Consider the following 57112-nt stretch of genomic DNA (forward strand, 5'->3'; position numbering starts at 1 on the left):
CGCCCCGGTTGATCATGTCGCTGACCCGGCCCTCGATCCACAGGAAACCCTCGGTGTCGAGGTGGCCCAGGTCGCCGGTGCGCAGGAAGCCGTCGACGAACCGGTCGTCCTGCTCGGTGCTCTCGGACCTGACTGGCTCCGAGTTGGCGTAGCCGCGCATCCGGAAGGGGGAGCGGATGTGGATGTGTCCTGGCTCGCCGGTGGGCAGGGAGCGGCCCGTGTCGTCGACGATCCGCACGTCGACGTCGTCGTAGGGCCGGCCGGCGGCGCCGAGCTTGCCGGTGCCGAACTCGCGGATGTCGTCGACGGTCCAGCCGACGACCTCGCCGCCGAGTTCGGTCTGGCCGTAGGAGTTGAGCACGAGCACGCCGAAGCGGTCGTGGAAGCGGCGGGCCACGGCCGGCGACAGCGGCGCGGTGATGGAGCGCACGATCCGCAGCGGGGCGACCGAGTCGACGGTGTCGCTGTCGCACAGGGCGGTGATCATCGCCGGGGGCAGCACGGTGGAGGTGATCTCGTGCCGGCGCACGGCCGCGACCAGGGCCTCGGGGGTGAACCGGTCGAGCAGCACGACGCCGTAGCCGGCGCGCAGCGAGAACAGCGTGTTGAAGATGCCGGCCCACAGGGCCAGTGACAGCGGGATGAGGTTGAGCCGGGGGGTTGCCGGGAGGGCGGGGGTGGTGGGCCTGCGCCGGCGGCGCAGCTTGCGCAGGCTGGAGTCGAGGGCGTCGATGGTGGAGCGGTGGCGCAGCTGCACGGCCTTGGGGCGGCCGGTGGTGCCGGAGGTCCGCAGGACCAGGGCGATCTCCTGGTCGTAGGCGGTGGGGTCGGCGCGGACCGGTCGCCGCAGGGCGGCCTGCCAGGTGGTGGCCTGGACGTGCACCATCGCGACGTCGGCGATCTGGCGGTCGAGGTCCTCGGCGGTGCCCAGGAGCAGCTCGACGGGGGTCTCGTCGATGAGTGCGGCGATCTCGGCCGGGGTACTCCGGCGGTTGACCGGGACGTACACGCCGCCGGCCGCCCACACGGCGAACATGCCGACCACGCCGAACGGTCCGGTGCCGACCAGACCGCCGACCGGCACGCCCTGGCGGACGCCGGCCTTGACCAGGACGGAGGCGACGGAGTCGACGGCCGAGCGCAGCTCGCGCAGTGACAGGGCCCGGTCCGGTGCGTGCAGCACCGTCGCGTCGTCGGTCGCGGGCAGGTCGGTGAGCAGGCTCAGCAGCGTGGCCTGGTCGGGACCCGGCGCGCCGCCGGACGGCACAGTCGAACTCATGCGCACCCCTCTTCGGAGCCGGATCCTCCATCCGACCTCTTATTCTTGTAAAGATATATAGTTAACGATGGGTGAGCAAGCATGGTGGTTGAAAGATTCAATCTTTAGGATGCTGACATGGTTGACCGGTACGTCGACGCCGACGGGCTCGTGATCACGCTGACCGACGGGGTGCTCTCGCTGCGCCTGGACGACCAGCGCAAGCGCAACGCGATGAACGACGGTTCGTTGCGCGCCATGGTCGACGCGCTCGAACGGGCGCAGAGCGACGAGCAGGTCCGCGCGGTACTGCTGACCGGTGCCGGCGCGGACTTCTGCAGCGGCTTCGACATCGTCGCGCGCAACGCCGGCGGCGGGAAACCGAGGACCGGGTCGATCCAGCGCCGCCTCCCCGCCCAGGCGCACCGGCTGATCCCGCTGCTGTGCGAACTCCAGGTCCCGGTGGTGGCCGGGATCACCGGCTACGCCGTCGGCCTGGGCATGCAGCTCGCCCTGGCGAGCGACTTCGTGCTCGCCGACCGGACGGCGACCTTCTGGGAACCGTTCGTGGCCAGGGGGATGACCCCCGACAGCGGTGCCACCTGGCTGGCCGTACGCGCGGTCGGGCCACTGCGTGCGCGCCGGCTGCTGCTGCTGGGTGAACGGCTGGACGCCGAGCGGGCGCGGGACTGGGGCGTGGTGCACGAGGTCGTCGACGACGCCGAGGCCTCGGCCGAGGAACTGGCCGCCCGGTTGGCCGCCGGCCCCACCGTCGCACTGGGACTGACCAGGAAGCTGATCAACGAGGCGGCCGACGCCGGGCTGCGCGAGCAGCTGGAGCGGGAGGCGTTCGCGCTGGAGCTGTCCTCACGCAGCCCGGACTTCCGCGAGGGCCTGCGCGCGTTCGTCGACAAGCGCGACCCGGCCTTCGAGGGCCGGTGACCGCGATGAGCGAACGGACCACCCCGGCGATGCTCGCGGCCAGCGCCCGCCGCTTCGCCGACTCGATCGCCGTGCGTGAGGGCGACACCCAACTCAGCTACACCGAACTTGAGGAGGCCGTCCGCGAGGCCGCACGCGGCGTGATCGGACTCGGGATCCGTCACGGCGACCGCGTCGGCCTGTGGGCGCCGAACTCACTGCGCTGGATCGTCGCCTCGCTGGCGCTGCACAGCGCCGGCGCGGTCGTCGTCCCGCTCAACACCCGCTACCGGGGGCCGGAGGCCCGCGAGATCCTGGCCAGGGTCCGCGCGTCGGCCGTCCTGGTGCACGACGGGTTCCTCGGCTACGGCTACGCCCAGGCCTGCGGCGCCGACCTGCCGGTCGTCGACCTCGGAAGCGACGCCGGCTGGGCGGGACTGCTCGCGCGCGGCGCGGACGTGCCGGACACGGCGGTCGACGCGGCGAGCGCGGCGGTCACACCCGAGGACCTCGCGGAGATCATCTTCACCTCGGGCACCACCGGCCGGCCCAAGGGCGTGCTGCTGCCCCACGGCGCCGGCCTGGACCTCTACCGCGCCTACGGCCAGGTGTGGGGCCTGCGCGCCGGCGACCGCTACCTGGTGACGCTGCCGTTCTTCCACACCGGCGGCAACAAGGCCGGGATGCTGACCAGCCTGATGTTCGGGCTGACGATCGTGCCGATGCCGGTGTTCGACGCCGCCGAGGCGCTGGCGCTGATCGAACGTGAACGGATCTCGGTGATGAACGGGCCGCCGACGGTCTACCACTCGCTGCTGGACAGCCCCGCCCGCGCCGGCCGCGACCTCGGCTCGCTGCGGGTCGCGGCGACCGGCGCGGCCGTCGTCCCGGTGGCGCTGGTCGAACGCGCCCGCACCGAGCTGCCCTTCGACCGGTTCGTCACCGCCTACGGCATGACCGAGTGCTTCGGCACCGCGACCATGTGCCGCGACGGCGACTCGCTGGAGACGATCGCGCGGACCAGCGGGCGGGCCGTGCCGGGGGTGGAGCTGCGGGTGGTCGACCCCGACGGCGCCGACCTGCCGGCCGGCGAGCCGGGGGAGGTGCTCATCCGGGGCGCGAACGTCACCCCCGGCTACTGGGAGGACCCCGAGGCGACCGCCGCCGCGATCGACCGGGACGGCTGGCTGCGCTCCGGCGACGTCGGGATCCTCGACGAGCACGGCAACCTGACCATCACCGACCGGCTCAAGGACCTGTTCATCGTCGGCGGGTTCAACGTCTCGCCGGCCGAGGTGGAGCAGGCACTGGCCCACCACCCGGCGGTCGGCGAGGTCGCGGTGGTCGGCGTGCCGGACGAGCGGCTCGGCGAGGTACCCAAGGCGTTCGTCATCCCCCGCCAGGACACCGACCTCGTCCCCGACGAGCTGATCACCTGGGCGCGTGAGCGGCTGGCGAACTTCAAGGTGCCCCGGGTCGTCGACGTGGTCGCCGAACTGCCCCGCAACGCCAGCGGCAAGGTCCTGCGCCGAGAACTCCGCCGCCTCCACCAACCGCACCCCTGACGAGCGCGGTGGGTCGAGGACGCTCGGCGGCCGAGCGTCCCCCGGACGGTGAACAGCCACAACCCACCTGTTGATCATGAGCACGACCACGGGCACGCCCTGCGCCCCGCACGGGCCACCAGCGGCGATTCCGCTGTTGTGCCTGGTCGGGGCGTGGGGATCTCCCCGTTTTCCAGCGTATCGGGCAGCACCGACAGTGTTCGGTGCTGACGGGAGTGGCTGTGGACAACTGAGGGATGTTGTCGTCGCGGCGAAGGTGGGGGCGGGCCGCCGTGCGCCGGAAGTCGCCAGCTGGCTGGTGGGGTGGTCACTCGCCTCTGTTGCGGCGGCGGGTGGCCTCGATCTGGGCCAGGGCGGTTTCGCCGAGGTCGTCGAGGAGCAGGGCGCTGACCCGGTCGTGGCGGGTGGTGGCCAGGCTCGTGGCGCGGGTGACGGTGAAGTGGGTGGCCGACAGGGTCGCCGCGCGCTTCTCGTCGCCGGCCTCGATCGCGGCGAGCAGCCGTTCGTGGGCGGTCAGCGCGGCGCGGCGGGTCGCGGTCGCGTTGCCCGACGGGCGGGTCACCGGCTCGGCCCACACCACCGACTCGTGCGCCGACCACAGCGACTCCAGGGCGCCGATCACGATGATCATCGTCTCGTTGCCGCTGAGCGCGACGACCGCCTCGTGGAACTCGCGGGCCAGGGTGTTGTAGGCGGCGCGGTCCTCGAGCACCTCGCGCTGGCGTTCGATCAGCTCCGCGAGTACCGGTGCGACGACCTCGGCGCGGTCCTCGCGTGCCGCGCACAGGCTGGCGCACACCGGTTCCAAGTGTAGCAGCGCGCCGCTGACGTCGTCGAGGGTGGTGCCGCGCGACTGCATCACCATGCTGATCATCCTGGCGGTGCGTTCGGGGGTGGGCAGGTGCACGATCGCGCCGCCGACGTTGCCGCGCCGCACGGTGACCAGGCCCTCGGACTCCAGGATGCGCATGGCCTCGCGCACCGCGGGCATGCTCACGCCGAACTCCTCGATGAGCTGTTCCTGGGTCGGCAGGCTGTCGCCCTCGCCGAGCACACCGCCCAGGATGTCGTTGCGCAGCGACGCCGCGACCAGCTCGGCGACCCGTACCTGTCGCAGTCGTCGCATGGAGGCCTCCTCTAGTAGCCAATGATTCAATCTTTCAATCTTATTGAGTTTAAGCGTTTAGCTCGGGTACGGTCAGCCCGTTCGTTCCACGCTCAGCGCAGAGGAGGCGGGCGTGCTTCGTGTGGTTCTCACCCGGATCCTGCTGGTGGTCCCGCTGATCATCGTCGTGTCCACAGTGGCCTTCTTCCTCGGCGCGCTCTCGCCGATCGATCCGGCCGACTCCATCCTGGGCCCCGACCCGACCCAGGCGCAGGTCGACGCCGTGCACGCCCAGCTCGGCCTGGACCGCCCGGTCACCACCCAGTTCTTCGAGTGGGCCGGCGGCGCGGTGACCGGCGACCTCGGCGCCTCGCTGTTCTCCCACGAGCCGGTCACCGACCTGCTCGCCAGAGCACTGCCGGTCACCCTCAGCCTCACCCTCGGCGGGCTGCTCATCTCGCTGCTGCTCGGCCTGCCGGTCGGGATCTTCTCCGCCCTGCGCGCCGGGCGCCTCGGCGACCGGATCGCCACCGGCGCGGTCACCTTCTGGCAGGCGGTGCCCAACTTCTGGCTGGCACTGCTGCTGATCCTGTTCTTCGCGGTGAACCTCGGCTGGTTCCCCGCCGTCGGCTACACCCCGATCTCCGAGGGCGTCGGCGACTGGCTTCGGGGCATCACCCTGCCCTCGCTCGCCCTCGGCGTGTCCGCCGGCGCGGTCGTCGCCCGGCAGACCCGCTCGGCGCTGATCGGTGTGCTGCAACAGGAGTACGTGCGCACGGCGATGGCCCAGGGCCTGTCCCGGCGCCGCGTGGTCGGCAAGTACGCGCTGCGCAACGCCGCCGTGCCGGTGGTGACCGTGGTCGCCTTCGAGGTCGCCGGCCTGTTCGGCGGATCCATCGTCGTCGAGCGGATGTTCTCCATGCGCGGCTTCGGCACGGTCGCCATCGACGCGGTGCTGCGCCGCGACCCGGACGTCGTCCAGGGCGTGATCGTCGTCGCCGCCGCGGTGATGCTGGTCGTGCAGCTGCTGCTCGACCTGTCCTACGCGTGGTTCAACCCGAAGGTTCGGCTCTCATGAGCGTTCTCCCCCGACGGCTGCGCGGCCGCGCGGTCATCCCGGTGGCCGGCGGCTTCCTGCTGCTGCTGATCCTGGTCGCGTTCGCCGCGCCGCTGGTCGCCCCCCACGACCCGACCACCGGCGACCTGATGCGCCCCGCCCAACTGCCCTCCGGCCAACACTGGCTGGGCACCGACTCACTCGGCCGGGACGTGCTCAGCCGCATCGTGTACGGGGCGCGGGTCGCGCTGCTCGCCGCCCTGGTCGCCGTCGGGGTCGCCGTGGTGATCGGCCTGCCGGCCGGGCTGGTGCTCGGCTACCGGGGCGGCTGGGCCGACCGGATCGTGCTGCGCGCGGCCGAGGGCGTCAACGCCATGCCGTTCCTGCTGGTCGCGATCACCTTCATCGCCGTGCTCGGCCCCGGGCTGTTCAAGTCCATGGCGGTGGTTGGCGTGGTCTACGCGGTGATGGTGCTGCGCCTGGTCCGGGGCGAGACGCTCGCCGCCCGCGAGGAGCTCTACGTCACCGGCGCGGTGGTCGCCGGCGCGTCCACCGCCCGCATCCTGTGGCGCCACCTGCTGCCGGCCGTCGCACCCTCGCTGATCGTGCTGGTGACCACCATGTTCGCCACCTCGATCGTGGCCGAGGCGACGCTGTCCTACCTGGGTCTTGGCACCCAGCCGCCGGACGCCAGCTGGGGCAACATGCTCGCCGACGCCCAACAGACCGCCTTCGCCCACTGGTTCCCGGCGATCCCGCCCGGCGTGGCGATCCTGGTCACCGTCCTGGCGTTCAACCTGCTCGGCGACGGCCTGCGCGACGCCTTCGCCCGCGAGGCGACCGGCAGCGTCCTGGACGCCCGCCCGCCCGCCGTCACCGAACCTGACCCCAGCCTCCCCGACGAACCGTCCACCCCGGACGCCCCGGACACCCTGGTCGCGGTGCGTGGCCTGTCGGTGTCCTTCCCCGCCCCCGGCGAGCGGGGCCGGTGGGTGCCGGCGGTCACCGACGTGTCCTTCGACATCGGCCGGGGCGAGGTGGTCAGCCTGGTCGGCGAGTCCGGCAGCGGCAAGAGCGTCACCGCCATGGCGCTGGCCGGGCTCGTGCCCGCGCCGGCCGTCGTCGAGGCCCGCTCGATCACCTTCGACGGGCGCGAACTGGCCGGCACCGACGCACGGACCATGCGCACGCTGCGCGCCGGCTCGATCGGCGTGGTGTTCCAGGACCCGCTCAAGGCGCTCAACCCCGCGTTCACCGTCGGCACCCAGCTGACCGAGGGCCTGCGCGTGGTCCACGGAATGTCCACACAGGACGCCCGACGCGCTGCCGCCGAATGGCTCGACCGCGTCCGGATCCCCGACGCCACCCACCGCCTGCGCCAGTACCCGCACGAGTTCTCCGGCGGCATGGCCCAGCGGGTGATGATCGCCATGGCGCTGTCCGCCGAGCCGGCGCTGCTGATCGCCGACGAGCCGACCACCGCGCTGGACGTCACCGTCCAGGGCGAGATCCTCGACCTGCTGCGCGAACTCCAGGAACAGACCGGGATGTCGCTGCTGATCATCACCCACGACCAGGGCGTGGTCGCCGACCTCGCCGAACGGGTCCTGGTGATGTACGCCGGCGAACTCGTCGAACGCGGCCGGGTCGCCGACGTGCTCACCGGCCCGCGCCACCCCTACACCGCCGGACTGATCGCCTCGGTTCCCCGCAACCGCAGGCGAACCGGGCCGCTGCCGAGGGTGCGCGGCGTCGTCCCGGCGGCCGGCCGGTGGGGCGAGGGCTGCCGCTTCCACGACCGCTGCCCCTTCGCCCTCCCCGCGTGTGCGACCGGCACCGTCGCGCTGCACACCCTCGACGGTGGCGCCAGCCGCTGCCTGCGCACCGGCGACGACCTCGCCCTTGCCGACCCGGCGGTGTGGCGATGAACCCGCCGGTGGACCCGCTGCTGTCCGTCGAGGACGTCCACGTCCGCTTCGCCCGGCGCCGCAGGGGTTTCTGGCGGCCGAGGACCTGGCACACCGCGTTGAGCGAGGTGTCGCTGACCATCGGCGCCGGCCAGACCGTCGGCCTGGTGGGGGAGTCCGGCTCCGGGAAGTCCACCCTGGCCAGGGTCGTTCTCGGTCTGCAACCCCGCGACCAGGGCCAGGTCAGGCTGCGCGGCGAGGAGGTCGACCTCACCCGGCCGGACACCACCCGCGCGTTCCGGCGCGCCGTGCAGGCGGTGTTCCAGGACCCCTACGGCTCGCTCAACCCCACGATGACCGTCGCCACCATCCTGGACGAGCCGATGCGCATCGCCGGCGAACTGTCCACACGGGACAGACAGGATCGGGTGCGGGAACTGGCTGAGCTGGTCGGGCTCACCGCCGACCAGCTCGACCGCTACCCCTACCAGTTCTCCGGCGGGCAACGACAGCGGATCGCGATCGCCCGCGCGCTGGCACCGGCCCCCGACCTCGTCGTCCTCGACGAACCCGTCAGCGCCCTGGACGTGTCGATCCAGAGCCAGGTGATCGACCTGCTCGAACGGATCCAGGCCACCACCGGGGTGTCCTACCTGTTCATCGCGCACGACCTCGCGGTCGTGCGGCACATCAGCCACCGCATCGCGGTCATGTACCGGGGGCGGATCGTCGAGGAGGGGAAGGCCGACCAGGTCTGTGACGAGCCGAGCCACCCCTACACCCGGTTGCTGCTCGCCTCGGCCCTCGACGCCGACCCCACCACCAGTGCCCGGCGCCGCGAACGGCGACGCGGGCTCGCCCGCGCCTTCGCCGACGAGTTCGGCGCCCACACCTGAAAGGCCACCCCATGAGTCATCGCTTGCTGGCGGCGCTGCTCGCCCTGTGCGTCGCGCTCACCGCGTGCTCCGACGGCGGAGCGGACGGGCAGGGCGCCGGCGACGGCGTGCTGCGCGTCGGCGTCTCCCTGGACACCGACTCCTACGACCCCTACCTCACCATCCAGGCCGCCGCCGCCCTGCTCTACCCGGCCTACGACACGCTCACCGTGATGGACGAGCAGGCCGAGGTGCACCCGTCGCTGGCCACCGCCTGGGAGCAGACCGACGCCACCACCTGGCGGCTCCGCCTGCGCGAGGACGTCGTGTTCCACGACGACTCTCCGCTGACCGCCGAGGTCGTGAAGAAGAACTTCGAACGCGGCAAGACCCTCGACACCTCGCCCTACGCCGCGCTCTACTCCGCGATGAAGACGATCACCGCCGTCGACGAACACACCGTCGACATCGCGTTCGGCTCGCCCTACCCGTCCTTCCCCAGCGACATCGCCTCCATGCCCGGCGCCATGGTCAGCGGCAAGGCCCTCGACGCCGGCACCGACCTCACCACCGCCATGGTCGGCGCCGGCGGCTGGACCTACGACGCGCAGGCCTCCAGCAAGGGCAGCAAGGTCGTGTACCGGGCCTTCGACAAGTACTGGGACGCCGAGGCCGTGCGCGCCGACACCGTCGAGTACCAGATCATCAGCGACGACAACGCCCGGTTCACCGCGTTCCAGAGTGGACAGGTCGACATCGTCGGTCACCTGCAGCCAAGCCAGGTCAAGCCGGCCGAGAGCGCCGGCGCCGCGGTGCACGCCGTGCCGATCGAGCTGAACGTGCTCGGCATCTCCGACCGCACCGCCAAACTCGTGCCAGCCCTGGCCGACGAACGCGTCCGCGAGGCGATGGCCCTGCTGGTCGACCGCGACGCCCTCAACGCCTCGGCCTACTCCGGCGGCGGCGACCCCGACCTCGGCGGCTTCATGCCCAAGTCCACCAAGTGGCACACCGACGACCTCGACGACCGCTACCGCAAGGCCGACGTCGCCCGGGCCAAGGAGCTGCTGACCGAGGCCGGCTACCCCAACGGGTTCTCGCTCAAGATCGGCAGCGTGGACCTGGTCAAGCAGCGGCTCTCGGCGCTGTCCCAGCTGATGGCCGAGGGCGGCATCGACCTGCAGGTCACCACCGTGCCGCCGGGCACCCTCGCCAAGCAGAACCGCGCCGGCAACTTCCCGGTCTTCTACGGCACCTCCCGCAACGTGGAGCCCGCCGGCTGGTACTCCACCTACGTCGCCGAGGCCGGCCCGTACAACGCGGTGTTCGGCGCCACCGACATGCGTGACCTGGACGCCAAGGTCGTCGAGGCGTCCTCCACCCAGGACCAGGACCAGGCCGTCGCGCTGTGGAACGAGGTGCAGACCGAGGTCCTCGACCGCGGCTACCTGATCCCGCTGATGTGGACCTCGCAGCGGTCGGCGATCTCCTCGTCGGTCGACGGGGAGCCGGTGCTGCGCCCCTCGGAGTCCACCCCGCGTCCGCACGGCCTGGCGGCCAGCCGGTGATGGACGCCCTGCTGGAGCCGCGTTCGGTCGCGGTGATCGGCGCGTCGGAGGACCCGGAACGGATCGGCGGCCGGGTGCTCGACCACCTGCGCCGCCACTTCACCGGCACGGTCCACCCGGTCAACCCGTCGCGGGACACCGTGCAGGGTCTCGCCGCCACCGCCACCGTCGGCGCCATCGACGGCCCCGTGGACCTCGCGGTGATCGCCCTGGCCAGCGTCGCGGTCCCGGACGCGGCGCGGCACTGCGCCGACCACGGCGTGCGCGCGGCGATCGTGATCTCCTCGGGGTTCGCCGAGTCCGGTGACCCGGCCGGGGTCGCGCTGCAGGACGAACTCGGCGAGATCGCCCGCACCAGCGGCATGCGGATCCTCGGGCCGAACTCCATGGGCAGCGTCAACCTGACCGGCGGCGTGCACGCCACGTTCGCCAAGCTGCGCGGTTTCCCGCTCGACCCGGGCGGCGTGGCGATCGTCAGCCAGAGCGGCGCGTTCGGCCTGCGGGTGTTCGAGGGCGCGCTGACCGAGGGCGTCGGCGTGTCCCAACTGGTGCTGACCGGCAACGAGGTCGACCTGACCCTCGGTGAGGTCGCCGCGCACCTGGTGGAACGTGACGAGGTCACCGTGGTGGCGTTGTTCGCCGAGGGCGTGCGTGACCCCGGGTCGCTGCTGCGCCTGGGCCGGCGGGCCGCCGAGTTGGGCAAGCCGGTGGTGGTGCTCAAGGCCGGGGTGTCGGCGGCCGGGTCGCGCGCGGCGTTGAGCCACACCGGGTCGCTGGTCGTGGGCACCCGGGCGTTCGACGCGGCCATGGAGGCGGCCGGGATCCACACCGTGACGACCCTGCGGGACCTGATCGCGCACGTGAAGGTGTTCGCCGCCGGCAGGCCGGTGCGCGGGCGGCGGGCGTGCGTGCTGACCGCCAGCGGCGGCTCGGGCATCCTGCTCGCCGACCACCTGGCCGCCGCCGGGTTCGCTCTGCCGCCGACCAGCGACGGCCTGCGCGCCAGGGTCGAGGCGGTGATCCCGTCGTTCGGCGCGGCCACCAACCCCGTCGACTACACCGGTCAGATCGTCAACGACCCGGGCGCGATGCCCCGCCTGCTGGCCGAGGTCACCACCTCCGGCGAGTACGACGTCGTGTGCTTCACCGGCATCACCCGCGCCGTGCCGCGCGCGGTGCTCGACGCGATCCTGGCCGCGTCGGCCACCACCGACGTGCCGTTCCTGGCCTGGACCCCGCAGCCGGAGATCGCCTACGAGACCACCCGCGCCGGGGTGCCGGGGCTGCTGGACCTGCAGGCGCTGGCGCAGGCCGCGTCCGGGGTGGCCGACGCGCCGGCCCGCCGCGCCCTGGCCCTGCGCCGCACCACCGGCCCGGCCCCGGCCGCCGGGGGCGAGCCGCGGCCGCTGACCGAGGCACGGACCAAGCAACTCCTTGCCGCGCACGGCATCCCGGTGACCCGCGAGGGGGTGGCGACCGACCGGGACCAGGCCATCGCCCTGGCCGGGGAGATCGGCTACCCGGTTGCGCTCAAGATCTCCGGCGACTGGCTGGCCCACAAGTCCGACCTCGGCGGCGTGCGGCTGGGCCTGGCCGACGCCGACACCGTCGGTGCGGTGTTCGACGAGTTGCTGGCGCTGGCGGCCGGGACCCGCCCCGACGGCGCCGGGCCCGCCGGGGTGCTCGTGCAGGAGATGGTGCCTCCCGGCCTGGAGCTGATGTGCGGGCTGGTGCGCGACCCGGTGTTCGGCCCGGTCGTGACGGTCGGCGCCGGCGGGGTGCTCGCCGAGGTGGTCGGCGAGCAGCACGCCGCGCTCGCCCCGTTCGACCTCGACCACGCCCGGACCCTGCTCGCCCGCGTCTGGGGCGGGCGCCTGCTCGACCACCCGCGCGGCCTCGACGAACCGGCCGCCGCCGCGTTCGCCGCCCTGGTCCGCGACGTCGCCGCCCTGGCCGCCGCCGAACCCGGGCTGGTCGAGCTGGACCTCAACCCGGTGGTGGTGACCGGCGGTCGGGTCGTGGCGGTCGACGCGTTCGCCGTCGTCACGTCCGGCGGGGCCACGTCCACCGGGGCCACGTCCACCGGGGCCACGGAGGTGGCCGGTGGCTGAGCTGGTCCGTTACGCGGTGACCGGCCGGGTCGCGGTCCTGACCCTCAACCGGCCCGACCGGCTCAACGCGCTGGTCGCCCCGATGACCGAACAGCTGCTCGACGCCTACGACCGTGCCGACGCCGACGACGAGGTCGGCGCGGTCGTGCTGACCGGCGCCGGCCGGGGCTTCTGCGGCGGCGCCGACTTCGAACGGCTGCGCACGGTCGAGGCCGGCGGCGTGGCGGCCACCCACCGGCGGCGCCGCCGCGATCGCGCGATGAGCCTGGGCAAGCCGCTCGTGGCCGCGATCAACGGCGCGGTCGCCGGCGCGGGCCTGGCGCACGCGCTGATGGCCGACGTCCGGTTCGCCGCCGCCGGGGCGAAGTGGACCACCGCGTTCGCCCGCTACGGCCTGGCCGCCGAGCTGGGCTGCGCGTGGCTGCTGGCCCGGCTCGCCGGCCCCGGCCGGGCCCATGACCTGCTGCTGTCGGCCAGGGTGTTCACCTCCGAACAGGCCCTGGACTACGGCCTGGCCGAGTTCGTCCACCCGCCGGCCGAGGTCCTGCCCGAGGCGCTGGCCTACGCCGCCGCCCTGGCCGCCCTGCCGTCCCGGGGCCTGCGCCAGATCCGCGCCCAACTGCACGCCGACCTCGACCGGACCTGGGACGAGTCCTACTGGGACGCCGTGGCCCGCACCGGCGCCGGCCTGGGCGCGCTGGACCCCACCGACCTGCGCTAGCCCCACCCGAGCCCGTCGGCCACGATCCGGCGCAGGGTCGCCGGGGTGCCGTGCAGGGCGTGGTCGAACAGGGCGCGGCCCACCCACGGGTTGACCGGGCCGTCCCAGGTGTAGCCCAGCGCGCCGTGCAGGCGAACGCAGTCGCGGGCGGCGGTCAGGAACACCTCGCTCAGGTGCGCCTTGGCCAGCGCCGCCGCCGTGTGGGCGCGGTCGGCACCGCTGTCCAGGTGCCCGGCCGCCAGCCGGTACAGGCCACGGCCCGGTGCGATCGCGGTGGCCAGGTCGGCCAGCTGGTGGCGGACCGCCTGGAAACCGGCGATCGGCCGGCCGAACTGCTCGCGGTCGCGGGCGTGGGCCACCGCCAGGTCCAGGCAGCGGCGGGCGCCGCCGTGCGCGTCGGCGGCCAGCAGGACCCTGGCCGCGTCGACCAGCCAGCCGACCCTGGCCGGGCCGCCGGGCAGCGGCTCGTGGGCGGCGCCGTCGAGGACCAGGGTGCCCAGTCGGCGGGTCGGGTCGACCCCGCCGGCCCCCTCGACCAGCGCCCCGCCGGCCCGCAGGTCCACCACGGACAGGCCGGCGGCGGTGGCCACCACGACCAGCTCCGCGGCGTGTCCACCGGGGACGAACGGCACGGTACCGGTCAGCCGCCGCGCGTCGGGCAGGACCTGGCCCAGGGCCACGGTGGCGCGCCGGCCGCCAGGGTCAACGGTCAGCGTCGCGAGCACGTGACCGAGGAACCCGCCGGGGACCGCGGCGTAGCCGGCCTCCTCGGCGGCCACGGCCAGCGTCAGCACGCCCTCACCGGCGCCGCCGCCGGCCACCGGGACCGCCAGGTCCAGGACCCCGGTCTCGGTCAGGCAGCGCCAGCTCGCCGGGTCCTCGTCGGTGTCGGCGTCCAGGATCGCGGCCAGCCGGGCCGGCGGCAGCAACGCCGGCAGCGTCTCGTGCAGCAGCGCCGCGAGCGCCCACTGGGCGTCGTCGAGTCCGGTCATGACGGCAGCCCCAGGCCCCGGGCGGCGATGATGTCGCGCTGCACGTTGCTGGTGCCGGCGGCGATCGCGATGCCCAGCGAGCCCAGCCACTGGTGCAGCCAGCGGGTGCGGTCGGGGCCGTGCAGGACGTCGGTGTCCAGCAGCCGCAGGGCCAGCGCGCTGACCCGCTCGGCGATCACCGTGCCGGCGAGCTTCGCGGTCAGCGGCAGCAGGTTGCCCGAGTCGCCGGAGTCCCGCAGCCGGCCGGCCAGCCGCTGCTGCTCGACCAGCGCGTGCAGCCCGACCAGCTCGTCGCGCACCAGCGGGTCGGCGAGCGCCGTCGTGCCGTCCGGGCGCGGGGTGCTGGCCAGGCGCAGCAGCGCGGCGAACAGCCGTTCGTGGCGGGCGGGGCCGCCGACCATCGAGCGCTCGTGGCGCAGTGTGGACCGGCTGACCTCCCAGCCCCGGCCGCGCTCGCCGACCAGTTCCGTGGTCCGGGCGCCGGCCAGGGTGACCTCGGCGAAACCGGCCTGCCCGGTCAGCTGCCGCAGCGGGCGGACCAGCACCCCCGGCTGGGCCATCGTCAGCAGGAAGTAGGACAGGCCGGACCGGTCGGTGGTGTCGGGTTCGGTGCGGGCCAACAGGAACATGTGGCTGGCCTCGGTGGCGCCGCTGGTCCAGATCTTGGTGCCGGTGATCTCCCAGCCGGCGCCGTCCGCGTGGGCGGTGGTGCGCAGCGAGCCGAGGTCGCTGCCGGCGGTCGGCTCGCTGTAGCCCTGGCACCAGGTCAGCTCACCGGTCAGCGTCGGCGGTACGAACCGGCGTCGCTGCTCGTCGCTGCCCCACTCCAGCAGCGTCGGCACCAGCATCGCGACGCTCATGCCGTCCGGTTCGCCCGGCGCGCGGACCGCCGCGAACTCCTCGGCGATCACCCGCGCCGCCAGCGGTTGTCCCGGGGTGCCGGACCCGCCCAGCTCCCGGGGAACCCAGCCGAACAGGTAGCCGTGCTCGGTGGCCAGCGCGCGGAAACGCCGCACCGCCACCGGATCGTGACGGTCCTCGGCCGACCAGTGCGCGGCCAGGAACGCCCGGACCCGCGCGCGCAGCGCCTCATCGTCCATCGTGGACCGCCAGGGCGACCAGCAACTCGGTCAGCCGCTCGGAGCTGACCTTGAGCGACGGGGTCCTGGGCAGCTCGTCCACCACGACCACCGCCGTGGGTACCTCGTAGGGCGCCAGGTGCTCACGGCACCACGCCACCAGCCCGTCCGGCCCGGGATCGCCGGTCACCTCGACCGCCGCCACCGGGACCTGACCCAGCCGGCGGTCGTCCAGGCCGACCACCGCCGCGTCGCGCACCGCCGGGTGTCGGCGCAGCACCTGCGCCACCTTGCCGGCCGACACCTTGAACCCGCCGCGCAGGATCGCGTCGTCGGTGCGGCCCAGGATCCACAGGAACCCGTCGGAGTCCATCCTGGCCAGGTCGGTGGTGCGTACCCAGCCCGTCGGGTCGTCGGACGCGAGCTGTCCGGAGCGCACGTCGAGCTGCCCGGACTCCCCGGGCTCGGCCAGCCGGTCGGTGCCCGGCACCCGCAGCCGGACCTCCACACCGGGGTGGACCCGGCCGACGCTGCCGCGTTTGGTGTCCCGATAGGACTCCCGGTCGCTCAGCGTCCAGCCGGCGACCCCGCCGGCGAACTCCGTCGCCCCGTACATCACCAGCACCGCCACGTCGTAGCGCCGCTCGAAGTGCTCGGCGACGGCCGGGTCCAGCGGCGCCGTGCCGCACACCACGGCCCGCACCCCGGCGAACTCGGCGGGCTCGACCCCGGCGTCGAGGATCATCCTGACCGACGTCGGGGTGAGTGCGAGGACCTTCGCGTCGTAGGTGCGCACCAGTCGCAGCAGGCCCTCGACGTCGAACTTCTCCAGCATCGCCACCCGCCGTCCCTCCAGGACGTTGAGCAGCAACCGGAACAGCCCACTGGTGTGCAGGATCGGCGCGACCAGCGTGGCGACCCCCGACCGCAGCCGGGGGCGAGCGTCCTCACGCGACTCGTAGTGCGACGCCCCGGCGAAGCTCGCCGCCAGGTTGGCGTAGCTGACCGGAACCCGCTTGGGCGGGCCGGTTGTGCCGCTGGTGAGCATGGACACGGCGACGCCGGGGGAGCGGGGTGCCCGCCCGTCGCCCTCGGTCACCACGGTGACTGCCGCCGGGTCGTAGGTCGCCACCGACAGGCCGAGCAGGCCGGCGTCGCGCACCGCGTCCACGAAGGACGGTTCGAGCCAGTCGCGTTCGTCGGCGACCACGGCCGCCAGGTCCAGGGTGGCGATCTCCTCGGCGAGCCGGGCGCCCGGCCGCAGGTGGCTCAGCGCCACGATGCTCTGCCCGCCGGCCAGCGCGCCGAGCACGGCGCCGACCACGCCGAGCCGGTTGCGCATCACGATCCCCACCCGCGTGCCGGATCCGCGCAGGTGCCGGGAAAGCCGCTCCCGGCAGGCGGCCAGCGAGCCCCAGGTGCACCAGTTCCCGTGCAGTTCCAGGGCGGGTGCGGCCGGGTCGATCGCGGTGACCGCGCGCAACCGCAGTGCGACGGCCGTCGAGGCGGGGTCGGGGATGTCTGTCGTGGTCAAGCGCCCTCCGGTCCATACTGTTCGTTAATCTTTAAAAGATAGGTTCTTTCATAGCTCAGCGACCCCGGGTTTGGGAAGCCCTCGACGCGGGGTCTAAACTATGTAAGATAGATATAAAAGAGAGGCAGGGGTGGGATGGAGCCGTCCGAGTTCGACCAGGTCCGCACGGCCGTGCGGCGGTTCGTACGCGAGCAGGTCGTGCCCGCCGAGGACGAGATCGAGGAGACCGACGCCATCCCCGAGCGCATCCGCCGGGGAGCCGCCGAGATGGGACTGTTCGGCTACGCACTGCCCGTGGAGTACGGGGGCCTGGGCGCCACCGCCACCGAGGACGCGTACCTGGCCATGGAGGTCGGGTACACCACCCCGGCGTTCCGCTCGATGTTCGGCACCAACAACGGCATCGCCGGCCAGGCACTGGTGAACTTCGGCACCGAGGACCAGAAGCGCGCGTTCCTGCCCAAGCTCGCCTCCGGCGAGTACGTCGCCTCCTTCGCCCTCACCGAACCCGAGGCCGGCTCCGACCCCAGCGGCCTGCGCACTACCGCCGTCCGCGAGGGCGACCACTACGTCATCAACGGCCAGAAACGCTTCATCACCAACGCCAACTGGTCGGACCTGCTGATCGTCTTCGCCCGCACCGGCGCCCCCGACTCCGGCGCACGCGGCATCTCGGTGTTCGTCGTGGACACCGACACCCCCGGCGTCACCGTCGGCCCGCGCGACCACAAGATGGGCCAGCGCGGCTCGACCACCGCCGAGGTCTTCTTCGCCGACGCCCGCGTCCCGGCCGACCGGCGACTCGGCGCCGAGGGCGAGGGCTTCACCGCCGCCATGCGCTCACTGGGCAAGGGCCGGCTGCACATCGCCGCGTGCTGCGTCGGGCTGGCCACCCGGCTGGTCGAGGAGAGCGTCGCCTACGCCGCCACCGCCAAGCAGGCCGGCACCGTCATCGGCGAGTTCCAGCAGGTCCAGGCGCTGGTCGCGGATTCGCAGACCGACCTGCTCGCCGGCCGCGCCCTGGTGCTCGCCACCGCCGCCACCTACGACGACGGCTCCGACCGCCGGCTCGCGCCCTCGGCCGCGAAGCTGTTCTGCAGCGAGATGGTCGGCCGCGTGGCCGACCGCGCGGTGCAGGTCCACGGCGGCATGGGCTACGTCCACGGCGTCCCGGTCGAACGCTTCTACCGCGACGCCCGCCTCTACCGCATCTACGAAGGGACCAGCGAGGTGCAGAAAGTCGTGATCGCCAGGCAACTGCTGCGGGAGCACACCCGATGACCGGCCTGCTGGCCGGCAAGGTCGCGGTCGTCACCGGCGCCGGTGCCGGCATCGGCCTGGCCGTCGCGCGGACCTTCGTCGAGCACGGGGCCCGCGTGGTGCTCGGCGACCTGAACACCGAGGCGCTCGACGCCGCCGTCGCCGAACTGGGCGGCGAGCAGGTCGCCGTCGGGGTCCGCTGCGACGTCGGCGACAGCGACCAGGTCGCCGCGCTGATCGCCGCCGCCGGCACCTTCGGCGGACTCGACATCCTGGTCAACAACGCCGGGATCACCCGCGACGCGACCCTGCGCACCATGACCGAGGACCAGTTCGACGACGTCATCCGGGTGCACCTGAAGGGATGCTGGCTCGGCCTCAAGCACGCCGCGCCGGCGCTGCGCGAACGCGGCGCCGGCGCGGTGGTCAACATGTCCTCGATCGCCGGCAAGGTCGGCAACTTCGGCCAGACCAACTACGCGGCGGCCAAGGCCGGCATCGTCGGCATGACCAAGGCCGCCGCCAAGGAACTGGCCCGCCACGGCGTGCGGGTCAACGCCATCCAGCCCGGCATCATCCGCACCGCGATGACCGAGGCCATGCCCCAGGAGGTGTGGGACGCCAAGACCGCCGAGATCCCGCTGGGCCGGGTCGGCGAACCGCACGAGATCGCCAACGTGGCGCTGTTCCTGGCCAGTGACCTGTCCAGCTACCTGACCGGCACGGTCACCGAGGTCACCGGCGGGCGGTTGATGTGAGCACCGACATCGTTGTCTGTGAACCGGTCCGCACGCCCGTCGGCCGCTACGGCGGCGCCCTCACACCCGTCACCGCCGCCGACCTCGGCGCCCAGGCCCTGCGCGGCCTGCTCGCCCGCACCGGCCTGGACCCGGAGACGATCGACGACGTCGTCCTCGGCCACTGCTACCCCACCAGCGAGGCCCCGGCCATCGGCCGGGTCGTCGCCCTGGACGCCGGCCTGCCGGTCACCGTCCCCGGCCTGACCATCGACCGCCGCTGCGGCTCGGGCCTGCAGGCCGTGCTGACCGCCGCCCGCGCGGTGGCCGCCGGTGACGCCCGGCTGGTGGTCGCCGGCGGGGTGGAGAGCATGAGCAACGCCGCGCACTTCTCCCACGACGTGCGCTGGGGCGCGCGGGCCGGCGGTGCCACCCTGCACGACAGCCTCGAACGCGGCCGGGTCACCGCCGGCGGGCGGCTGCACCCGGTCGAGGGCGGCATGCTGGAGACCGCCGAGAACCTGCGCCGCGAGTACGGCATCGGCCGCACCGAGCAGGACGAACTCGCGGTCCGCTCCCACCGCAACGCCGTGGCCGCCATCGACAGCGGCGCCGCCGCCGAGGAGATCATCCCGGTCACCGTCCGCACCCGCCGCGAGGAGACCGTCGTCGACCGCGACGAGCACCCCCGCGCCGACACCACCGTCGAGGCACTGGCCACACTGCGGCCCCTGCGCGCCGCGCTGGACCCCGACGCCACCGTCACCGCCGGCAACGCCAGCGGCCAGAACGACGCCGCCGCGCTGTGCGTGGTCACCACCCGCGCCACCGCCGAGTCCCTCGGACTGACGCCCCTGGTGCGGATCGTGTCCGCCGGCCTCGCGGCTGTCGAACCGTCACGGATGGGCATCGGACCGGTGCCGGCCACCGAGATCGCCCTGGGCCGCGCCGGGCTCACCCTCGCCGAGATCGACCTGATCGAGCTGAACGAGGCCTTCGCCGCCCAGGCACTGGCCGTGCTGCGCGAGTGGCGGTTCACCGGGTCCGATCTCGACCGGCTCAACGTGCGCGGCTCGGGCATCTCGCTGGGTCACCCGGTCGGCGCCACCGGCACCCGCATGGTCGGCGCGCTGGCCCGCGAACTGCACGCCCGCGAACAGCGCTACGGCCTGGCCACCCTGTGCGTCGGCGGCGGCCAGGGACTGTCGGTGGTGGTCGAACGGGTGACGGCGTGAAGCTCGGGCTCGCCCTCGGCTACTGGGGCGCCGGCCCGCCGCCCGACCTCGCCGAGCGGATCCGCGCCGCCGAGGACCTCGGCTTCGACTCGGTGTGGGCCGCCGAGGCCTACGGCTCCGACGCGCTGACGCCGCTGGCCTGGCACGGCGCCGCCACCTCCCGCCTGCGGCTGGGCACCTCGATCGCCCAGCTCTCCGCCCGCACCCCGGCGGCCACTGCGATGGCCGCCATGACCATGGACCACCTCAGCGGCGGCCGGTTCGTCCTGGGGCTGGGCGCGTCCGGCCCGCAGGTCGTCGAGGGCTGGTACGGCCAGCCCTACCCGCGCCCGCTGGCCAGGACCCGCGAGTACGTCCAGATCGTGCGCCGGATCATCCGCCGGGAGACCAGCGAGTACGCCGGCGAGCACTACCGCCTGCCGGCCGCCGGCGGCACCGGTCTGGGCAAGCCACTGCGCTCCACGCTGCACCCACGGCGCGCCGACCTGCCGATCCACCTGGCCGCCGAGGGGCCGAGGAACGTGGCCCTGGCCGCCGAGATCGCCGACGGCTGGCTGGCGATGTTCTACTCGCCGTGGGCCGACGAGCACTACCGCGCCGCCCTCGCCGAGGGTTTCGCCCGTCCGGGGGCACGTCGGTCGGCCGCCGACTTCGAGGTCGTCTGTCGGGTGAACGTGGAACTCGACGACGACCCCGAGGTCGCGGCCGACCGCGTGCGTCCGATGCTGGCGCTCTACATCGGCGGGATGGGCGCCAGGGGCGCGAACTTCCACCGCGACGTGTTCGTGCGCATGGGCTTCGAGGCCGAGTGCGCCCGGATCCAGGAGCACTACCTCGCCGGGCGCAGGGACGAGGCCGCGGCCTCGGTCACCCTGCCCATGGTCGAACGGGTCGCGCTGGTCGGCCCGCCGGACAAGATCGCCGGCGAGCTGGCGGCGTGGCGGGAGTCGCTGGTCACCACCATGCTGGTGTCCGGCGACGCACCCACCCTCGCGGCGATCGCCGGACTCCTGGGCTGACCAGCCGGCTCAGGCCGCCCGCCACAGCGCCGGCGCCGACGGCGGCTCCCACCCGGGCAGCGCGGTGTGCGCCTGCAGGCACACGTAGTCGCGCCCGGCGTAGGTGACCCGGTCACCGGCGGCGTAGCTGGTGCCCTCGGCCCAGGTGCCGTCGCCGGGCGGGTCGGTGCTGCCCGGCACGTTGAGCACGTAGTCGAACTCCGCCGCGCGGGCGTCACCGACCGTGCGCACGGTCATCAGCAGGCGCGGGTCGTAGATCGGGTCGCTGCCGTTGCCCGGCTCGCCGGGGAAGTACAGCTGGGTGGTGAGGATCGGCCGGCCGGGCGCCTGGACCTTGACGTGCACGTGCCGGGTCCGGCCGGGGTAGAGGCCCGGCACGATCGTGCTCAGCGAGTACGCGCCCTGGGCGTTGGTGAACTGGTGGCCGCGCAGCCGGTAGCCGGTGTTGTCGTAGATGCCGCCGGCGTCGCACTGCCAGAAGTCGAGCAGCACGTTGGCCAGCGGCTGGCAGCTCAGGCCGAACACGAACCCGGTGATCGTCAGCCGGGTCCCCGGCATACCGGGCTCGACCAGCGACGTGCGCTGGGGCGAGTTCGGCGTGAAGTACGGGCCCTCCATCTGCGGCGGGGTCGGGTCGTCGCCGTCGTCGCACATCGGGGTGAGCGGTGGGGTGGCCGACGCGGTCCTGGCCAGCGCCGGGGTCGCGCTCACCAGGCCGACCGGCAGCGCGACCCCGACCCCGACGGCGAGCGCCGCCCGCAGGACCGTCTGGCGGCTGACCTGCCGGTCGGTGGGGTCGGGTGTGTTGGGTGCTTCCATGGCTGCTCCTCGTGGGGCTGGCTGTGGACTCACCTCGAACCTAGGAAGGCCGGCGCGGCGCGGCGATGGACTGAGTTCGCCGATCGTGGTGCTTGTCCCGGAAGTCGCCCGGCGACACCCCCGCCTCCCGCCGGAAGAACCGGCAGAAGTAAGCGGGGTCGGCGAACCCGACCCGGTCGGCGATCCGCCGCACGGTCAGGTCGGTGCTCACCAGCAGCCGCATCGCCTCCCTGGCCCGCGCGGCCCGCACGTGCTCGGCCGGCGTGCGCCCGGTCGCCAGCCGCACCGCCTCGGTCAGGTGTCCCGGCGTGACCCCCAGGTGGCGCGCGTAGTCCCGTACCAGCCACGGCTCCAGCCCCGCGCGGCCGACCAGCCGGACGAACTCGGCCGCCACGGTCCCGGTCCCACCGCCGGCCGGCGCCGGGGTGCCGGCCAGGCGCGCGGTGCGCACCAGCAGCACGTGCAGCAGTGCCGCCAGCACCGAGGCGACCCCGTCGGCGTCGCGCCGGTACTCGTCGTCCAGCTCGGCGATCAGGCCGGCGGTGGCCCGGTCGGCGGCCGGGTCGAGCGGCACCGGGCGTTCGCCCAGCCGGCGCAGCAGGTCCCTGGCGGCCGGGTCGCCGGCCAGGAACTCGTCGGTGAACAGCACCACCGTGCCCTCCAGCCCGCGCGCGGCCACCCAGTGGTGCACCTGGCCGGGGGCGATGAGCCACAGCTGCGGCGGGGTGACCGGCCAGCGGCGCAGGTCCACGGCGTGGGTGCCGCTGCCGCCGGTGACGTGCACGATCTCGTGGAAGGTGTGCCGGTGCGGGAAGCTGGCCCGCGACATCGGGCCGATGCTGTCGAAGGTGCCGATGGCGAAGGGCAGCACGCCCGGCAGCGGTACCTCCAGCCGGTGCACCGGCGGTTCTCCCGCGCGGGGCTCCGCGCAGGGTGTCCCGGGCAGCACCGTGGTCCCGCGCATCTTCCGATCCCTTCGTCAGCACGACACTGGGCAGCAAAGGTCCAGACCAATTGTCGCACATTCTGCGGAACGGTGACGTCGGTTCTACATTGGACGGTGAGCAGGGGAGGAGACCCAACGTGACCAGCCTGCACACCGACATTCCCAGCCGTGCGCAGGTCACCCGCCTGCTGACGGCCAGGTCGCCGGCCGCCGTCTCGCTCTACGTGCCGACCGACCCGGAGGGCAACGGCGACGCCGAACGGATCGAACTGAAGAACCTCACCGGGGAGGCCGTCGAGCAGCTGCGGGCCGCGGGCGTGGACAAGCGCGCCGTCACCGCGCTGGAGGAGCAGCTCACCGACCTGGCCGAGGACGACGAGTTCCTGCACTACCTGGCCCGCAGCCTGGCCGTGTTCGCCACCCCGGAGTCGCTGACGACCTTCCGCCTGCCCAACCAGCTCGCCCGCGTGGTGGAGGTCTCCGACCGGTTCCACGTCCAGCCGCTGCTGCGCTCGCTGACCTTCACCCAGGCGGCGTTCGTGCTGGAGCTGGCGCAGGGCTCGGTGCGGCTGCTGGAGATCGTGCCCGAGCTGCACCCGGTCGAGATCTCCGTGCCCGACATGCCCACCGACGTGGCCAGCGCTGTCGGGAAGTCCTCGATCGCCGATCGCGCGCCGGTGCGGCGGATCCAGGGCAGCGAGGGGCAGAAGGTGCGGATGCGCCAGTACGCTCGCCAGGTCGACCAGGCGATGCGGCCATTCCTGGTCGGCCAGGACCTGCCGCTGATCCTGGCCGCCGTCGAGCCGCTGGACGGCATCTACCGCGCGCTGTGCAGCTACCCGCACCTCGCGCCGGACACGATCTCGCCGGCGGGCGACACCGAGCTGATCGCCAACGCCCGTACGGTCCTGGACCGGGTGCACGCCGAGCAGCTGCGCGAGACCGTCGAGCTGTTCGGACAACGGGTCTCCCAGGGTCGCACGGCGACCGACGTCACCGACATCGCCCGGTTCGCCACCCAGGGCGCGGTCGACACGCTGTTCGTCGACATCGACTCCACGATCTCGGGCCTGGTCGACGAGCAGACCGGCGCGGTGGAGTTCCGCGAGACCGCCGACGCCAGCGACTACGGCGTGCTCGACGAGATCAGCCGGCGGGTCTGGCTCACCGACGGGCGGGTCCTCGCGGTGCGCCGTGAGGACGTTCCCGGTGGTGGGGACGCCGCCGCCATCCTGCGGTTCCCCCCGGGCGGCTGAGCGACCCTTCTTCCAGAATGCCGTGCCCCGCCAAAGGGTTGGCAGCGTTATGTATCAGCGTTATGGTTTACTCATAACGTTGATATGCAACCTGGAGGAACCATCATGGGACGCCGACTTCGCCTCGGATCGGGTATCGATGTGCTCAACGCCTGGACCGAGTCCGCCCGCGCGGCCGACGTCCGGGCCGTCACCGACGCCCTGTTCTCGATCGTCGAACGCACCGTCTACCACCAGTACCCGGTCATCGAGGACTCCGCGGTGGCCCGCGAACTGGTCGTCGTCGTGCGCGACAACCTCGCCCTCCGGATCCACCTGCAGGACGTCGAGAAGTTCCACCTGGTGTTCGTCGGCTCCCCGGTGACCGCCCTCGAACTGCGCCGCACCCCCGCCGCCGACGCACAGACCGGTGGGAACTGAGTCCAGAACCGGTCGACTTTCGCTCGTTCGCCGGGCTACCCACCTGTCCTAGCTTTGTGACTGTCACCACGTTGGTCACTGAGCTGGGAGGAAAAGCCATGAGCTCGTCCCCGGAGATGCGGTCGCAGGCAGAGCAGGCCGAAGAGACCACGCCGGCCGGTGAACTGGACTCCGCCGCGTTGGAGGCCGCCCTGCCGACCCTGACCGACAAGCTCGCCGAACTCGCCTCGGACCTGAGCCCCAGCGAGCGCGAGGTTCTCAGCAGCATCGTGACCTCCTCCGCCCTGCACCTGGAGAAGCTGGCGGACATCAACGCGGAGGCGGAGTACATCTACTCCAAGCCGATCTCGGCGGCCGCCACCCCCGAGGTGCGCGAGCACCTGCTGGCCCTGCCCGAGACCCTGGGGTTCACGGAGCAGTCGTGAGCCAGACGGACTCGCTGCCGCTCGTCGACCGGTTCGGCCGGCTCTCGGCCGAACTGACGGCGGCCGAGCGGGAGAACCTCAAACTGCTGCTGAGCATGGCCGCGGGCGGGCTGCTCGTCGGCCACGCCGGCGGCGCGTCCGAGGACCTGCGCCAGGTCGCCCTCAAGACGGTGCAGCGCTCGCTGCCCAAGCTGCACGACGGCAAGCGGCCCGAGTTCACCACCGGCATCGTCTTCCTCGGCAGGGCACCGTTCTTCACCGACGCCGACCTCGCGGCCATGGACGAGGAGTCCCTGGCCAACCGGTACCGCGCCGAACGGTTCCACGACCACTACGTGGCCTCCGGCGCGCCGCTGGCCAGGGAGATGGCGCTGTCCTCGGACATCAACGACTTCCTCAGCGAGCGGGTCGGCCCGGTGCTGCCGACCTACAAGGCGAACTACCTCTACTACGACGCGCCGGGCCTGGGCATCGACCCGCACGTCGACAAGGACGAGTTCGCGCTCAACGTGCTCACCATGCTCGAACACCGGCCCGACCAGCGGCACTCGGAGCTGATCCTCTACCCGCCGGACGAGGCCCCGGTGCACGTCCAACTCGCCCACGGCGAGTCGCTGGTCTTCTTCGCCGACAGCGTGACCCACCAGCGCACCAGAACCGTCGCCGGTGAGTCGATCAGGCTCGTGTCCTTCGGATACCACCCCATCTAAGGAAACCGTGATGCGTGCTACAGCGACCGTCGGCCAGCGGCTGGCCGACCTGCACGGCAGCCTCAGCCCGGCGGAACAGGCCAACCTCAAACTCATCCTCGGGCTGTCCGCCGGACACCTCGTCCCCGAACGGGATCCGCGCTCCCAGCGGGGCCGTACGGCGGTTTCCGAGGCGCTGGAACTGTTGTGCCCCTACGAGGTCGCCGACCCGCGCGGCGCGCAGTACCGGGGCCGCCCGGACCTGCTGACCGACGCGTTGCTGGACACGCTGATCGCCGAGGCGCGGGACGTCGGCGAGACCGCGGTCCCGTTCGACGAGCACTACCTCGGCTGCGGTGGCCCGGTCGCCGACCGGCTGGCCACCAGCGCGGAACTCACCGCGTTGGTCCGGTCGGTCGTGCCGGGCGCCGAACCGACCGGCATCGCCAGCTACCTGTTCTACCGCGACGCCGGCCAGGGCATCATCCCGCACATCGACACCGACATCTTCTCGCTCAACGTGCTGCTCATGCTGGACCACCGCACCCCGGGTGACCCGGCGACCTCCTCGGCGCTGTACATGCACTACCCGGACGGCAGCGAGGAACGCTTCCAGCTCACCCCCGGCGAGGTGGTCATCTTCCTGGCCGGAACCCAGGCGCACAGCCGGACCCCGATCGTCGAGGGCGAGCGGGTCACGATCCTCACGTTCGGCTTCATGCCCCAGGGAGCACCCATCGGGAACTACCGGCGATGACCACCGTCCTCGGTATCCACTGTGGACACGAGGCGTCGGTGGCGGTCGTCCGGGACGGGGTTCTGCTCGCGGCCCTCCAGCAGGAACGGGTGACCAGGACCAAGTACGACGGCCAGGAATGCCTGTCCAACCGGCTGCCGGTACCCCAGGTACTGGCAGCCGCGGGCACCACCCTCGACGAGGTCGACGTCATCGTGTCCTCGTTCCAGGCGGCCGGCCCGTCGGCCGTCGGCCTCCAGCGGCCGCTGTTCACCGCCGACTTCGACCACTTCGACCCGTTCGACCAGCGGCACCTCGTGGTCTCCCACCACCTCGCGCACGCCGCCTGCGCGGCCGGGCTGTCCGGGTTCGACACGTGCGCGGTGCTGGTGTCCGACAGTGCCGGCACCACCTCCCGCGACGGCGCCGACCTGTGCGAGCCGTTCGCCAAGTTCCACGCGCGCTACACCGCCGACGAGCCGGTGACCTCGCTGTTCACCGAACTGCGCTCGGTCTACCGGTTCACCGCCGGCCGGTTCGAGCTGCTCGCCCGGGACTTCTCCGTGCCGCACAACCAACCCGACGTGTACATGCACGGCGAAGCCAGCCTGTTCGACAACGTCGCGCGGTACCTGTTCCGCAAGGAACACGCGCACGGCCAGCTGATGGCCCTGGCCGGCCTCCCGTTTCCCGACCGACCCCGACTGTCCAGTTCGGACATCCTGGAGCCGGGGGAGCCGCCCCGGGTGCGCAACGGTTGGCAGCGGTTGCGCGCCCACCAGGACCCGGTGGCCGACGCGGACGTCGCGGCCGCCGTGCAGGAGGCGTTCACCGAGCTGGTCACCCACCAGGCGCGCCGGGCGGTCGCGCTGTCCGGGCAGCGGCGGATCTGTTGCGCCGGCGGGGTCTTCCTCAACCTCACCGGCAACACCGCGATCCACGGCCTCGACCAGGTCGACGAGATCTACGTGCCGTCCTGCCCGCACGACGCCGGCATCTCCGTCGGCGCGGCGTTTCTCGGCTACTACCACCGAGAACCGGCACCGGTCGCCGGCGAGCGCGTCCGGGCGGACTTCCTCGGCCGCGACGCCGACGAGGTCACCGTCGTCACCGCCGCCGCCCGCGGCTTCACCGAGACCACCGGCGACGGCGACCTGGCGCGCCGCGCGGCGCGGGCACTGGCCGGCGGCGCGATCGTGGCCCGCTACGGCGGCCGGGCCGAGTTCGGGCCACGGGCGCTGGGCAACCGCTCGATCCTGTGCCACCCGGTCGGCTGCCAGGACGCCCGCGCCCGCCTCAACACCATCAAGGGCCGGCAGTGGTGGCGGCCGGTCGCCCCGGTCGTGCGGGGCCAGGACGTGGACACCTACTTCGACGGGCCGGCCGAGTCGCCGTTCATGAACTTCAACTTCACCGTGCGCCCCGAGCACCGCCACCTGCTCGCCGACGCGGTGCACCTGGACGGCACCGCGCGGGTGCAGACGGTCACCGAGCGGGACAACCCGGCGATGTACCGGCTGCTGACCGAGATCGCCGCCCTCGGCGCCGTCCCGGTCCTGATCAACACCTCGCTCAACGGCCCAGGCGAACCCATCCTGGAGTCCACTGAGGACGTTCTGGGGTTCGTCCGGCGCACCTCGGTCGACCTGCTGCTGACCGCCACCCACCTGTTCGCCTCACCGGACAAGCCCGACCTCGTCGACGTCACGCCCCGACCGGGCGCGGTCCTGGCCACCTTCGGTGGCGGGGCCGACCGCCGGTACCTGATCAGCGACGCCGACGCCACCGAACCCGTCGACCAGGACCTGTTCCTCGCGCTGTGCCGCGACCAGGTCGCCACCGTCGACCGGCACGAAAGGCGGGTCGGGACACTGCTGGAGATGGGTCTGCTCGTTGAGTACTGACACCAGTGCGCCAGCACGGGAGCCGGCGGCACTGACCCGCCGGCTCTCCTCGGCGACGTTCGTGTCGTTCTTCGCCATCGCGGTGATCGAGTTCGCGGTGCCGTTCGTCGCGGTCGCCACCCTCGGCGCCAACGCGATGATCGTCGCCGTGCTCGGCGTGTGCCGCTTCGCCCCGCAGGTGGTCTTCGCCCGCGCCGCGACCGCCGTGGTCAACCGCTACGACCAGCGCACGGTCATGCTCGCCTCGGAATGGCTGCGGGTGCTCGCGTTCGCGCTCTCGGCGGTGGCGCTGCTGGCCTCACCGGTCGTCGGCTTCGTGGTGTTCGCGCTGGCCAACCTGGCGCTGGGCCTGGGCTCGATCCTCACCGCGGTCGCCGTGCAGGTGCTGGTGCCGCTCGCCTTCGACGACCGCGACCTGCCCAGGGTGTACTCGCGGCTGGGCATGGCCGAGTCCCTCGCCGACGGCGGCGGCCCGTTCTTCGCCGGCCTCGCGCTGGCGATGTTCGACGTGTCCGGCACGTTCGTGGTCGCGGCCGGTCTGGCCGCCGCCGCGTGCCTGCTGCTGCGCGGCATGCCCAGGGTCAGGGTGAGCGAACCGACCGGTGCCGCCCCGACCCGGGACCGTTCCACGCTGCGCCACGGGATCCGGGCCAACTTCGCCACCGGGCCACTGCGCGTGCTGACCGGCTGGGCGCTGGCCTACAACCTCGGCCAGTGCCTGATCGAGGCCATGTTGCTGATCGCCATCCTGGAGCGCACCAGCATCGGCGCCGCCTCCTACGGCGTGATCAAGACCTGTGCGGTGCTGTTCGCCGCGCTCGGCGCCTACCTGGCGACCAGGTTGCCCAAGGCCCTGTCCGGCGGGTGGGGGATCTCGCTGTTCGGGTTCGGCGCCATCGGCTCGTACGTGCTGCTCGGCATCGGGCTCTACGTGCCCGGCGCGGCCGGGGTCGCGTTCATCGTCGCCGGGTTCGCGCTCGACGAGCTGTGCTCGGGCATCGTGCTGGTCCTGATCCAGACCTTCCGTGCCCGCGCCATCGCCAACGAGGACCGGGCGGCGGCCACCGCCGGGTACCGGGCGATGAATCTGACCGCCGTCCCCGTCGGGTTCCTGCTCGGCGGCGTCCTCGGCCTGGTGCTGTCACCGTCGGCGACGATCGTCGCGGTCGGCGCCGCGATGCTAGTGTTCGGTCTCGTGATCTGGTCACCCCGAGTACGCGCCGTGGCCGCGTGAGCGACGAACCCGGCCCGGAGATCGTCACCCATCGGCTGCTGCTGACCCGCATCGCCGAGCGGGACACCGCCGATCTGGTCGCCATGCTGATCAAACCCGAGGTCCACGAGTTCATCGGCGGCATGACCCTCACCCCGCTGGAGGCCACCCAGTGGGTCCGGCGCTGGATCCGCGGCTCGGCCAACCCCGACGTCCTGTGGATCAACTACGTCGCCCGGCGCAGCCCCGGCGACCAGTTCGTCGGCCTCGCCCAGGCGACCGTGACCCTCGGCCAGGACCACACCGGCTGCGAACTGGCCTACCTGGTCGACCCGCCCGCCCAGCACCAGGGCTACGGCACGGAGATGATGCGCGGCTTCCACGCCGAGCTGCGCGACACGCTGCGCCCGGGTGAGTTCACCGCCAACATCCTGCCGGGGCACACCGCCTCGGAGGGCGTGGCCAAGGCCGTCGGCCTCGCCCCGACCACCGAACTCGTCGACGGGGAACGGGTCTGGCGCGAGTGAGCGACCCCGCCGGGTCGCGGGTAGGGTCAGGGGCTCTGACCGGCGGATACTCCGAGAGAGGCCAGCGACCCGTGGAGCGGAAACAGACCCACACGCTCAGCACCGACGGCGCCGACATCGTCTACGACGTCCACGGCCCGCTGCCCCCGGCCGACGGCCGCCCGCCGCTGCTGATGATCGGCCAGCCGATGGACGCCTCCGGTTTCGAGACGCTGGCCTCCCTGCTCCCCGACCGCACGGTGGTCACCTACGACCCGCGCGGCCTCGGCCGCAGCGTCCGCCGCGACGGGCGGGTCGACAACCGGCCCGACACCCAGGCGCAGGACGTGCACGCGGTCATCCAGGCGCTCGGCGCCGGCCCGGTCGAGCTGTTCGGCAGCAGCGGCGGTGCGATCGCCGGGCTCGCGCTGGTCACCGCGCACCCCGAGGACGTGCTGACGCTGGTGGCCCACGAGCCGCCGATCATCCCGGCGCTGCCCGACGCGCATGCGGCCCAGCGGGCCAGGAACGCGATCACCACCGTGTACGAGGAGCGCGGCTTCGGCGCCGGCATGGCGGCGTTCATGGTGCTGTCGGACTGGCACGGCGAGTTCACCGACGAGTACTTCGCCCAGCCGGCGCCCGACCCGGCGGCGTTCGGTATGCCCGCCGAGGACGACGGGGCCCGCGACGACCCGCTGCTGTCCGACCGTTCGTGGGCGGTCAGCGACTACCAGCCCGACGTGGCCGCCCTGACCGCGGCGCCGAGCCGGATCGTGATCGCCGTGGGGGAGGAGACCGGTGACGTGTTCACCGGTCGGACGGCCGTGGCCACCGCCGGGCTGCTCGGCCGGACGGCCACGGTGTTCCCCAGCCACCACGGCGGTTTCCTCAGCGGTGAGTTCGGCTACCCCGGCAAGCCGGAGGAGTTCGCCGTGCGGCTGCGTGAGGTCCTCGCCGGCGACTGAGCCGCACGTGGTATACCAAATCACGTGGATGAACGCGGCTTCGAGCCGGAGTCCGAGCGGGTCACCCGCCGGCTGCGCGACGAGATCATCGACGGCGTCCGGCCGTCGGGGAGCCGTCTCGTGGAACGCGACCTGGCCGCCGAACTGGGCGTGAGCCGCGTCCCGGTGCGCGACGCCCTGCGCGCCCTGGTGGCGGAGGGGCTGGTGACGCCCCGGCCCAGGACGTGGGCCGTGGTCCGCACGTTCACCGCCGCCGACGTGGCGGACCTCAACGAGGTGCGGGGGGCGTTCGAGCCGCTCACGTTCCGGCTGGCCGCCCAACGCCGCACCACCGACGGCCTGCGCCGCCTGCGCGAGGTGCTCGACAGGGAGCTCGCGGCCGCCAACGCTGGCGACGCCGTGACCGCCCGCCGCGCGGCGGGCGACTTCCACGCCGTGGTCTCCACCCTGGCCGCCAACGACCTGCTCTCCGAACTCGAACGGTCGCTGCGCCCCCGCATGCGCTGGCTGCTGTCCCAGCACGACGACCTGCTGGCCATCGCCGCCGAGCACGAGGCCCTCTACGACGCCATCGCCGCCCGCGACCTCCCCGAGGTGGACAGGCTCGTCGCCGGCCACCTCACCACCGGCCGCGCCGAGGCCACCCGTCGCGCCGCCCGCCCGGACTGATCGGCCCTGCTCGGCGGGGGAGCTGAGGCCGGCCGCCCCGGTTGGTCGGGTCCGCTCAGCCGGGCTGGCCGATGCCGTGCAGGCGTGCGTGCAACGCGCGGATCTCGGTGGTCAGGGTCGGGTCGGGGCCGGCGGTGGGGATCGCCGGGGCGACGGCGTTGATCGGCAGCGGGGCGACCGGGCCCGGCGGGATGCCCCACTCGCGCAGCCACCCCGTCAGCTGTTCGGTGCTGGCGGCGTACACGATCCGGCCGAGGCCGACCCACGCGTGCGCGGCCGAGCACATCGGGCAGTGCTCGCCGGAGGTGTAGACCGTGGCGGTGGCCCGGGCCGCCGGGGTGAGGTGGTCGGCGGCCCAGCGGGCGATGGCGAACTCGGGGTGGCGGGTCCGGTCGCCGTCGGCGATCCTGTTGCGGTCGGTGAACAGCACCGTGCCGGACTCGTCCACCAGCAGCGAGCCGAACGGCTCGTCGCCGGCGTCGAGCGCCTCGGTGGCGAGGTCGACGCAGTGCCGCAGGTGCCGGTGGTCCCGCGCGGTGAGAACATCCTGCATAGAATTGGTATACCATATTTCCATGACTGTGCTCGTGGTGTCGAACGTGCGCCCCTGGGGTGACCCGCCGGCCGACGTGGTGATCACCGACGGCGTCGTCACCGAGGTGGTGCCCGCCGGCTCGGCACCCGCCGGTGACGACCGCCTCGACGGTGGCGGATCGCTCGCGCTGCCGGGGTTCGTCAACGCGCACGCGCACGTCGACAAGAGCTGGTGGGGTCAGCCGTGGGTACCGGCGGGCGGCGCCGCCAGCACCCGGGAGCGGATCGCCTACGAACGCGGGCACCGGGAGCGGCTTGGCATACCAAACGTGGCCAGTACGACAGCGGTGCTGCGGGAACTGCTGCGGCACGGCACCACGGCCGTGCGCACCCACGTCGACGTCGACCTCGGCACCGGGCTGCGCGGCCTGGACCGCGTCCGGGAGGCCGCCGCCGCGCTCGACGACGCCGTGGAGCTGACGATCGTCGCGTTCCCGCAGGACGGTGTGCTCCGCCGGCCCGGCGTGCTCGACCTGCTGGAACGGGCCGCCGCGTCGGGCGCCGCCGGCATCGGCGGGATCGACCCCGCCTCCCTCGACCGCGACCCGGTGGCCCAGCTGGACGGGCTGTTCGCGATCGCCGAGCGGCACGGCACCTGGCTGGACATCCACCTGCACGACCGGGGCGAGCTCGGTGCCTTCCAGTACGAGCTGATCATCGACCGCACCCTGGCCACCGGCCTGCGCGGCCGGGTCACGATCTCCCACGGCTTCGCCCTCGGCGAGCTGCCGCCCGACCGGCAGGAGCAGCTGCTCGACCGGCTCGCCGAGGCCGGCATCTCCGGGACGACCGTCGCACCGGTACGCACCGCCCCGCTGCCCTGGCCCGGCCTGCGAGACCGGGGCCTGCCGCTGGGCCTGGGCACCGACGGCATCCGCGACCTGTGGTCCCCCTACGGCGACGGCGACCTGCTGCGGGTGGCCCTGGACTTCGCCCGGCTGCACGGGTTGAGCACCGACGAGGACCTGACCAGGGTGGTGGAGCTGGCGACCGTCGGCGGGGCGCCGTTCGTGCACCGCGCCAGCCACGGGCTGGTCCCCGGCGCCCGGGCCGACCTGGTGCTCCTCGACGCCGAGAACGTGCCGGACGCGCTGGTCAGGGCGCCGCGCCGGCGGCTGGTGCTGGCCGGCGGCCGGCCGGTGGTGCGCGACGGTGAACCGCTGGCCGGTTGACTGGTTGTGACCGCCACCGACCGGTCGGGCGGACCACCCCCGGCGCACCTGACACGTCGTGGTCCACGTTGGACCCACAGTCATACGGTTTTCCTGTTACCGGGTGACTGGTCGTTGTTTCCCGCGTGAATTGGGTCTTCGGTGCTCCGTCGTCACCTTGTTCGAGCTATACCGTGGTCTGGTACCTGGGCGGCGTGGAACAGAAGGGGAAGACCTGTGATCAACGGGGTCCCGCAGCACTGTCCGCAATGTGGTGGTTCCAGTTGTCATGTCGTGGCCCACCGGGTGGACGATTCCCTGGTCTCCGCGGAATTCGGCCGCAGACTTCGTGCCAGCCGCCGGCGGCGCGGGTTGAGCCAACGCACGGCGGCCGAATTGGTCGGGTTGTCCCAGGGATTTCTGTCGATGGTGGAAAACGGCAAACGCCGGTTGAACCGGCACCGCGACATCATCGCGCTCGCCGAGCTGCTCGACGTCGATCCCCGGTCATTCTCGGAGGAGTGAGGACCGCCGGTACTCCCGGCACTCGGCCGGCAGCGGAACCCCGGCCAGCCGCAACTGCCACACCCGCGTCGCGTACGCGGCGCCGGCCATCAGATGGCGCGCCACGTCGGCGACCCCCCGCCGGTCGGGGTCGGCGAGGTAGGTGCCCCGCGCCCAGTCGTTGAAGTCGCCGACCGCCGGTCCGCACCAGATCTGGTAGTCCTCGGCCCGGTCGAGGTCGCCGCTGGTCGCCCAGCGCGCGGCCTTGCCCAGGTACCACCGGAACACCAGCGCCATCCGCAGCTTCGGGTCGCGCGCCGCCCGGTCGAGCAGCGGCTGGTCACGGCCGGTGAAGAACGACACCACCTCCTGCCAGACGTCCTCGACCGGCCGGCGCAGCACGTCCCGCTCCAGCTCCGCCCGGTCCCGCGCCGGGATGGCCTCCACGCCGGGGTGGGCGCGGTAGAGCTCGTAGAGCCGGCGGGCGCGCGCCGGGAACCGGGTTCCCCGGTGCAGCACCTGGATCTCCACGCCGTGCTCGAACCGGTCGGCGGCCGGCGCGGTGCCGAAGTCGGTGACCCCAGCCCCGGCCAGCAGGCGGCGTACCGCCGGGGACGTCCCGGCCTCGCGACACGACTGGTTCACCGACCCGGTCACCACGTAGTCGGCGCCGGTGGCGAACGCACCGGCCACCGCGTCCGGCGTGCCGATGCCGCCGGCCGCGCCGACCCCGACCGGCGAGCCGAGCGCGTCGCGCAGCCGCAGCACGGCCGGCAGCAGCGCCGACAGTGGCCGGCGGTCGGTGTAGCCGCCGGAGTCGGCCTCCACGGTGATGTCGTCGGCCAGCGGGGTGGCGGCGGCCAGCCGGGCCTGGGCGGCGGTGACCTGACCGGCCGCCACCAGCGCGGTGACCAGGTCGGCCGGTGGCGGGGCGAGGAACAGCGCCGCCACCTCGGGCCGGGACACCTTGGCGATCACCCGGTGCGCGGTGGCGGTCCGGCCGCCGTGGTCGTCGCGCAGGCCGCTGACCCGGTAGCGCACCAGGTCCGGGGTCGGGGCGGCGAAGCCGGACGCCTCGACGCAGCGGACCCCGGCCCGCAGGTACAGGTCGACCGTGCGCGCCTCGGCCGCGCCGCGCACCAGGTTGGCGGCGAAGGGCAGCCCGGGGATCAGCGTGCCGAGGCGGCGCAGCGCCGACTCGACGGCCTCCGCCGGCAGGCCGGCCGCGCCGAACGACGCCAGGCACCCGGCGCCGGCCAGGGCGGCGACCAGGTCGGTCGACGCGATCCCGGCGGCCATCGCGCCCGCGTGGTAGGCCAGCCGGACGCCGTGGCGGCGGCGGAACTCCGCCGACCCCAACCGGTCGGGTGGCAGTGGTCCGACCTCGGCCAGCACCCGTCCGGGCGGACGCCGGTTGGTCAGGCGGACCACGCCGTCGCGGCGCACCGCGTAGCAGGGCAGGTCGAGCGCGGCGAGCGCCGCGTGGTCGGCCCTGGCGGGCACCAGCACCGTGGTCGGTTCGGTCATGGCGTCGCGATCCGGTCGTGGCGGGCGGCGGCCAGCCGGGTGATCGCCGCGTCGGCCACGGCGGCGCCCGCGCGCAGCACGTCCCGGTGCGCCACCGCGAGCTGGTGGGCCACGGCCAGTGGCGGCGGCGGGAACAGGCGGGTCAGGTCGACCGGGAGGCCGTGGCTGACCAGCCCGGCGAGCAGCCGTACCAGGGCGAGGTCGGTGGACACCCCGCGCTGGTCGACCGACCGGGCCAGGTGCGGGCGGGCTCCGAGGGTGCGGCGGATCCACCGGGTGCAGCTGGCCGACGGGCCGACCTCGACGAAGTACCGGAACCCGCGCCGGTAGGCGGCTTCCACCAGGCGCGGGAAGTCCAGCGGCGCCACCAGCGCGGTGGCGACGGTGTGCCCGACGCTCCCGCCGGGCGGGGCGGCGGAGAACACCTCCACGGGCGAGGGCCGGCGCGGGCCGTGGTCGTGCAGCGAGGCCAGCTCGTCGAACGCGGCCGCCGCCGGCGGGCAGTGCACGACGTGGTTGGCCGGCGACGGGGTGGCCGGGCTGCCGAGCCGGGCCAGGACCTCCGCGCACCGCCGAGGGTCGCCGGCGATCACCGTCTCGGCCGGGGCGTTGACGTGGGTGAGGTAGACCCGGTCCGTGCCGCGCAGCGCGGCGCGGACCTCGTCGGCGCCGGCGAGCACGACGTGGGTCGCCCACACGTCCCCGTCCGGGCACCGCCAGGCGTCGCGGGCCAGGCTCCGGCGGCCGCTCAACCGAGATGTCCACAGTGGACTGGCGGCGACAGCCTGGACGTCCCAGTCGGCGAAGTCCAGTACTCCCAACGAGAACAGCGCGGTCAGTTCGCCGAAGCTGTAGGCCAGCGCCCCCTGTGGGCGCAGACCGAGAACGTCACGCAGCAGCCGGGTGCCGAGCACGGCGGTGTTCATGCCGATCGCCAGCTGGCTGACCGCGTCCTCGCGCAGCGCGTCGCGCCGCTGGGTGGTCACCGGGTACAGCGCGTCGAGCCGGTAACGCTGCGCCGGGAACGCCGACTCCGCCTCGAACCGCGCGTGCAGCGACGGGAACAGCCGCAGCAGGTCGCCACCGGCGCCGGGGTAGGCGGAGAACCCGCCGGGGTAGACGAACGCGACCCGCCCGCCGGGGCCGATCGGCCGGGTCGTGCAGTAGCTGCCGGCCGGCGTCGACCAGGTCGACTCCAGTGTCGGCAGGTCGTGCGCCGCCCGGTCCAGTTCCTCGCGCAGCTGCCCGGTGTCGCGGCCGACCACGGCGGCGGTGAACCGGCCGTGGGTCACCGGCACCGGCCGGCCGGCGTCCAGCGCCGCCCCCGCGTCCCTGGCCCGCGCGGCGAGCCCGGCCGGGTCGTCGGCGGACAGGGTGACCAGGCGCGCGTCGCGGTCGGGGTGCCAGGCCAGGCCGCCCCCGGCGTCGGCGGGGGAGTCGGCGACCACGGTCACCGGGCCGACGGTCGCGGCCCGGCGGAGGTCGCGGCGGCGGGTCACCCACGGGCGCGGCCCCGGCAGGACCCGGTGGCGCAGCCGCAGGACGGCGGTGACCAGGTCGGTCACCGAATCCCCTCGCTCGACGTGGTCGACCTCGGCGGCGCCGGTCCGGCCCGGTTCGCCGGCGGCCAGCACGACCGCCGAGTCGTCGTCGTGGACCACCACGGTTCCGTTGGCACGCACCAGGTCGGTGACGTCCCCCCGAACAACAGTGTCTACTGTGGACATTCCGGCGTCGGTCAGCGCCGCGCGGACCGGGTCGAGGTCCCGGCGCCGGGGGGCCTCGCCGGCCCACAGCGCGTCCCGCAGGGCCAGACGGCTGCCGACCCCGACGATCCTCACGAGCCGGCCCCCAGCAGCGTGCCGAGCTGACGCAGCGTGCGCAGACCGGCGGCGGCGTCCGGCGCGAGGCCGTGCGCGGCCGGCAGCCGCTCACGCAGCGCGGCGAGGATCTCCATCCGCTTGACCGAGTCGATGCCGAGATCGGCCTCCAGGTCCATCGCCGGGTCCAGCACGTGCGGCGGGTACCCGGTCTTCTCGGCCACGACCTCCAGCAGCACCATCGGCACCGCGCCACCATCGTCACCGCCGGCACGCGGCCGGGGCACCGTGGTGTCCACGGCCGGGGTCTGGGCCGGCGCGACCCGGGCCAGCTCACCGAGCACCTCGGCGGTCCGGGCGTGCACCTCGCCCACCAGCCGGCTGTGCGCGGTGACGGCCGCGACGCCCTCGGCCAGCGCCGGGTCCACCGGGCCGTTCTCCAGCAACGCGGCCAGCCGGCGGGTCACCGCCAACTGCCCGTCCAGGTACTCGGCGTGCGTGGCCAGGTGCTCGGCCAACAGCGCCTCCGCCGGTGTCGACGCCGGTTCGGGGACCGTGTCCTCGACAGCGACGTCCTCGGCCGGCGGGCCGGCGCCGGTGAGCAGGACCGTGTCCGCCGCCGGTGGCGCCGGCGCCACCGGCGGGGGCGGGACGGCCACCGCACCGAGCACCGCCAGCCGGGCCACCGTCTCACGCAGGGCCAGCTCACCGTCCCCGTTCGGGCCGGGGTCGACCGAGAGCACCTCGACGTCCTCGCGCTCGCCCAGGATCTGGCGGACCAGACCGGCGAGCACCCGCCTCGGGCCGAACTCCACGAACACCCGGAACCCGTCGGCGTGCAGCCGCTCGACCCGGGGCGCGAACAGCACCGGCCGGCGCAGCTGCTCGGCCAGCGTGGTCACGTTGCCGGCGACGTCGTCGCCGTACACGCCGTCGGCGTACACCGGCACCCTCGGCGGCGCCACCCCGACCTCCTCGACCACCCGCCGGAACGGCTCCACGGCGGCGGCCATCAGCTCGGTGTGGAACGCCGCGGCCACCGGCAGCCGCACCGCCGAGACCCCGCTGTCCCGGCAGAGCCCCAGGAACGCCGCCACCTCGGGCTCACCGCCGCCCACCACCACCTGGCACGGCCCGTTGACGTTGCACACCGTCACCCCGGCACGGGCGGCCGGCTCCTCGACCTCGGCCAGCGGGGCGGCCACCGCGACCATCGCGCCCGGCTCCGCCACCCCGGCCATCGCCCGGCCGCGCGCGGCCACCAGGCGGAACAGGTCGGCGTCGGTGAGGCTGCCCGCGCAGCACAGCGCGCACAGCTCGCCGAGACTGTGGCCGAGCACGGCGCCGGGCGTGAACCCCAGCCGTTCGAGGTAGCGGAACTGGCCCACCGCCAGCGCCGCGATGGCCGCCTGGGCGTAGTCGGTACGCCGCAGTGTCCCTTCGGGACAGTACGGCGGGGTCCCTTCGGGATGGTGACCGAACGCCGGCGGGAACAGCACCCGGCCCAGCGCGGGCTCGGCGGCCAGCGCCAGCGACGCGGCGTCGAACGCCGCCCGCACCAGCGGCACCGCCACCGCCACCGCCCGGCCCATGTCCGGGTACTGGCTGCCCTGCCCCGCGAACAACGCCGCGACCCGCCCGGCCGGCCCGCGCCGCCGGTAGCGGACACCGGGCAGGTCGAAGGCCGGGACGTCCGGGTCGGCCGCCAGCCGGGCCACCGCCGCCGCCTGCCGCCGCGCCAGGTCCTCGGCCTCGGCCGCCCAGACGGCGAGCCGGGCGTGACCGGCCGGCGCGCGGCCGGCACCCGGCGCGTCGAACAACGCGGCCGGGGTGGCGGCGTGCCAGAAGCGCACCAGGGAGTCGGCCGGGGCCGGCGGGTCCGCCTCCTCCAGGACACAGTGGAAGTTCGTGCCGCCGAAACCGAACGAGGACACCGCCGCCCGCCGCCGGGTCCGGCCCGGCTCCAGCAGCCACGGACGCGGCCGGTCGGCCAGGTGGAACGGCGAACCGGTCAGCTCGGGGTGCGGCTGGTCCACGCCCAGGGTCGGCGGCAGGACCCGGTGGTACAGCGCCAGCGCGGCCTTGATCAGCCCGGCCGCCCCCGCCGCGCCCCGGGTGTGCCCGATCTGGGACTTCACGCTGCCCAGCGCCACCGACCCCGTCGGCACCCCCGCGTACACCCGGCGCAGCGCCGCCAGCTCCACCCGGTCACCGGTCGGCGTGCCGGTGCCGTGGCACTCGACCAGGCCGATGTCGCCCGGCGCGATCCCCGCCTCGGCGTAGGCGTCGACCAACGTGCGGGCCTGGCCGGCGACGCTGGGCGCCAGGATGCCGTTGCCGCGCCCGTCGCTGCCCGCGCCAAGACCGCGCAGCACGGCGTACACGCGGTCGCCGTCACGTTCGGCGTCGGCCAGTCGCTTGCACGCCAGCATCCCGATGCCCTCGCCGAGCAGGGTGCCGTCGCTGGCGGCGTCGAACGGGCGGACCCGGCCGGTCGGCGAGAGCACCCCGGCCCCGGCGAAGCACAGGTGCATGAACGCCGTGCTCTCCACGTCGCAGCCGCCGGTGAGCACCAGGTCGGCCCGGCCGCACACCAGCTCGGCGACCGCGACCCGGACCGCGGCCAGCGAGCTGGCGCTGGTCGCGTCGACCGTGCAGTTCAGGCCGCGCAGGTCGAACCGGTTGGCGATCCTGGCCGACACCACGCCGTCGAGCAGGCCGGGGAACGCGTGCCCGCGCCACGGCGTGAACAGCCGGCCGAACTCGGCCACCACCTCCCGCGCCCTGGCCGGCGCCAGTCCGGCCGAGCGCAGTACCCCGGCCAGCAGCGGGTCGTGCAGCCGCGCGGAGAACGCGTGACCGGCGCCGCCGGCACCGGTCACGCCGAGCACCACGGCGGTGCGCGCCGGGTCGTGCTCACCGGCGTCGGCCAGCGTCGCCTCGGCGACCAGCAGCGACAGCGGCTGGACCACGTTCGTGGCCGCCAGCACGGCCGGTGGCAGGCCGTGGCGGGCCGGGGCGAACGGCACCGGCGGCAGGAACCCGCCCCGGCGGTCGTCGCGCTCGGTGAACCGGTGTGCGCCGCTGGCCACGGTCCGCCAGAAGGCGTGCACGTCGCCGGAACCGGCGAACAGGCCGCCCAGCCCGACTATCGCGATGGGGGTGTTCATGGCCGGCGGCGCTCAGCGGGTGGACAGCGCGCGAGGGCGGCCGGCATCGCCACTGTTCGTGCGGGTCTGGTCGCGACGGTCGGTCTGGCGGGGGACCGCCGGCTCGGTGAACTGCTCCCGCAGGTGGCGCAGGATGCGCTGGCGGGTCGGGCCGATCGAGCCGCGCGGGATCCGCAGGCGCAGGCTGATCTCGGTGTAGCTCAGGGCCTGCTCGCCGAACAGCAGGTCCAGCAGCTCCCGCTGCTCGGCGGGCAGCGAGGTCACCATCCGGTTCAGGCTCTCCGCCTCGGCGACGTCCAGCGCGCGTTCCTCCGGTGAGGCGTCGCTGCCGGACACCCCGCCCACCTCGGCGAGGTCCACCGCCGGGCGGGTGCGGGCCAGGGTTTCCTGGTGGCGCAACGCCTCCCGCCGCGCGACGGTGATGATCCAGGCGCGCACCCGGCCCGGGTCGCGGACGAGGTGGATCTTCTGGAAGACCCGCATCCAGACCAGCTGCCAGACGTCCTCTGCGTCGTCGCGGCTGTGTCCGCACGAACGAATGGTGACCCAGACCACGGGTCTGAATTTCTCTATGAGTTCCACCCAGGCTCGATTGTCGGCGTGCTGGCAACGATTTACCAGAAAACCCAATCTGTCGTCCGGACCGTTCGACAATTCCCCACCCCATTCGTGCCGTGCCCGCTCGAATCCTTCGCCCAGCCGAACATAGCAACGGATCTTGGGGATGCGTTCACGGTTGTTATCCCAGATCGATCGGGTGATTTTCGGCGCGTGCCCCCGCCCGGAATTCGACGTATTCCGTCAGTGCCCGGTCGACCAGCGGCCCGGCGAGACCGGTGTAGCGCGCCGGGTCCAGCAGGTCCACCAGCGACTCCGGCGCCAGACCGGCACCGGCCAGCGCCTCGGGCAGCGGGACACCCTCGGCGACCACCCCGGCGAGCAGCTCCTTGGCCGCCGCCTTGCCGATCGTCGGCGCCAGCACGGCACCGACCCGCTCGGTCACCAGCTCCGCGCCGGTCAACCCGAGGGTGGCGGCCATCCGCTCCGGCCGCACCACCAGACCCTCGGCCAGCTCGGCCGCGCAGCCGGCGGCGCCGGCGGTCAGCCGAAGTGCCTCCCGCAGCGGCTGCCACTCCGCGTGCCACGCGCCGGCCGGCCGCTCGTCCTCGGCCAGCAGACACTGGGTGAGGACCAACGCGTGCGCCGGCACCTGCTGGGCGGCCGACACCACGAGCGTGGCCAGCACCGGGTTGCGTTTCTGCGGCATGGCGCTGGACGCGCCCCGGCCGGGCGCCGCCGGCTCGGTCAGCTCACCGATCTCGGTGCGGCTCAACGTCCGCACGTCCACCGCGAACTTGCCGAGCACGCCGGTCACCAGCGCCAGCACCGAGCCCAGGTCGGCGATCGGGGTACGCGCGGTGTGCCAGGGCAGCACCGACACCGCGAGGCCCAGCTGGTCGGCGACCGCGCCGACCAGGGCCAGGGTGACCGCATCGGCGTCACAGCCCGGCCGGTCCAGTGCCGCGTACTCCCGGTAGGCGGCCAGCGTGCCGGCCGCCCCACCCAGCTGCACCGGCAGCCGCCCGGCCAGGTCACGCACCCTGGCCAGGGCGTCCACCACCGGCAGCAGCCACCCGGCCGCCCGCAGCCCGAAGGTCGTCGGCACGGCGTGCTGGGCGAGGGTCCGCGCGGCGACGACCGTGTCCCGGTGCGTCCCGGCGTGCCGGGCCAGGGCCGCGGCGACCCGGTCGAGGTCGGCGGCGACCTGGCCCAACGCCCGGCCGGCCAGCACCATCGTCGCCGAGTCCAGGACGTCCTGGCTGGTGGCGCCCCGGTGGACGAACTCGGCCGCCGGCCGGTGCTCGGCGGCGACCACCGCAGTGAACGCCGGCACCAGCGCGACCACCGGGTTGGCGGCCAGCCGCGCCCGGCGCGCCAGGTCCACCAGGTCGAGCCGCTCGGCGCGCGCGGCGCCGGTGATGGCCGCCGCCGCCCACGCCGGGACCAGGCCCAGCTCGGCCTGGCCCCTGGCCAGCGCCGCCTCGACGTCGAGCATCGCCTGCAACCACGCCTCGTCGGTCAGCCCGGCCTCGGCCGGCGTACCGGCCCAGCCGGGGGCCAGCAGACCGGCATCGGTTCCGGCATCGGTCACGGTTTCCTCCTTGGGGTCAGCCGATCGGTTCGGACACCGCCACCGGCGTCACCGTCTCGGGCGTCACCGTCTCGGCCAGCGCGGCGCGGGCGATGGCGTCGGAGTCGAGCAGGGTCACCGACCCGACGCCCGGCCGCACACCGGCCGCGGTCACCCAGTGGACGTACTCGGTCGGCACGCCGAACGCGAACCGCCGGGGATGGGCGCGGCCGGCGGCGTCCACCAGGTGGTAGGGCCGCCCGGTCACCGACAGGCCGCCGGTGACGAACGAGTCCAGCCGGTAGGGCGCGCACTGGCCGGTGGCCAGCAGGTGGCGCAGCAGGGCGTTGGTGCTGCGCGTCAGGGCGACCTCCGGCAGCCGGGCCTCGACCAGCGCCTCGACCGTCAGCGGGGTGTCCCGTACCCGCGTCGCGTCGACCAGGAAACCGTTGGGCGAGAGGCGAACCCGCATCCCCGGGCCGAGCAGCCGCAGCACGTCGGCCGCCACCAGCGCGAGCGCCTGCTCCACCCGGTGCGGCGGCGGCCCGATCGACAGGTAGGCGTTGAGCGGGGTGTACCAGCCGTCCAGGTCGTCCCGGTAGGACGCTCCGGTGACCCCGCCGTGGTCCACGGCCAGCCGCACCTCGTTGCGGATGTCGCGCAGCACGTCCAGCGCGGCCTTGACCGGGTTGCCGACGTTGCCCTCCCCGGCCAGCGCCACGTCCCGGCGCAGGTGCTCGATCGCCCACGTGCGGAACTCCGCGCGGCCACCGAAGATCCGGCCCCCGCACGGCGCGGCCAGCCGCTCCCAGTCCCACCGGTCCGCCGGTGCCACCCCGTACCGGTCCAGCACCTCGGCCTCGCCCGGCCCGCCCAGCTCGCACGCCGCGTAGGCCGGCAGGAACCCGGCGGTGTCCCGGTGACGCGCGACGAGCGTCTCGTAGTAGACGGCCTGCACCTCGCGGGCGATCAGCGGCCACACGTCCCGCCGGAACGACACCGCCGGCCTGTCCCGCAGCCGCGCGACCACCGCCTCGGTGAGGTACCTCGGCTCGTGGCGCAGCACCGGGCCCTTCTGGTTCTCGCCGCGCGCGTGGTGCGGCACCCCGCGCCGCGACCCGGCGTAGAGCACCGGCTCCCGCCCGGAGGGCAGATACCGCAGCCGGCCGTCGTGGCGTTCGAACCGGCCGCCCCGGCCGGTGGTGAGCAGCGCCAGGTAGTCGAAGAAGCACAGGCCCAGCCCGCGCAGCGCCACCGGGGCGCCGGGCCGCAGGCACGACAGGTCGACGTCGGCCGGGTTGGCCGGCGGGACGTAGCGCAGCCGGTGCGCGGCGGCGAAACGGGTCGACCGCCGCTGGTCGGCCGACAGTTCCACGTCGCCGTGACCCAGCGCGAGCACCACCACGTCCAGGCCGCTCAGCCGCGCGCCGCCGGCCAGGGTGAGGGTCTGCCGGCCGTCCGGGTCGTCGTCGAGCGCCACGGCGCTGGCCCGGTGGACCAGCACCCGGACGTGGTCGGGTGCGGTGGCCACCACCCGGTCGAAGAACGCGCGCAGGTAGTGGCCGTAGCAGCGGCGAGTGGGGTAGGAGTCCGGGCCGAGACCGGCAGCCTCGGCGGCGATCTCCGCCGGGTGTTGGCCGCCGCGCGCCCACTCGTAGAGGCTCGGGCCGGCGACCACCGGGCCGGCGCAGGCCACGCTGTCGTCGGTGTACAGGGTGACCTGCGCGGCGACCGTGTTCATCAGCAGCTCACCCGACTGGGCGGTCCGCCACACCGCGCCGGCCCCCGGCGGGTACGGGTCGACCACGTGCACCACCAGCGGCGTGCCGGCCGGCGCGTTGGCACACAGCCGTTCGACCACGGAGGTACCTCGGGGCCCGGCGCCGACGACGCAGATCGCCGTCATCGTGTCGGCTCCGGGAAACCGTTGTGCGGCAAGGAGATGAGGGTCTGCCGGGGATGGGTCATCGCGGGAGCGCTCCTGCTCTGCGGGCTCGTGCGGCACTCCCACAGACCCCACCGGCCCCGAACCGGATACATGGCGGGAATCGGCGCGCGGACGTATCCGCCGCCGGCCGGCGGCGGTCTGTGGACCTGTCGGCGGTGCTCCCGCCGAGTCCACTTGGGACCCATCGCGGCCCATCGGCGGAGAAGGAGACCACGATGACGGAGCGTCCGTGCGCCGTCGTGACCGGTGCGTCGCGCGGGATCGGGCGGGCGATCGCCGTCCGTCTCGCCGCCGACGGGTTCGACATCGCCTTCTGCTCGCGGTCGCTGGACGACAACGCGGAGAAGACCCGCGCGATGGTCCAGGAACACGGCGCCCGCTGCCTGCACGAGGTCTGCGACGTCGCCGACCACGACGCGGCGCGGGCGTTCACCGAGCACGCCGAGGAGGAACTCGGGCCGGTCGCCGCGCTGGTCAACTCCGCCGGCGTGGTCCGGGACAACGCCCTGTTCCGGATGCCGCTCGCCGAATGGGACGCGGTCGTGTCGACCAACCTCACCGGCACGTTCTCCATGTGCCGGGCGGTGGTCTACGGCATGATGCGCCGGCGCGCCGGCGCGGTGGTCAACGTGTCGTCGGTGATCGGGATCTCCGGCAACGCCATGCAGAGCAACTACGCCGCCGCCAAGGCCGGCATCAACGGGCTGACCGTGTCACTGGCCCGCGAGGTCGCCGGCTTCGGTGTCCGGGTCAACGCCATCGCCCCGGGGTTCATCGAGACCGACATGACCGCCGGCCTCGCCGACAAGCACCGCGACCGGGCGCTCGACCTGATCCCGCTGCGCCGCTTCGGCGAACCGGAGGAGGTCGCCGAGCTGGCCTCGTTCCTGGTCTCCCCGCGCGCCGGCTACCTCGTCGGCCAGGTCATCCGGATCGACGGCGGGATGATCCTGTGAACGACGAGCGTGAGCGCCGGATCGACCAGCGCCGACGAGACCTGCTGCGCCGCCTGGACGAGGTCGCGGCCGGCACCTGGACGCGCTGCCCCGGCTGCGCGGTGGCCCTGCACCGGGACAAACTCGCCGCGCACGTCGGCGTGTGCCCGCGCTGCGGCCACCACTTCCGCCTCACCGCGCACGAACGCCTGGCCGCGCTGCTGGACCCCGGCAGCTTCACCGAGACCGCCGCCGACCTGTCCCCGGCGGACCCGCTGGGCTTCGTCGACGCCCGCCCCTACCCCGAACGGCTGCGTGCCCTCGCCGAACGCACCGGCCTGCGTGAGGCGGCCGTCTGCGGCAGCGGCACCGTCGACGGGCACCGGATCTCGGTGTGCGTGCTGGACTTCCGCTTCCAGGGCGGCAGCATGGGCGTGGTCGTGGGGGAGAAGGTCACCCGCGCGGCCGAACTCGCGCTGGCCGAACGGATCCCGCTGGTGATCTGCTCGACCTCCGGCGGCGCGCGCATGCAGGAGGGCATCTTCTCCCTGCTGCAGATGGCCAAGACCGCCGCCGCCGTGGCCCGGCTGCGCGCGGCCGGCGTGCCGTTCGTGTCGCTGCTGGCCGACCCGGTCTACGGCGGCGTGTCGGCCTCCTTCGCCACCCTCGGTGACCTCGTGGTGGCCGAGCCCGGCGCGCGGGTCGGCTTCGCCGGCCCGAAGGTGATCAGTCAGACCATCCGCCAGGAGCTGCCGCCCGGCTTCCAGACCTCGGCGTTCCTGCTGGCCCACGGGCACGTCGACGCCGTCGTGCCGCGCCAGGAGCTGCGCGCGTTCCTCGGCCGGGTACTCGGCCTGCACGTGCCGGCCCAGCCGCGCCCGCCGCTGCCCGCGCCGCGACCCGAACCCGGCCGTACCGCCCCGGACGCGTGGACCACCGTGGGGCTCGCCCGCCACCCCGACCGACCGCACTTCGACGACTACCTGCGCCTGCTGTTCGACGACTTCGTCGAGCTGCGTGGCGACCGGTGCGACGAGGACGACCCGGCGGTCGCCGCCGGGCTCGCCCGGTTCGCCGGCGCGCCGGTCGTGCTGATCGGGCACCGCAAGGGCCGGGGCACCACCGAGAACGTCGCCCGCAACTTCGGCATGCCCGGCCCGGCCGGCTACCGCAAGGCCGTGCGGCTGATGCGCCACGCCGAACGGTTCGGCCTGCCGGTCGTCACCTTCCTGGACACCCCCGGGGCGTACCCGGGGATCCGGGCCGAGGAACGCAACCAGAGCGGCGCCATCGCCGAGTGCCTGGCCACCCTGGCCGGGCTGCGGGTGCCGGTGATCGGGGTGCTCACCGGCGAGGGCGGCAGCGGCGGCGCGCTGGCGCTGGGGGTGACCGACCGGCTGCTCGCCCTCGAACACGCCGTCTACTCGGTGATCAGCCCGGAGGGCTGCGCCACGATCCTGTTCGGCGACAGCGACCAGGCCGCGCGGGCCGCCGCCGGCCTGCGGCTGACCGCCCGCGACCTGCGCGGCTTCGGCGTCGTCGACGACCTGCTCGGCGAGCCGGGCGACGGTGCGCACACCGACCACGCCGCCACCGCCGAGGCGGTACGCCACGCGCTGTACCGCCACCTCACCGAACTGTCCCGCACACCGATCGACGTCGTGCTGGACGCGCGCCAGGCCCGGTTCCGTGGCCCGGTGTCCGACACCGTCACCGCTGGGAAGGCGATGCCGTGACCACGAACGAGAAACCGTTCCCGATGACCGACGAGCGGTTCACCGTGCTGCTCGGCCAGGCCAGGGACCTGGCCAGGCTGGTCGACACCACCGGCGTGCGGCGCATCGCGCTGTCGCTGGGCCAACTGCGGCTGGAGATCGAGGCCGGCGCGGCGCCGGTGACGATCACCGGGGCGCCACTGCCGCCGGCACCACCGCCGGAGGCCGACCTCGACGGGCACGTGATGTCCGCGCCGCTGGTCGGCGTGTTCTTCCGGGCGCCGGAGCCGGGCGCGCCGCCGTTCGTCGAGGCCGGCGACCGGGTGGAGGTCGGGCAGCGGCTGGCGATCGTCGAGGCGATGAAGATGATGAACGACGTCGTCGCCGACCGGGCCGGTGTGGTGCGCACGATTCACGTCACCAACGGCGAGGTCGTCGAGCACGGCCAGCCCCTGTTCACCGTCGAACCGGCGTGAGCGCCGTGTTCGACAAGATCCTGATCTGCAACCGGGGCGAGATCGCCCTGCGGGTGCTGCGCACCTGCCAGCGGCTGGGCATCGCCACCGTGGTCGCGCACTCCGAGGCCGACCGCGACACCCCGGCTGTGCGGCTGGCCGACGAGACCGTGACCCTGGGCCCTGGCGCGGCCGAGCACAGCTACCTCAACGTCCCCGCCGTGCTCTACGCCTGCGCCCGCACCGGCGCCGACGCCGTCCACCCCGGCTACGGCTTCCTGTCCGAGGACGCGCTGTTCGCCCGCTGCTGCGCCGAACTTGGCATCACGTTCATCGGGCCGCCCGCCGAGCTGATCGGCCTGATGGGCGACAAGGTCGCCGCCCGCAACGCGGCCGCGGCCGCCGGGGTGCCGCTGCCGCCGGGCACCCAGGACCCGCTGGAGGACCTCAACGACGCCCTGCGTCAGGCCGAGACACTGGGCTACCCGCTGATCCTCAAGGCCGCCGCCGGCGGGGGCGGGCGCGGGATCGCCGTCGTCGCCGACCGGGACGCGCTGGTCAGGAGTTTCCCCGAGGTGCGGCACAACGCGCGCACGCTGTTCCAGGACGGCCGGGTGCACCTGGAGCGGTTCGTGCCGGGCGCCCGGCACGTCGAGGTCCAGGTGCTCGGCGACCGGCACGGCACCGTCGTGCACCTCGGCGAGCGGGACTGCTCGGTGCAGCGGCGCTGGCAGAAGCTCGTCGAGGAGTCACCCTCGGGCGTGCTGACCGAGGACCTGCGGCGCCGGATCGGCGAGACCGCGGTCGGCCTGGCGCGCTCGGTCGGCTACCACAGCGCGGGCACCGTGGAGTTCCTCGTCGACCAGGCCGGCGAGTTCTACTTCATCGAGCTCAACCCGCGGATCCAGGTCGAGCACCCGGTCACCGAGGTCCGCACCGGCATCGACATCGTCGAGCAGATGATCCGGGTCGCCGCCGGCGAGCCGCTCGGGTTCACCCAGGACGACGTCGTGCTCTCCGGCCACTCGGTGCAGTGCCGGGTCAACGCCGAGGACCCGGCCGACGGCTGGCGCGGCTCGGTCGGCGAGGTCGTGCGGTTCACCCCGCCGGCCGGCGACGGTGTACGGGTCGACACCCACGTCCACCCCGGCCACCACGTGCCCCCGTTCTACGACTCGCTGCTGGCCAAGGTCATCGTGCACGCCCCGACCAGGGACGAGGCGCTGGACCGGATGGCGCGGGCGCTGACCGAGTTCGACTGTGCCGGCGTCACCACCACCATCGGCTTCCACCGCCAGCTGGTGGACCACCCCGTCTTCCGCGCCGACCGCCACAGCGTGGACTTCCTGGCGCGCCATCTCGACGACCACGGAGCGCTGCGTGCCGCCCCGGAGGTCGCGCCATGACCGGCATCGTCCCGCTGACCGGCCTGGACCACCCGTCGCTGGTCAACGGCCAGGACGTGGTGTCCGACCGGCACGTCTACACCGTCGACTCCCGGGCGTTCCTGGAGGACGTGCTGGGCAGCGTGCGGCTCAAACGCGAACTGGAGCAGGGCCTGGTCGACCCGGCGACGGTGACCGGCCGGGTGGTCGGCCGGTGTGCGCTGGCCGGCCCGGATGTCGTGCGCGACGCGCTCAAGGCCGCGGCCGCCGCCGCGCCGGTGTGGGCGGCGTCCCCGCTGCGGAACCGCCTCGACGGCATGGCGCGCATCCGTGAGGAGATCCGGCTGCGACACGTGGAGCTGGTGGACCTGCTCATCGCCGAGGGCTCACCGCGCCGCCTCGCCGAGTGGCAGGTCGCCGGTGTGCTGGCGACGTGCAGCGAGGAAACCCTGTCCTGGTGCGCCGAGCAGATGTCCCGGGAGTTCACCGTCGGCCCCCGGCGGGTGCTGCTGCGCCGGGTCGCCGACGGGGTGGTGTGTGTCAACCCGCCGCAGAACGCGCCGACCGCCGGGGCGCTGTTCGGCTGTCTCGCGCTGGTCGCCGGCAACGCCGTGGTGATCCGCGCGCCGCGCAGCGCGCCGCTGGGCGTGATGCACGTACTGCGGGAGATCATCGCGCCGGTGCTGGCCGACGCCGGGGCGCCGCCCGGCACCCTCAACGTGTTCTGCTCGCGGCCCGGTGTCGCGCTGGACGCGTGGATCGCCAGCCCCCTGGTCGACGACGTGCTCTACGTCGGCGGTGTCGAGCGCGGCCAGGAGATCGAGCGCCGGTGCGTCGAGTCGGGCAAGAAACCGATCCTGGAGCTCAGCGGCAACGACTGCGTCGTCGTGTGGCACGACGCCGACCTCGACCTGGCGGTGGAGGCGCTGTGCGAGTCCTTCTACGGGTCGGGCCAGATCTGCATGGTGCCCAACCAGGTCGTCGTGCACCCCCGGGTCGCCGACGAGCTGCTGGCCCGGCTGGACACCGCGTTGGCCGACGTGCGGCCCGGCTATCCCGACGAGCCCAACGCGCTGCTGTCGCCGGTACTGCGGACCGAGAAGTTCTTCGCCTTCGTCACCGAGGCCCTGGAGCACGGCGCCCGGCTGGTGCGCGGCACCCGCCGGCTGGAGGTCGACGGGACACCGTCGGAGACCGGCATGTTCCTCGAACCCACGGTGCTGCGCATCGACGGGCTGGAGGGCTGCCGGCGGATCAGGATGGTCGGCGAGGAGACGTTCTTCCCGCTGCTGCCGGTCGTGGTCCCCGACGACATCACCGAGGGCGTCGACGAGGACGTCCTGCTGGACCGGGTCATCGAGTTCGTCAACAGCAACCGCTACGGCCTGCGCAACTCGCTGTGGTCGGGTGACGATCGGGTGGTCGACGAGTTCGTCCGCCGGGTCGGCAACGGCGGCATCCTCAAGGTCAACGACTCGCACATCGGCTTCGTCCCGTACCTGCCGACCCACGGCGGCACCGGCCTGACCGGCGGTGTGTTCGGCGAGGCCAACTACCCGGCACTGCGCACCTCCCACCTGCAGGGCGTGAGCATCGCGTCCGGGGTGCGGCCGTCCGAGGCGGTCTTCGAGGCCTACCGCCGGATGGTCGGCGAGAGCCAGCACTGAACCGACGAATCCCCCGAGGAGCCAACGTGGTGTTCATGGACATGGAGCGCAGGGCGCTCGACGAGTACCTGCCCGGGCTGGCCGACCGCCTCGCCGGCTTCGAGCTGACCGAGCTGGAGACCGACGGCAACCCCGGTATCGAGGCGTTCCGGGCGTGCGGTGGCGCGAAACTCGTCGTTCCGGAACGGTTCGGCGGCAGTGGAGCGTCCATTGTGGACGCCGCGCGGGTGCTGCGGGAACTGGCGGCGCTCGCCCCGTCCACCGCCGTCGCCGCGATGATGCACCAGTTCTCGGTGACCACCCTGGTCGCCGCCGTCGAGCAGGACCCGCAGGAGTTCGCCGCCTTCCCCGACCTGCTGGCCGCCATCTCCGGCAAGCGGATGCTGCTCGCCTCCGGGTTCGCCGAGGGGATGCGCGGGCAGAACATCCTGGAGCCGACCCTGCGCGCCGAGCGGACCGACGGCGGCTACCTGCTCAACGGCGTGAAGAAACCGTGCAGCCTGTCCGGGTCGATGGACCTGCTGACCGCCAGCGTCGCGGTCCCCGGCCCCGACGGCACGCCCGCCCTGGGCATCGCGCTCATCCCGGCCGACGCCGAGGGCCTGACCGTGGCGCCGTTCTGGTCGAGCTTCGCGCTGGCCGGCGCGGAGAGCAACGAGGTCCGGCTCGACGACGTGCTCCTCGCGCCGGAACAACTGGTCAACCCGCCGCTGGAGAAGGCGCTGCCGCTGCAGATGCTCGGCCTGGTGCACTTCCAGCTCTCGGTGTGCGCGGTCTACACCGGCGTGGTCAGCGCCCTGGTACGCCGGGTGCTCGCCCAGTCGCGCGGCTCGGTCACCGACCGCGCCGACCTCATCGTGGAGATCGAGTCCGCCGCCCTGACCGCCGAGGCGGTCGCCAGGCGGGTGCTCGCCGACGAACCCGTCGACCGCGCGCTCGCCGCCGTCCAGGTCGCCCGGTTCGCCACCCAGGAGTCGCTGGGCCGGGTGGTCAACCGGGCGGTCGAACTGCTCGGCGGCATGGCGTACGTGTCGTCCTCGGACGTCGGCTATCTGGCCGCCGCCGCACACGGCATCGCCTTCCACCCGCCGTCGCGCACCAGCGCCGCCGGCGCCATCGTCGAGAGCTTCCCGGCATGAGCACCGTCGTCGAACCGGGCCTGGAACCCGACGTCGAACAGGAGACGCTGCGCCGCTGCCGCGCCCACCTCGGGCGCGGCCGGGCGGCACTGGCCGAACTGGTCGGCGGCGAGGTGGAGGCGTCCTCCGACGGGGCCTGGGTGCGCACCACCAGCGGCCGTGAACTGCTCAACTGCGGCGGCTACGGCGTGCTCATCATGGGCTCGCGCCACCCCAGGGTGGTGGCCGAGGTCGCCGCCCAGCTCGCCCGCAACCCCGTCGCCACCCGGCTGCTGCTCGAACCGACCGTGGCCGCCGCGGCCGAGGCACTGGTGGCCGTCGCGCCGCCGGGACTGACCAAGGTCCACTTCGCCAACTCGGGCGCCGAGGCCGTCGAGGCCGCGCTGAAAATGGCCCGTACCAAGGGAAAGCGCCGGCTGGTGTCGATGCTCGGCGGCTACCACGGCAAGACCCTGGGCGCGCTGTCGGTGACCTCGCGGCCCTGCTTCCAGGAGCCGTTCCGCCCGCTGCTGCCCGACGTCACCCACGTCCCGTTCGGCGACGCCGCCGCCCTGGACCACGAGCTGCGCCGCGACCCCACCCCCGCGTGCGTGGTGGTCGAACCGGTGCAGGGCGAGGCCGGGGTCGTGCTGGCGCCACCCGGCTACCTGGCCGAGGTCCAGGGAGTCTGCCACGACCGCGACGCCTTCCTCGTGCTCGACGAGGTGCAGACCGGCCTCGGCCGCCTCGGCCACTGGTGGGGCGCCGACGCCGAACGGGTCACCCCGGACGCGCTGCTGTCCGGCAAGGCGCTCGGCGGCGGGATCATGCCGGTCTCGGCCGTGCTCGCCACCCCGGACGCGTTCGCCGCGTTCGACCGCGACCCGCTGCTGCACACCTCGACGTTCTCCGGCAGCCCGCTGGGCATGGCCGCGGTCCTCGGCGCGCTGTCGGCCATCGCCGAGGACGGCCTGGTCGAGCGGGCCGCCGCGCTCGGTGAGCTGCTGTGCGCCGAACTCGGCGAGGTCGTCACCTCGACCATGGGCGGCCTGGTGCGCGAGGTCCGGGGCGCCGGCCTGCTGATCGGCCTGGAGTTCACCCGCCCGGACGTGGCCACCGAACTGCTGGTCGAGCTGAACAACGAGGGCGTGGTCGTCAACACCTCGCTCAACTCGTCGTGCACCGTGCGGCTCACCCCGCCGGCCGTGCTCGACGGCGCCGAGGTGCGTTTCCTGCTGGACGCGTTCGCCAGGGCCAGCGCGACCGTGGCGGGCTGGCACCGATGAGTGAGGAGCAGACCCGATGAGAAGCACCCAGCTGTGGGCGGTCGTCCCGTGGGTGGCGCCGGACGTGGCGTTCGGCCGGCTGGTCGACGCGACCGTGTTTCCCGCGCTGTCCGAGGAGATCCGCTCCATCGACGAGGCCAGGCCCCCGGCCCCCGGCGTGCCCCGGCACACCGAGTGGGCGGTGGCCTTCCGGCGCGGCGTGCTGCGCTGGACCCAGTGGGAGAACATCGACCACGTCCGGCGCGCCGCCGTGTTCGGTCAGGTCGACGGGGACTTCGCCGAGTTCGGCGGGGCCTGGCGCGTGCAGCCGGAGGACGAGGGCTGCCGGGTCGTGTTCGAGGTGACCTACGACTTCGGGATCGAGAGCCTGGCCAGCGCCATGGACCCGATCGCCGAACGCCTGCTGCTGCGAGTGGCCGGCGACATCCTGCGAGGCGTTTTCGGCCCGGAGACCGAGTTGCGGGTCGACCGGGACCACCACACCACGATTGCGGAGGTTGGCTGATGTCTGCCGTGCTGAAGGACCGTCTGTCGGATCTGCTGGTCAACCGGTTCGGCGTGCCGCAGGAGGAACTGCGGGACGACGCCCGGCTCACCGACCTGGACCTGGACTCCCTGGCCCTGGTCGAGCTGGGCATGGTCGTGGAGAACGAGTTCGGCGTGAAGATCCGCGAGGACGACGTCTCACCCGAGGACACCATCGCCGAGCTGGCCGTCGTCATCGCCGGCAAGGGCGCCTCCTGATGAGCTTCGAGCTGGCCGTGACCGGACTGGGTATGGTCAGCCCGGCCGGGATCGGCGTGGCGGCCAGTTGGCCGCGCATCGTGCGCGGCGAGCCGACCGCCACGCCGGACCCGGCGCTCGCCGGGCTGCCGGTGGACTTCAGCTGCCGGGTCCCGGACTTCGACCCGACGGAGCTGCTCAACCCGCGCACGGTGTGGCGCCAGTCGCGGTGCACCCAGCTGGCGCTGCTCGCGGCCGGGGAGGCCATCGCCGACGCCGGCCTGGACCACCGCACGTGGGACGCGACCAGGGTCGGCGTGGTCATCGGCAACTGTCTGGGTGGGACGGCCACCTTCGAGCAACAGCACGGCGCGCTGCACGAGCAGGGCACCGACGCCGTGACCCCGCTGCTGATCCCGCTGATCGGCCAGAGCAGCCCGTCGGGCGGCATCGCCATCGAGTTCAACGCCAAGGGTCCGAGCTGGAGCGTCGGCGCCGCCTGCGCCTCCGGCTCGCTGGCGCTGGGCTCCGCCCGCGAACTGCTGCGGCAGGGGCTGTGTGACGTCGTCATCGCCGGCGGCACCGAGTCCGCACTCAGCCCGACGATCGTCACCGGGTTCGCCAGGATGGGCGCGTTGTCCACCCGGCGCTCGGACCCGGGCGCGGCGTCACGGCCCTTCGACGTCGACCGGGACGGGTTCGTCTCGGCCGAGGGCGCCGGCGTGGTGGTGCTGGAACGCGCCGAGGACGCCGTGGCCAGGCGGGCCCACGTGCACGCCAGGATCAGCGGCTACGCGATGACCACCGACTCCTACCACATCAGCGCCCCGCGCCCGGACGGCGCTGAGGTCGAGCGGGCCGTCCGCGAGGCCCTGGCCGACGCCGGGGTCGGGGTGTCCGACGTGGACCACGTCAACGCGCACGGCACGTCGACGAAACTCAACGACCTCAACGAGTCCGCCGTGCTGCGCCGGGTCCTGGGCGACCGGCCGGCGGTGACGTCGGTGAAGGGCGCGCTCGGGCACTCGCTGGCCGCGGCCGGCGCCATCGAGACCGTGTGCACCGTGCTGTCGGTCGAGCACGGCGTCGTCCCGGCGACCGCGAACCTCGACAGCCAGGACCCGGAGATCGACCTCGACCTGGTGGCGAAGGTGCCGAGGGAGATCCCGGTCCGCGCCGCCATCAACAACTCGTTCGGATTCGGCGGTGCCAACACCGTCGTCGTCGTCACGGGGTGAGCCACCACATGTTGTTGCAGGACAAGCGCATTCTCGTCACCGGGGTGCTGACCGAGAACTCCATCGCCGCCTCGGTGGCCAGACTCGCCCAACAGCAGGGCGCCGAGGTCGTGCTCACCGGGCACGGTCGCGCGCTGTCGCTGACCCGCCTGGTCGCCCAGCGGCTGCCCAGGACGTGCGACGTGCTGGAGATGGACGTCACCAGCCCCGAGCAGGTCGACGCGACCGCCGCCGAGCTGGACCGCCGGTGGGGCGCGGTCGACGGCGTGGTGCACGCCATCGGGTTCGCCCCGCCCTCGGCCATGGGCGGCGGGTTCCTCACCGCACCCTGGGAGGACGTGGCCACCGCGCTGCGGATCTCCACCTACTCCTTCGCCGCGCTGGGCAGGGCCTTCGGCCCGCTGCTGGGAAAGTCGGAGCACGGCAGCCTGGTCGGCCTGGACTTCGACGCCCGGCAGGCCTGGCCCGGCTACGACTGGATGGGCGTGGCCAAGGCCGGTCTGGAGAGCTGCTGCCGTTACCTGGCCGCCGCGCTCGGCTCCCAGGGCACCCGGGTCAACCTGGTCGCCGCCGGCCCGCTGCGGACCACCGCGATGCGCGCCATCGGCGGCGCCGACCGGTTGGCCTCGCTGTGGGAGCGCAACGCCCCGCTGGGCTGGGACGCCGACGACGCGTCCCCGGTCGGCCAGGTGGTGTGCGCGCTGCTCTCGTCGTGGCTGCCGGCCGTCACCGGTGAGGTGCTGCACGTCGACGGCGGCGCGCACGCCGTCGCCTTCGCCCCGGAGCTGGCCGGATGAGCCAGTACGCCCGCCTCTCCGAGCTCACCGGCCGCGTCGGCACCCACCTCGGCCACAGCGACTGGTGGCCGATCGACCAGGACATGATCGACCGGTTCGCCGACCTCACCCACGACCGCCAGTGGTTGCACGTCGACCGGGAACGGGCCGCCGCCGGACCCTTCGGCGCCACCATCGCCCACGGCTACCTGATCGTGTCGCTGCTGGCGGACATGGTGCTGGGCATGCTGGCGGTCGACGAGGTCGACCTGATCGTGAACAAGGGCCTGGACCGGTTGCGGTTCAAGGCGCCGGTGCGCTGCGGCGACCGGGTGCGGGCCAGGGTGGAGCTGGTGTCGGCGACCCCCCGGGTCTACGGCTACACCGAACTGCTGCTCGGCGCCGTGGTGGAGACCGGCAGCGGCACGGTCGCCATGACCGGCCAGGTGCGCATGCTGATGCACGTCCCCGAGCACGTGCCGGCCCCGACCGGATGAACCGGATGAACTGGCGACCCGCCGACCGGCCCAGCACAATGGCGCTGACCTTGACCCGTCGGGAAGGCGGAGCCGGTGCCGGAGGGAGGCACCTGGTCGGGGCTGGGCGCCCTCGGACCGGGCTGGACGCTGTACGTGGGTGCCGTCGGCGCGACCGGCGACCACGCCCACCACGCGGTCCAGGTCCTGCTGGCCGACACCCCGGTGACCCTGCGCGACGCCGCCGGCCACCGGCACCGCTGCCGGGCGGCGACGATTCCCCCGAACGCACCGCACGGGATCACCGAGGGCAGCCCGCGCGCGGTGATGGTCCTGCTCGACCCGGTCAGCGCCGCCGGCCGGGCCGCGGCCCACCGGTCCACGGCCGACGCCCGCACGTGGGGCGCGCCCTGGCTGCCCGAGGTCGCCGACCTCGTGCCCGGCCGGGACGTCGACCCGCCGGCCGTCGTCACCCGCCTGCGCACCGCGCTCACGGGAGCGGCCAGCCCACCGAACCCGGCGGTGCACCCGGCGTTGACGAAGGCCATGGCGCACCTGCCGACCGTGCTCGACCGCACGGTCCGGCTGACCGAGGTCAGCGCCGAGGTCGGCCTGTCGCCCGGCCGGCTGCGGCACCTGTTCACCGCCGAGCTCGGCCTGCCGTTCCGCCGCTACGTGCTGTGGCTGCGCCTGCAACGCGCGCTGCGCTGCGCGGCGACCGGAGCGTCGCTGACCGAGGCGGCGCACGCCGCCGGGTTCGCCGACTCGTCCCACCTGACCCACGTGACCCGACGGATGTTCGGGCTCGCGCCCTCCGAGCTGGCCAGGGCCGTCCAGCCGGTCGGCTGACCCACCAGCCCCTTCGTACAAGTGTCGCGCCGAGTGTGCGCGACAGACTCGATCATGCGCCGTGAAAGGGAGCGTCCGCATGTCCCACGTAACCGAGGTTCCCGAGTTCCTCCGGCGCTACGCGCCCACCCGAGGCAAACGGCGGCTCA

The 57112-nt window shown here is 73.7% G+C and carries 52 protein-coding genes (2 of these 52 running past the window's edge); 38 read left to right on the plus strand and 14 right to left on the minus strand.

The genetic code is table 11. The annotated features are described in order from the left end of the window. On the minus strand, positions 1-1279 hold the 5' portion of the coding sequence (locus tag BLA60_RS01675; protein ID WP_075130868.1) for a class I adenylate-forming enzyme family protein. Its footprint begins 275 nt before the window's first position; only the first 1279 of its 1554 coding nucleotides appear in the window; it begins with the start codon at positions 1277-1279; the stop codon falls past the left edge of the window. Positions 1280-1396: 117 nt separating this feature from the next. Here BLA60_RS01675 and BLA60_RS01680 point away from each other — a divergent pair, with 117 nt between their 5' ends. Next, on the plus strand, positions 1397-2200 hold the full coding sequence (locus BLA60_RS01680; protein ID WP_075130869.1) for an enoyl-CoA hydratase/isomerase family protein: 804 nt from the start codon (positions 1397-1399) through the stop codon (positions 2198-2200). 5 nt (positions 2201-2205) lie between these two features. Further along, entirely contained in the window at positions 2206-3744 is a 1539-nt protein-coding gene (locus BLA60_RS01685) for a FadD3 family acyl-CoA ligase (protein WP_075131443.1), read from the plus strand. Positions 3745-4051: 307 nt separating this feature from the next. Here the strand turns inward: BLA60_RS01685 and BLA60_RS01690 are convergent, their stop codons facing one another. Beyond that, positions 4052-4870, minus strand: coding sequence for a FadR/GntR family transcriptional regulator (locus BLA60_RS01690; protein WP_075130870.1), 819 nt, complete (start codon positions 4868-4870; stop codon positions 4052-4054). Between the two features lie 112 nt (positions 4871-4982). Here BLA60_RS01690 and BLA60_RS01695 point away from each other — a divergent pair, with 112 nt between their 5' ends. Genes BLA60_RS01695 through BLA60_RS01720 form a run of 6 tightly spaced genes read left to right on the plus strand, consistent with a single transcriptional unit; the run spans position 4983 to position 13088 of the window. Then, positions 4983-5927: an ABC transporter permease gene (locus tag BLA60_RS01695; protein ID WP_075130871.1), complete on the plus strand. Its 945-nt coding sequence runs from the start codon at positions 4983-4985 to the stop codon at positions 5925-5927. Continuing rightward, positions 5924-7834 carry a dipeptide/oligopeptide/nickel ABC transporter permease/ATP-binding protein gene (locus BLA60_RS01700; RefSeq protein ID WP_075130872.1) on the plus strand — a complete coding sequence of 637 codons (1911 nt, stop codon included), beginning with the start codon at positions 5924-5926 and terminating at the stop codon, positions 7832-7834. The genes BLA60_RS01695 and BLA60_RS01700 overlap by 4 nt, the downstream gene beginning before the upstream one ends. Next, the gene (locus BLA60_RS01705; protein WP_075131444.1) at positions 7831-8709 is read left to right on the plus strand and encodes an ATP-binding cassette domain-containing protein; all 879 of its coding nucleotides are present in this window, start codon (positions 7831-7833) and stop codon (positions 8707-8709) included. The genes BLA60_RS01700 and BLA60_RS01705 overlap by 4 nt, the downstream gene beginning before the upstream one ends. Before the next feature lie 11 nt (positions 8710-8720). Then, positions 8721-10256 (plus strand): ABC transporter substrate-binding protein, encoded by a 1536-nt coding sequence (locus BLA60_RS01710; RefSeq protein WP_084734535.1) that lies wholly within the window; start codon positions 8721-8723, stop codon positions 10254-10256. Beyond that, complete coding sequence (locus BLA60_RS01715; RefSeq protein ID WP_075130874.1) at positions 10256-12367, plus strand: acetate--CoA ligase family protein; 2112 nt, start codon at positions 10256-10258, stop codon at positions 12365-12367. The genes BLA60_RS01710 and BLA60_RS01715 overlap by 1 nt, the downstream gene beginning before the upstream one ends. After that, positions 12360-13088 (plus strand): enoyl-CoA hydratase-related protein, encoded by a 729-nt coding sequence (locus tag BLA60_RS01720; protein WP_075130875.1) that lies wholly within the window; start codon positions 12360-12362, stop codon positions 13086-13088. The genes BLA60_RS01715 and BLA60_RS01720 overlap by 8 nt, the downstream gene beginning before the upstream one ends. Here BLA60_RS01720 and BLA60_RS01725 read toward each other — a convergent pair. From BLA60_RS01725 to BLA60_RS01735, 3 genes are read right to left on the minus strand one after another with little or no spacing between them, the layout of a single operon-like run. After that, on the minus strand, positions 13085-14080 hold the full coding sequence (locus BLA60_RS01725) for an acyl-CoA dehydrogenase family protein (protein ID WP_075130876.1): 996 nt from the start codon (positions 14078-14080) through the stop codon (positions 13085-13087). The two genes, BLA60_RS01720 and BLA60_RS01725, sit on opposite strands and share 4 nt — an antisense overlap. Then, positions 14077-15180: an acyl-CoA dehydrogenase family protein gene (locus BLA60_RS01730; protein ID WP_075130877.1), complete on the minus strand. Its 1104-nt coding sequence runs from the start codon at positions 15178-15180 to the stop codon at positions 14077-14079. The genes BLA60_RS01725 and BLA60_RS01730 overlap by 4 nt, the downstream gene beginning before the upstream one ends. Next, entirely contained in the window at positions 15170-16693 is a 1524-nt protein-coding gene (locus BLA60_RS01735; protein WP_211288557.1) for a class I adenylate-forming enzyme family protein, read from the minus strand. The genes BLA60_RS01730 and BLA60_RS01735 overlap by 11 nt, the downstream gene beginning before the upstream one ends. Positions 16694-16828: 135 nt before the next feature. On the opposite strand from BLA60_RS01735, the gene BLA60_RS01740 reads away from it, so the two are divergent. From BLA60_RS01740 to BLA60_RS01755, 4 genes are read left to right on the plus strand one after another with little or no spacing between them, the layout of a single operon-like run. After that, positions 16829-17974: an acyl-CoA dehydrogenase family protein gene (locus tag BLA60_RS01740; protein WP_075130878.1), complete on the plus strand. Its 1146-nt coding sequence runs from the start codon at positions 16829-16831 to the stop codon at positions 17972-17974. After that, on the plus strand, positions 17971-18711 hold the full coding sequence (gene fabG / locus BLA60_RS01745; RefSeq protein ID WP_075130879.1) for a 3-oxoacyl-ACP reductase FabG: 741 nt from the start codon (positions 17971-17973) through the stop codon (positions 18709-18711). Before BLA60_RS01740 ends, fabG (BLA60_RS01745) begins: the two co-directional genes overlap by 4 nt. Continuing rightward, complete coding sequence (locus BLA60_RS01750) at positions 18708-19925, plus strand: acetyl-CoA C-acetyltransferase (protein WP_075130880.1); 1218 nt, start codon at positions 18708-18710, stop codon at positions 19923-19925. The genes fabG (BLA60_RS01745) and BLA60_RS01750 overlap by 4 nt, the downstream gene beginning before the upstream one ends. Further along, on the plus strand, positions 19922-20944 hold the full coding sequence (locus BLA60_RS01755; RefSeq protein ID WP_075130881.1) for an LLM class F420-dependent oxidoreductase: 1023 nt from the start codon (positions 19922-19924) through the stop codon (positions 20942-20944). Before BLA60_RS01750 ends, BLA60_RS01755 begins: the two co-directional genes overlap by 4 nt. Before the next feature lie 9 nt (positions 20945-20953). Here the strand turns inward: BLA60_RS01755 and BLA60_RS01760 are convergent, their stop codons facing one another. Beyond that, a complete protein-coding gene (locus BLA60_RS01760) occupies positions 20954-21763 on the minus strand; it encodes a dioxygenase family protein (protein WP_075130882.1) in 810 nt (269 codons plus the stop codon). 40 nt (positions 21764-21803) lie between these two features. Further along, entirely contained in the window at positions 21804-22727 is a 924-nt protein-coding gene (locus BLA60_RS01765) for a helix-turn-helix transcriptional regulator (protein WP_075130883.1), read from the minus strand. A gap of 119 nt (positions 22728-22846) precedes the next feature. Here BLA60_RS01765 and BLA60_RS01770 point away from each other — a divergent pair, with 119 nt between their 5' ends. The 10 genes from BLA60_RS01770 to BLA60_RS01815 all read left to right on the plus strand — a co-directional run bounded on the left by BLA60_RS01770 (position 22847) and on the right by BLA60_RS01815 (position 31495). Next, positions 22847-23965 carry a baeRF11 domain-containing protein gene (locus tag BLA60_RS01770; RefSeq protein WP_075130884.1) on the plus strand — a complete coding sequence of 373 codons (1119 nt, stop codon included), beginning with the start codon at positions 22847-22849 and terminating at the stop codon, positions 23963-23965. A 105-nt stretch (positions 23966-24070) separates the two neighbouring features. Next, positions 24071-24385 carry a DUF6235 family protein gene (locus tag BLA60_RS01775; RefSeq protein ID WP_154814051.1) on the plus strand — a complete coding sequence of 105 codons (315 nt, stop codon included), beginning with the start codon at positions 24071-24073 and terminating at the stop codon, positions 24383-24385. 98 nt (positions 24386-24483) lie between these two features. Beyond that, a complete protein-coding gene (locus tag BLA60_RS01780; protein WP_075130886.1) occupies positions 24484-24810 on the plus strand; it encodes a hypothetical protein in 327 nt (108 codons plus the stop codon). Next, complete coding sequence (locus BLA60_RS01785; protein ID WP_075130887.1) at positions 24807-25520, plus strand: hypothetical protein; 714 nt, start codon at positions 24807-24809, stop codon at positions 25518-25520. The genes BLA60_RS01780 and BLA60_RS01785 overlap by 4 nt, the downstream gene beginning before the upstream one ends. A 10-nt stretch (positions 25521-25530) precedes the next feature. Next, positions 25531-26256: a hypothetical protein gene (locus tag BLA60_RS01790; protein ID WP_075130888.1), complete on the plus strand. Its 726-nt coding sequence runs from the start codon at positions 25531-25533 to the stop codon at positions 26254-26256. Beyond that, positions 26253-28139 carry a carbamoyltransferase C-terminal domain-containing protein gene (locus BLA60_RS01795; RefSeq protein ID WP_075130889.1) on the plus strand — a complete coding sequence of 629 codons (1887 nt, stop codon included), beginning with the start codon at positions 26253-26255 and terminating at the stop codon, positions 28137-28139. The genes BLA60_RS01790 and BLA60_RS01795 overlap by 4 nt, the downstream gene beginning before the upstream one ends. Continuing rightward, positions 28129-29373, plus strand: a complete 1245-nt coding sequence (locus BLA60_RS42900; protein WP_154814052.1) for an MFS transporter — start codon at positions 28129-28131, stop codon at positions 29371-29373. The genes BLA60_RS01795 and BLA60_RS42900 overlap by 11 nt, the downstream gene beginning before the upstream one ends. After that, entirely contained in the window at positions 29370-29879 is a 510-nt protein-coding gene (locus tag BLA60_RS44145; protein ID WP_075130891.1) for a GNAT family N-acetyltransferase, read from the plus strand. Before BLA60_RS42900 ends, BLA60_RS44145 begins: the two co-directional genes overlap by 4 nt. Positions 29880-29950: 71 nt before the next feature. Beyond that, a complete protein-coding gene (locus tag BLA60_RS01810; RefSeq protein ID WP_075130892.1) occupies positions 29951-30826 on the plus strand; it encodes an alpha/beta fold hydrolase in 876 nt (291 codons plus the stop codon). Positions 30827-30850: 24 nt separating this feature from the next. Further along, the gene (locus BLA60_RS01815; RefSeq protein ID WP_075130893.1) at positions 30851-31495 is read left to right on the plus strand and encodes a GntR family transcriptional regulator; all 645 of its coding nucleotides are present in this window, start codon (positions 30851-30853) and stop codon (positions 31493-31495) included. A 55-nt stretch (positions 31496-31550) separates the two neighbouring features. Here the strand turns inward: BLA60_RS01815 and BLA60_RS01820 are convergent, their stop codons facing one another. Further along, entirely contained in the window at positions 31551-32048 is a 498-nt protein-coding gene (locus BLA60_RS01820; protein WP_075130894.1) for a nucleoside deaminase, read from the minus strand. 22 nt (positions 32049-32070) lie between these two features. On the opposite strand from BLA60_RS01820, the gene BLA60_RS01825 reads away from it, so the two are divergent. Next, on the plus strand, positions 32071-33261 hold the full coding sequence (locus tag BLA60_RS01825) for an amidohydrolase (protein WP_075130895.1): 1191 nt from the start codon (positions 32071-32073) through the stop codon (positions 33259-33261). Positions 33262-33546: 285 nt separating this feature from the next. Then, positions 33547-33765 carry a helix-turn-helix domain-containing protein gene (locus BLA60_RS01830; RefSeq protein WP_211288558.1) on the plus strand — a complete coding sequence of 73 codons (219 nt, stop codon included), beginning with the start codon at positions 33547-33549 and terminating at the stop codon, positions 33763-33765. On the opposite strand, the gene BLA60_RS01835 is transcribed toward BLA60_RS01830, so the two are convergent. From BLA60_RS01835 to BLA60_RS01860, 6 genes are all read right to left on the minus strand, one after another. Beyond that, positions 33748-35271, minus strand: a complete 1524-nt coding sequence (locus BLA60_RS01835; RefSeq protein ID WP_075130897.1) for a PfaD family polyunsaturated fatty acid/polyketide biosynthesis protein — start codon at positions 35269-35271, stop codon at positions 33748-33750. The genes BLA60_RS01830 and BLA60_RS01835 overlap by 18 nt on opposite strands. Continuing rightward, positions 35268-37112 carry a hypothetical protein gene (locus BLA60_RS01840; RefSeq protein WP_075130898.1) on the minus strand — a complete coding sequence of 615 codons (1845 nt, stop codon included), beginning with the start codon at positions 37110-37112 and terminating at the stop codon, positions 35268-35270. The genes BLA60_RS01835 and BLA60_RS01840 overlap by 4 nt, the downstream gene beginning before the upstream one ends. Continuing rightward, a complete protein-coding gene (locus BLA60_RS01845; protein WP_075130899.1) occupies positions 37109-40261 on the minus strand; it encodes a type I polyketide synthase in 3153 nt (1050 codons plus the stop codon). The genes BLA60_RS01840 and BLA60_RS01845 overlap by 4 nt, the downstream gene beginning before the upstream one ends. A gap of 12 nt (positions 40262-40273) precedes the next feature. Next, positions 40274-40843: an RNA polymerase sigma factor gene (locus BLA60_RS01850; RefSeq protein ID WP_075130900.1), complete on the minus strand. Its 570-nt coding sequence runs from the start codon at positions 40841-40843 to the stop codon at positions 40274-40276. 157 nt (positions 40844-41000) lie between these two features. Next, positions 41001-42413, minus strand: coding sequence for a class-II fumarase/aspartase family protein (locus tag BLA60_RS01855; RefSeq protein ID WP_075130901.1), 1413 nt, complete (start codon positions 42411-42413; stop codon positions 41001-41003). Positions 42414-42429: 16 nt separating this feature from the next. After that, positions 42430-44298: an FAD/NAD(P)-binding protein gene (locus BLA60_RS01860; protein WP_075130902.1), complete on the minus strand. Its 1869-nt coding sequence runs from the start codon at positions 44296-44298 to the stop codon at positions 42430-42432. Between the two features lie 257 nt (positions 44299-44555). Here BLA60_RS01860 and fabG (BLA60_RS01865) point away from each other — a divergent pair, with 257 nt between their 5' ends. The 14 genes from fabG (BLA60_RS01865) to BLA60_RS01930 all read left to right on the plus strand — a co-directional run. After that, complete coding sequence (gene fabG, locus BLA60_RS01865; RefSeq protein ID WP_075130903.1) at positions 44556-45296, plus strand: 3-oxoacyl-ACP reductase FabG; 741 nt, start codon at positions 44556-44558, stop codon at positions 45294-45296. Next, entirely contained in the window at positions 45293-47011 is a 1719-nt protein-coding gene (locus tag BLA60_RS01870) for an acetyl-CoA carboxylase carboxyltransferase subunit alpha (RefSeq protein WP_245811784.1), read from the plus strand. The genes fabG (BLA60_RS01865) and BLA60_RS01870 overlap by 4 nt, the downstream gene beginning before the upstream one ends. Then, complete coding sequence (locus BLA60_RS01875) at positions 47008-47466, plus strand: acetyl-CoA carboxylase biotin carboxyl carrier protein (RefSeq protein ID WP_245811785.1); 459 nt, start codon at positions 47008-47010, stop codon at positions 47464-47466. Before BLA60_RS01870 ends, BLA60_RS01875 begins: the two co-directional genes overlap by 4 nt. Next, on the plus strand, positions 47463-48851 hold the full coding sequence (locus BLA60_RS01880) for an acetyl-CoA carboxylase biotin carboxylase subunit (RefSeq protein WP_342744693.1): 1389 nt from the start codon (positions 47463-47465) through the stop codon (positions 48849-48851). The genes BLA60_RS01875 and BLA60_RS01880 overlap by 4 nt, the downstream gene beginning before the upstream one ends. Further along, a complete protein-coding gene (locus BLA60_RS01885) occupies positions 48848-50497 on the plus strand; it encodes an aldehyde dehydrogenase family protein (RefSeq protein ID WP_084734537.1) in 1650 nt (549 codons plus the stop codon). Before BLA60_RS01880 ends, BLA60_RS01885 begins: the two co-directional genes overlap by 4 nt. Positions 50498-50532: 35 nt before the next feature. Further along, a complete protein-coding gene (locus BLA60_RS01890) occupies positions 50533-51636 on the plus strand; it encodes an acyl-CoA dehydrogenase family protein (protein ID WP_154814122.1) in 1104 nt (367 codons plus the stop codon). Further along, positions 51633-52901 (plus strand): aspartate aminotransferase family protein, encoded by a 1269-nt coding sequence (locus tag BLA60_RS01895; protein WP_075130905.1) that lies wholly within the window; start codon positions 51633-51635, stop codon positions 52899-52901. Before BLA60_RS01890 ends, BLA60_RS01895 begins: the two co-directional genes overlap by 4 nt. Positions 52902-52917: 16 nt before the next feature. Next, positions 52918-53406, plus strand: coding sequence for an SRPBCC family protein (locus BLA60_RS01900; RefSeq protein WP_075130906.1), 489 nt, complete (start codon positions 52918-52920; stop codon positions 53404-53406). Continuing rightward, positions 53406-53645, plus strand: a complete 240-nt coding sequence (locus tag BLA60_RS01905; protein WP_075130907.1) for an acyl carrier protein — start codon at positions 53406-53408, stop codon at positions 53643-53645. Before BLA60_RS01900 ends, BLA60_RS01905 begins: the two co-directional genes overlap by 1 nt. Then, positions 53645-54862, plus strand: a complete 1218-nt coding sequence (locus BLA60_RS01910) for a beta-ketoacyl-[acyl-carrier-protein] synthase family protein (RefSeq protein ID WP_211288559.1) — start codon at positions 53645-53647, stop codon at positions 54860-54862. The genes BLA60_RS01905 and BLA60_RS01910 overlap by 1 nt, the downstream gene beginning before the upstream one ends. A gap of 8 nt (positions 54863-54870) precedes the next feature. Beyond that, on the plus strand, positions 54871-55659 hold the full coding sequence (fabI, locus tag BLA60_RS01915) for an enoyl-ACP reductase FabI (RefSeq protein ID WP_075131451.1): 789 nt from the start codon (positions 54871-54873) through the stop codon (positions 55657-55659). Beyond that, positions 55656-56135, plus strand: a complete 480-nt coding sequence (locus BLA60_RS01920) for a MaoC family dehydratase (RefSeq protein WP_075130908.1) — start codon at positions 55656-55658, stop codon at positions 56133-56135. The genes fabI and BLA60_RS01920 overlap by 4 nt, the downstream gene beginning before the upstream one ends. A gap of 75 nt (positions 56136-56210) precedes the next feature. After that, positions 56211-56963: a helix-turn-helix transcriptional regulator gene (locus tag BLA60_RS01925; RefSeq protein ID WP_075130909.1), complete on the plus strand. Its 753-nt coding sequence runs from the start codon at positions 56211-56213 to the stop codon at positions 56961-56963. Between the two features lie 79 nt (positions 56964-57042). After that, on the plus strand, positions 57043-57112 hold the beginning of the coding sequence (locus BLA60_RS01930) for a class I adenylate-forming enzyme family protein (RefSeq protein ID WP_075130910.1). The gene runs 1616 nt beyond the window's last position; the window shows 70 of its 1686 coding nt (coding positions 1-70); the start codon lies at positions 57043-57045; its stop codon lies beyond the right edge, outside the window.

Source organism: Actinophytocola xinjiangensis (assembly GCF_001921215.1).
GTDB lineage: Bacteria > Actinomycetota > Actinomycetes > Mycobacteriales > Pseudonocardiaceae > Actinophytocola > Actinophytocola xinjiangensis.

Coding starts and splice junctions, on each gene's coding strand:
- fabG (WP_075130879.1), top strand. CDS start 17,971: ATGACCGGCCTGCTGGCCGGCAAGGTCGCGGTCGTCACCGGCGCCGGT.
- BLA60_RS01780 (WP_075130886.1), top strand. CDS start 24,484: ATGAGCTCGTCCCCGGAGATGCGGTCGCAGGCAGAGCAGGCCGAAGAG.
- BLA60_RS01790 (WP_075130888.1), top strand. CDS start 25,531: ATGCGTGCTACAGCGACCGTCGGCCAGCGGCTGGCCGACCTGCACGGC.
- BLA60_RS01775 (WP_154814051.1), top strand. CDS start 24,071: ATGGGACGCCGACTTCGCCTCGGATCGGGTATCGATGTGCTCAACGCC.
- BLA60_RS01680 (WP_075130869.1), top strand. CDS start 1,397: ATGGTTGACCGGTACGTCGACGCCGACGGGCTCGTGATCACGCTGACC.
- BLA60_RS01760 (WP_075130882.1), bottom strand. CDS start 21,763: ATGGAAGCACCCAACACACCCGACCCCACCGACCGGCAGGTCAGCCGC.
- BLA60_RS01825 (WP_075130895.1), top strand. CDS start 32,071: ATGACTGTGCTCGTGGTGTCGAACGTGCGCCCCTGGGGTGACCCGCCG.
- BLA60_RS01765 (WP_075130883.1), bottom strand. CDS start 22,727: ATGCGCGGGACCACGGTGCTGCCCGGGACACCCTGCGCGGAGCCCCGC.
- BLA60_RS01820 (WP_075130894.1), bottom strand. CDS start 32,048: ATGCAGGATGTTCTCACCGCGCGGGACCACCGGCACCTGCGGCACTGC.
- BLA60_RS01845 (WP_075130899.1), bottom strand. CDS start 40,261: ATGAACACCCCCATCGCGATAGTCGGGCTGGGCGGCCTGTTCGCCGGT.
- BLA60_RS01715 (WP_075130874.1), top strand. CDS start 10,256: ATGGACGCCCTGCTGGAGCCGCGTTCGGTCGCGGTGATCGGCGCGTCG.
- BLA60_RS01700 (WP_075130872.1), top strand. CDS start 5,924: ATGAGCGTTCTCCCCCGACGGCTGCGCGGCCGCGCGGTCATCCCGGTG.
- fabG (WP_075130903.1), top strand. CDS start 44,556: ATGACGGAGCGTCCGTGCGCCGTCGTGACCGGTGCGTCGCGCGGGATC.
- BLA60_RS01905 (WP_075130907.1), top strand. CDS start 53,406: ATGTCTGCCGTGCTGAAGGACCGTCTGTCGGATCTGCTGGTCAACCGG.
- BLA60_RS01725 (WP_075130876.1), bottom strand. CDS start 14,080: ATGACCGGACTCGACGACGCCCAGTGGGCGCTCGCGGCGCTGCTGCAC.
- BLA60_RS01920 (WP_075130908.1), top strand. CDS start 55,656: ATGAGCCAGTACGCCCGCCTCTCCGAGCTCACCGGCCGCGTCGGCACC.
- BLA60_RS01740 (WP_075130878.1), top strand. CDS start 16,829: ATGGAGCCGTCCGAGTTCGACCAGGTCCGCACGGCCGTGCGGCGGTTC.
- BLA60_RS01705 (WP_075131444.1), top strand. CDS start 7,831: ATGAACCCGCCGGTGGACCCGCTGCTGTCCGTCGAGGACGTCCACGTC.
- BLA60_RS01685 (WP_075131443.1), top strand. CDS start 2,206: ATGAGCGAACGGACCACCCCGGCGATGCTCGCGGCCAGCGCCCGCCGC.
- BLA60_RS01885 (WP_084734537.1), top strand. CDS start 48,848: ATGACCGGCATCGTCCCGCTGACCGGCCTGGACCACCCGTCGCTGGTC.
- BLA60_RS01900 (WP_075130906.1), top strand. CDS start 52,918: ATGAGAAGCACCCAGCTGTGGGCGGTCGTCCCGTGGGTGGCGCCGGAC.
- BLA60_RS01860 (WP_075130902.1), bottom strand. CDS start 44,298: ATGACGGCGATCTGCGTCGTCGGCGCCGGGCCCCGAGGTACCTCCGTG.
- BLA60_RS01730 (WP_075130877.1), bottom strand. CDS start 15,180: ATGGACGATGAGGCGCTGCGCGCGCGGGTCCGGGCGTTCCTGGCCGCG.
- BLA60_RS01835 (WP_075130897.1), bottom strand. CDS start 35,271: ATGACCGAACCGACCACGGTGCTGGTGCCCGCCAGGGCCGACCACGCG.
- BLA60_RS01890 (WP_154814122.1), top strand. CDS start 50,533: ATGGACATGGAGCGCAGGGCGCTCGACGAGTACCTGCCCGGGCTGGCC.
- BLA60_RS01795 (WP_075130889.1), top strand. CDS start 26,253: ATGACCACCGTCCTCGGTATCCACTGTGGACACGAGGCGTCGGTGGCG.
- BLA60_RS01690 (WP_075130870.1), bottom strand. CDS start 4,870: ATGCGACGACTGCGACAGGTACGGGTCGCCGAGCTGGTCGCGGCGTCG.
- BLA60_RS01895 (WP_075130905.1), top strand. CDS start 51,633: ATGAGCACCGTCGTCGAACCGGGCCTGGAACCCGACGTCGAACAGGAG.
- BLA60_RS01710 (WP_084734535.1), top strand. CDS start 8,721: ATGAGTCATCGCTTGCTGGCGGCGCTGCTCGCCCTGTGCGTCGCGCTC.
- fabI (WP_075131451.1), top strand. CDS start 54,871: ATGTTGTTGCAGGACAAGCGCATTCTCGTCACCGGGGTGCTGACCGAG.
- BLA60_RS01910 (WP_211288559.1), top strand. CDS start 53,645: ATGAGCTTCGAGCTGGCCGTGACCGGACTGGGTATGGTCAGCCCGGCC.